Genomic DNA, 56,858 nt, shown 5'->3' on the forward strand with positions numbered 1-56,858 from the left:
GGTCCACGCCCTGTCGGGAGCCGACGGCCGAACGCCTCGGCACCATGAAGACGTCGTCGTACGTCAGGTCGTACGCAGGCTGAATGTCATTGAGGAAGCGCACGTGCTGCTCATCCCAGTCGATCAGAGGTGGCCCCCGAACAGGACAGCCGGGGGAAAAGCACGTACTTCAGTGTCCCATGCCCGCGAGAATGCGCCGCCCGGGACGATCACCCAGGCGGGGGCCGAAAGCCCTGGTCCGATCCTCCAAGAAGGACCCCGCCCGGTGATCTTCCGTGTCTGTCACGCCACCGTGCGTGGCCACCAGTCCAGGACCGGGTCGAGCGACTTCAGGAACGCCTCCGCCGGCGCCCGGCGCAGCGCGAGGTTCCGCAGCCCGGCGGCGAGGGGGTCCCGCCACTGCGCGACCTGCCCGATGCGCCGCGCCCGCGCGGAGATCATCTGGACCCGGGGGCGGCGGATCCGGTCGTACACGGTGAGGGCGCCCTCCACGGACCCGCCCCGGGCGAGCGCGTCGGCGAGCTCGACGGCGTCCTCCAGGGCCTGACAGGCGCCCTGGCCGAGGTTGGGCGTCATGGCGTGGGCGGCGTCGCCGAGCAGCGCGGCCCGGCCGGTGACGAAGGTGTGCAGGGGCGGCAGCTCGTAGATGCCGTGGTGCAGCAGGGCGCCGGGCTCGACGGCGCCGAGCAGGTCGGGGACCGGCGCGTGCCAGCTCCCGAAGCGGCGCCGCAGCAGGGCCAGGGCGCGGTCGGCCGGGATCCGGTCGGCGAGGCCCTCGGGCGCGGTGAGGACGGCGAAGGCGTACACCCGGCCGTCCGGCAGCGGCGCGTACCCGAAGCGCTCGCCGCGCCCCCAGGACTCGGCGCCCTCGGCCACCGGCACCGGCGCGGTCACCATGCGCCAGGTCGTGTAGCCCGCGTACCGGGCCGCGGGCGCACCGGGCCACAGGGAGCGGCGGACCCGGCTGCCGATGCCGTCGGCGCCGATCACGAGGTCCGCGCGGGTCTCGGTGCCGGAGTGCAGAACGGTCCCGTCCGCCCGCACGGCCTCCACGGTCACGCCGGGGCGCAGGTCCTCGGCGGGCACGGCGGCGCGCAGGGTGTCGAGGAGATCGGCGCGGTGCACCATCGCCACCTCGCCGTGGCGGCGGGCCAGTTCACCGGTGTCGGTGCGTGAGAGCCAGCGCCCGGAGCGGTCGCGGATGCCCGCCGACGCGTCGGTCAGGGCGAGTTCACGCACCCGTTCGCCGAGCCCGAGGGCGTCCAGGGCGCGCAGCGCGTTCGGCCACAGGGACAGTCCCGCGCCCAACTCCCTGAAGTCCGGGCGCCGTTCGAGCACCTGGACCCGCCAGCCGGCCCGCCGCAGCGCCACCGCCGTGGCGAGCCCTCCGATGCCGCCGCCCACCACGATCGCCGAGCGTCCGCCCACGGTGATCCCTCCCCTTCGGTCCCCCGCGCACGCGGCGCGTGCGGGCCCCCATTAGATCTTGCCGCAGGGCCGGACCACGAGGCAGGGCCGGGCAGTTGGGGCCACGGCTCCGGGGCGAGCGCGACGGGCACTTTGGACGCTACGAGCACTACGGGCTCTACGGGCTCTACGGGCTCTACGGGCTCTACGGCTCCAGGGCGAGCACGACATCGAGCGGCACGGCCCCGGCAACGTCGCCGTCCCCGCCCCCCGCCGCGTCCCCCGCCGCGTCCCGCCAGTGCGCCACCGCGTCGGTGAGCACCTCCCGGGCGACCCCCCACTCCTGGGGCGCCGCATCCGCGTACTCCTGCCAGCCGCTCACCACGATCAGGCGCCCGCGCGCGGGCGGGGCCCAGGAGAGGTCGGTGAGGCAGTCGGCGAGCGCGTCCCAGTTGCGGCCGAACCAGTCGGGCAGAGCCAGGTCGCGGGCGCACCGCGCCATGAAGGCGGCCTTGTCGCGCACCCCCGCGAGGTCCAGGGCGTAGGTGCTCCAGCCCTCCCCGCGCAGCGCCGTGAGTAGAGCCGTCGTCATCTCAGGACCGCCTTGAAGGACGCGTAGTGATCGCTGGTGTAGTAGGTCTCGCCCCCGTCACCGGTGACGATCCGCCGTGCGCCCCGGTCCCGTCCGCCGGGCGTGCGCACCGTGTACTCGTGGTAGTAACCGCGCTTCTCGCGGGGCAGCACCCGCTCATAGTTCCCGAAGACGGTGCCGTCCTTGGCGTACGGGAACGGCCCGCCCTTGTCGATGCGGCGCAGCGTCTCACGGGCCTCCGCGGGCAACTGACCGGCCCGGACGGTGGCCATGCCGTGCGGCACCCACGAGGGCGTTGCCGCGGCCCGCGAGGGCGAGCCGCCGCCCGAGGACGACGAGCAGCCCACGAGCGCCACACAGCAGAGGAACAGGGCCGCGAGAGCACGGGGCACGAACCGGGACAACATGGCCCCGATGCTGCCACAGCGCCCTGCACGGGGCGCGCTCAGCTCCCGTCCGGGTCCGCCCGGTTCAGCGCGGGACGGGGCGGCGGCCCCGCCACCAAGAGCTGGTCGGCGGCGGCCGTGTCCGTGACCAGGCTGGTCACGAGGCCGGACCGCAGCACCGCGTCGATGGCCGCGGCCTTCCGCTGCCCGCCCGCGATGGCGACCACCTCGGGAATCCGCCGGAGCCGGTCGGCTTCGACGGTGATGCACCGCTCGCCCAGGTCCCGCCCGACCCGACGCCCCTCGGCGTCGAACAGGTGGGCAGACATCTCCGCGGCCACGCCCAGCGAGGCGTAGTGCGCGCGCTCCTCGTCGCTGAGCATGTCGTGCACGGTCGAGATGCCGGGCTCCCACGAGCCGATCGACACACAGGCCACGGTGACCTTGTCGAAGTACTCGAAGGCCCGCGCGATCCCCGTCTGGTTGCGCAGCGCCGCCGCCGTCGCCGGGTCGGGCAGCAGCATCGGCGCGTAGATGGGGTGCGCCTCGCCGCCGGAGACCTGGGCGGCGCGCCGGACGGCCTCGACGGAGCCGCGCTCGGCGGTCCCCGCGTCGTACACGCCGGTCAGCTGCACGACCGTGCACGGCGGCAGCGCCTCCAGGGCCGCCGCCATGTGGATGGTCGAGCGGCCCCAGGCGAGGCCGAGGACATCGCCCTCGTTCACGAGCTCGCCGAGGAGCCCGGCCGCGACCTCGCCGAGGTTCTCCGGGTCCGGCGACTCGTCCGCGTCCTCGGCCGGTGACTCGACGACGACGGCGTGCCGCAGGCCGTAGCGGGCGCGCAGCGCGTCCGAGCGCTCCGCGTCCAGCTCGGCGGGCACGCGGATCTCGATGCGCACGAGATCACGCTCCAGGGCCGTCTCCAGGACCCGGGCCACCTTGAAGCGGCTGACGCCGAACTCCTCCGCGATCTGGATCTTGGACTTGCCCTCGAGGTAGAAGCGGCGGGCCATGGCCGCCGCCTGCACCAGCTCCGCGGGTCCCATCCGCATGGCTGACCGACCCGCCGACATGGCCGACACGACGTCTCCTCACTGCTGTTCACATTCGGGGTTCGCCGTTCATCCTTGCAGATCCGGCGGAGTTGATCAGCCCTGATGGGCGGCGTTCACGTTCCTGTGGCTCAGTGGTCGCACGCCCAGGCCGATGACGCGGTCTTTACCTCCGCTTGGGTGCGCAATGAACGTACCGCCGCGGCCGGGTCCTCGGCGCCGTACACCGCGGAACCCGCCACGAAGACGTCGGCGCCCGCCTCCGCGCACCGCTCGATCGTCGAGGCCGAGACTCCGCCGTCGACCTGCAGCCACATCTGCAGGCCGTGCTTGCCGATGAGCTCACGGGTGCGCCGGATCTTGGGCAGCATGATGTCCAGGAACGCCTGCCCGCCGAAGCCGGGCTCAACCGTCATGATCAGCACCATGTCGAGCTCGGGGAGCAGATCCTCGTACGGCTCGATGGGCGTCGCGGGCTTGAGGGCCATGGACGCGCGGGCACCCTTGGCCCGGATCTCCCGGGCCAGCCGGACCGGGGCGGCCGCGGCCTCCGCGTGGAAGGTGACGGAGCCGGCCCCCGCTTCGACGTACTGCGGGGCCCAGCGATCGGGGTCCTCGATCATCAGGTGGCAGTCCAGGGGCGTGTCCGTCGCCCGCGCCAGGGACTCTACGACCGGCACGCCCAGCGTGAGGTTCGGCACGAAGTGGTTGTCCATGACGTCGACATGGAGCCAGTCCGCGCCGTCGACGGCCTTGGCCTCGTCGGCGAGTCGCGCGAAGTCGGCGGAGAGGATGCTGGGGTTGATCTGAGCTGCCATGCCCCAAGCCTGCCATGCCCGGCGCGCGTTGCCCGCCCCAGCCGGTTCCCGGGGGCCCGCTCCGGTGCCATGCTGGTCGGCTCACAGGCACCGCGCACGGCAGGCGGGGGGACGCCATGGGGGACGTACGTCGGCAGGAGACGGTCCGGGTACAGGGGCAGGGCCAGGGGCAGGGGCAGGAGCGGCGCGGGGTCGCGTGGCTGGTCTGCGGGCCGCGCACCAAGTGGCTGGTGGTGGCGTTCTGGCTGGTGGTGTTCGTCCTCGTGGCGCCGCTCGCGCAGAAGCTCACCGACGCCCAGGACAACGACGCCTCGTCCTGGCTGCCGGGCTCCGCCGAGTCCACCCAAGTCCTGGACGCCTCCAAGGAGTTCAGGCCCGAGGCGATCCCCGCGGTGGTCGTGTACGCGCGTGACGGCGGCCTCACCGTACGGGACCGTGCCGCGATCGCCGCGGACGTGCGGCAGCTGAAGCCGCTGCGCGCGCACGGCGTCCGGGGCGCCGAGACCCGCGGCCCCACCTTCGACAAGCCGAATGCGGCCGCGGCCACGGCGGCACAGATCTACGTCCCCATCACCATGGACGAGAAGGGCTGGGAGCGGATCGCGCCCGCCGTCGACTCCATCCGCGACCGGGTGGGGCGCGGCGGCGACGGCCTGACCGTGCACATCACCGGGCCCGGCGGCACCTCCGCCGACTTCTCCAAGGCGTTCGAGGGCATCGACTCGACGCTGCTCTTCTCGGCGCTCGGCATCGTCGTGGTGATCCTGCTCTTCACCTACCGCAGCCCGACCCTGCTGCTCGCGCCGGTGCTCAGCGTGATCGTCGCCCTGTTCACGGCGCAGGCCCTGATCTATCTCCTGGCCCGGCACGCGGGCCTGACGGTGAACGGCCAGAGCGCGGGCATCCTCACCGTGCTCGTCTTCGGCGCGGGCACCGACTACGGCCTGCTCCTGGTCGCCCGCTACCGCGAGGAGCTGCGCCGCCACGACGACCGGCACGAGGCGATGGCGCTCGCCCTGCATCGCGCCGGGCCCGCCGTGCTCGCCTCGGGCGCGACCGTCGTCCTGAGCATGCTGGTGCTGATGACCGCCGAGATGAACTCGACGCGCGGCCTCGGCCCCGTCGCCGCCATCGGCGTCGCGGTCGCGCTCCTCGCGATGCTCTCGCTCTTCCCCGCGCTGCTCGTGGTCTTCGGACGCTGGTTCTTCTGGCCGGTGATCCCGCACGTCGGCTCGGCCGAGCCCACCGAGAGCGGCGTGTGGGCGCGCACCGGGCGCCGCATCGCCCACCGCCCCCGCCTGACCTGGAGCGTCACGGCGGTGGCCCTCGCACTGCTCTCGCTCGGCCTGTTCCAGCTGCGCGCGGACGGCCTGAGCAACGCCGACGCGTTCACCGACAAGCCCGACTCCATCCACGGCCAGGAGGTCCTCCAGAAGCACTTCCCCGCGGGCAGCGGCGACCCCCTCGTCGTCGTGGCGGCCAAGGACCAGGACACCCGGGTGCGCCGCGTGGTCGCCGCGACCCGGGGCGTCGAGCCGGACAGCATCGGCACACCGCCCGCCACCAAACCGGAGTACGAGGGCAAGGTCCTCCTCGAGGCGACGCTGACCGACCCGCCGGACAGCGCGGCGGCCCGGGAGACCGTGGTGCGGGTGCGCGACGCCGTACACGCGGTGCCGGGCGCCGAGGCCCAGGTCGGCGGCGGCTCGGCGGCCCTCCTGGACATGGACCGCGCCATCGTCCACGACAACAAGCTGGTGATCCCGCTCGTCCTCGCCGTCGTGCTGCTGATCCTCGGGGTGCTGCTGCGCGCCCTGGTGGCCCCGCTGCTGCTGATCGCGACGGTGGCCCTGTCGTTCGCCGCCGCGCTCGGCGTCAGCGCGCTCGCCTTCCGCCACCTCTTCGACTACGCGGGCGAGACACCGGACTTCCCGCTCTTCGTCTTCGTGTTCCTGGTGGCGCTCGGCATCGACTACAACATCTTCCTGTCGACCCGCATCCGCGAGGAGGCCGTCCGTCAGGGCACCCGCGCGGGCATCCTGACCGGCCTGGCCGCGACCGGCGCGGTGATCACCTCGGCGGGCCTGGTCCTCGCGGGCACGTTCGCCGCGCTGGGCACGCTCCCCATGGTGGCCTTCGCGGAGATCGGCTTCGCGGTGGCCCTCGGGGTGCTCCTGGACACCTTCATCGTCCGCTCGGTCCTGGTGACCGCGCTCTTCCTGGACGCGGGGCCCCGCGTGTGGTGGCCCCACGCCCTCGGCCGACGCCCGGAGTGACGGCCCCCGACGGAACGGCCACCAGAACGGAACTACGTCAGGCGGTACGCCGGATCAGCGCCAGGTACATCGCGTCGGTGCCGTGCAGATGCGGCCACAGCTGGATGTCGGGCCCCTCACCGAGCGCGGGCACACCGGGCAACAGCGGCCGCGCGTCGATGAGTTCGGCCCCCTCGTACTGCTTGAGGATGTCGTCGACGACGGCGCGGGTCTCCGCCAGGTGCGGGGAGCAGGTGGCATAGCCGACCACGCCGCCGACCCGCACGGACTCCAACGCGGTGCGCAGCAGGGACCGTTGGAGCGGCGCGAAGCCTTCCAGGTCCTCCGGGCGCCGCCGCCAGCGCGCCTCGGGCCGGCGCCGCAGCGCGCCGAGTCCCGTACAGGGAACGTCCATCAGGACCCGGTCGAAGGCCCCGGGCCGCCACGGCGGCCGGGTGCCGTCGGCGGCGATGACCTGGTACGGCCCGGGATTCCCGTGGAGCGCCTGGGCCACGAGGCGGGCCCGGTGCGGCTGCTTCTCGGAGGCGAGCAGCGTCGCGCCCCGCTCGGCGGCGAGCCCGGCGAGCATGGCCGCCTTGCCGCCGGGGCCCGCACAGCCGTCCAGCCAGCGCGCGTCGGAGCCTTCGAGCGGCGCGTTCGCCAGCGCGAGAGCCACCAGCTGGCTGCCCTCGTCCTGCACCCCGGCCCGCCCCTCGCGCACGGCCGCCAACTGCCCCGGCTCGCCGCCCTCGGTGAGCCGCACGGCATACGGCGACCAGCGCCCCGGCAGCCCCGACTCCTCCCCCAGCGACTCCAGGAGCTCCTCGGCGGTGGTGCGGCCGGGCCGGGCGACGAGGGTGACCTCGGGCCGTTCGTTGTCCGCGTCGAGCAGGTCCTCGATCCCGGCGCGCCCGCCGCCGAGCGAGTCCCACAGCGCCGAGACGACCCAGCGCGGGTGCGAGTGCACGACGGCCAGGTGGTCCTCGGGGTCCTCGTCGTAGGGCGGGGCGACGCGCTCCAGCCAGCCGTCGAGATCGTCGCCCGCGACCTTGCGCAGCACGGCGTTGACGAACTTGGCGCGCCCGTCGCCGAGCACCACCCGGGCCAGCTCCACGGAGGCGGAGACGGCGGCGTGCGAGGGGATGCGGGTGCCGAGCAGCTGGTGCACACCGAGGTTGAGCACGTCGAGCACCGGCGGGTCGACCTCGCGCAAGGGCCGGTCGATGCAGGCGGCCACGATCGCGTCGTACGTGCCCTGGCGGCGCAGCGTCCCGTAGACCAGCTCGGTGGCGAGCGCCGCGTCCCGCCCGTCGAACTTCTCGGGCCCCTCCTTCTCGCGGGCCTTGCGCAGCAGCGGCGGCAGCACGAGGTTCGCGTACGCGTCGCGCTCGTCGACGGCGCGCAGGGCCTCGAAGGCGAGGATCCGCACGGGGTCCTTCTGCGGACGGCGGTAGGGCTTGCCGGGCTTACGGGGGCGCCGGTCGGGCTGGTCGTTCAAAGGTGCTCCGCTTAATGAATGTGTCGCCGTACTGGCTTTACAGGATGGGGCCGACGTACTCAGCGTACGTCGGTGTCGCCCAGCCGCTCACCGGGGGCGATGCGCACCCCGCGCGCCCAGTCGGCGGCGGCCATCGGCTTCTTGCCCTGGGCCTGGACCCAGAGCAGCTCGACGGCGTGCGAGCCCGTGCCGACGTACAGGTTCTTCTTGCCGACCGACAGCTCGCCGGGCGCGAGGTCGGTGCGGTCCGGCACGAGGGTGGCCTGGATCAGCTTCAGCCGCTCGCCCCGGAAGACGGTCCAGGCGCCGGGCGCGGGCGTGCAGCCCCGCACCACGCGGTCCACGCGGAGCGCGGGCGTGGCCCAGTCGACGTGCGCGTCCTCGACGGTGATCTTCGGCGCGAGCGTGACCCCGTCGGCGGGCTGCGGCACGGCCTTGAGGCTGCCGTCCTCGATGCCGTCCATGGTCGCGGCGAGCAGCCCCGCGCCCGCGAAGGCGAGCCGGGTGAGCAGATCACCGCTGGTGTCGGTGGCCCGCACCCCCTCGGTCACGGTCCCGTACACGGGCCCGGAGTCCAGACCCTCCTCGATCAGGAAAGTGGAGGCACCGGTGATCTCGTCGCCCGCCATCACCGCGTGCTGCACCGGGGCGGCGCCGCGCCAGGCGGGCAGCAGCGAGAAGTGCAGGTTGACCCAGCCGCGCGCGGGCACGTCGAGGGCGACCCGGGGCAGCAGCGCCCCGTACGCCACCACCGGGCAGCAGTCGGGCCCGATCTCCCGCAGCCGCGCGAGGAACTCCTCGTCCCGCGGCTTCACGGGCTTGAGCACCTCGATCCCGGCCTCCTCGGCCCGCTCCGCGACCGGGCTCGCGACGAGCCGCCGGCCCCGGCCCGCCGGGGCGTCGGGCCGGGTCACGACGGCGGCCACCTCGTGCCGGCCGGAGGCGATCAGGGCGTCCAGGGCGGGGACGGCGACCTCGGGGGTGCCTGCGAAGACCAGCTTCACTGGGTGGTACCTCGGAATCTCTGGTGACGGCGTCGGCGGTCGGAGCAGCGCACCAGTCTATGGGGCCCGCGCCGGACCCGCTCCGGGTGGCTGCGACGGGGGCGCGGGGGGCGTACGCGGCGACGCGCGCCTTGGGCATATGCGCATACGCCCCCGCACCGTGACCCCTCACGGGCTAGCGCGTTGGTCAAGAAAGAGTTGACCACTTACGGGCCGCGCGCACGCGGCCCCATCCTTTTCAACGCCGGTTCGAGAGGCTTGTTCATGGCCGACCACGCAACCCACGACGCCCAGGCACGGGCCAGCCTGCACCTCCTGGTTCGGGACATCGAGCGGGTCCGCCGGCAGGTGGACGCGCTGCGCACCCTCACCGCGCAGCTCGGCAACGTCTACCGCCCGCGCCGCTCCAGCCCCTCCGCGGGGTTCGTCGTGTACGGGCGGGCCCCCGCCCCGACCGTCCGTCTCGCACAGGAGCTGCGGGACAGCGTCGAGACGCTGGTGACAGCGGCGGTGGACTTCGACCGCTCGCTGGGCTTCTCCTGGGACGCGGTGGGCTCGGCACTCGGGGTCACCAAGCAGGCGGTGCACCGCCGTTACGGCGCCCGCCGCGCCACGACCCAGGCGGCCGCGGAGGCGGAGCGGGCGACCGAGCCGTCCACCTCGCGCGCGGTCCCCGTCGGCGCACCGCTGCCGTCGGTGCCCGCGGCCCGCACGATGCCCACCCAGCCGACGGCCGGCAGCCCGGCCCTGCGCGACGAGGCCCGCCCCGGCGCCTTCCCCGGGCCGCGCAACGGCTGACCCCCAAGGGCCGACTCCTGACGTCCGCCTCCTTCCCCCGGGTGCGGGGTGGGAGGCGGACGTGCGTCTGGCCTCCCCTCACGCATGACCAGGCCCAACCGGGCGTGGGGAACGAGCCGTTACGGAACCCCGCCCCCGACACCCCCTCCGAGCCCGACCGAGCCAACACCCGGCACGCCCGACCGAGCCAGCACCCGGCACCCAGCACCCAGCACCCAGCACCCAGCACCCAGCACCCACGATCAAGCCCCACGGGCTCGGACACCAGCCACCTGCCCCTCCCCTGCGCTCCACGACTCGCCCTCGCCCCTCCTCACCTCTTCCTCCCCCCCCCGGGGCCCCCGGCCCCGCGCCCTCACCCGATGTCAAGCGGATCCACCCGCACCCGCACCGGCTCCACACCCCCGCGCGCCCGAGCCATCCGCGCGGCCTGAGCCGTCTTCAACGCGGCCGCCAGCGCAGCCCCGCTGCCCGGCGGCACCCGGATCAGCACCCGCTCCCCCGGCTCCTCCACCGGCGGCGCCCCCGCACGACGCCCACGGGCCGCGCCTTCCCGCGACACCGAAACAGACACCGGCACCGGCACCGGCACCGGCACCGGCCCCAACACCTCCGCATCCGCAGGCAGTTCGACCCCCGCGAGGAACTCCGCCAGCGCCTGCCCCGATCCCGACACGGCCGCCATCCGCGACACCGGCGGAAACCCGAGCTCGGCCCGCTCCCCGAGCTCCCGCACCGCGTGCCCCACCGGGTCCCAGCGCACCAGCGCCTGCACGGGCCGCAGCGTGGGCTCGGCGACGACCACGACCGTGCCGCCCGCCTCCTGATCGCGCACGAGAGCGGCGGCACCGATCCAGCGCCGCAGCGCGTCCTCGCCCGCGCGCAGGTCCGGCCGCCCGAGCATCGCCCAGCCGTCGAGGAGCAGCGCCGCCGCATAGCCCCCGCCCTCGGCGACGGGCTCGGCGCCCGGCGTACTCACGACCAGGGCCGGGGTCCCGGGAACGGTGTCAAGTACCTGTTCCCGCCCCGACGTTCGCACCGGCACCGCCGGGAACGCCCGCCCCAGCTCCTCGGCGGTCCGCCGCGCCCCGACCACCTGCGCCCGCAGCCGGAACCCCCCGCACTCCTGACAGTGCCAGGCCCCTTCGTCCCGCCCGCACCACGCACACCCCAGCGCACCGCTCGCCTCACGCGCCTCCAGCGGCCCGGCACAGTGGCGACAGCGCGCGGGCTCCCGGCACGTCTGGCAGGCGAGCCGCGGCACATACCCCCGCCGCGGCACCTGCACCAGCACGGGCCCGTCCCGCAGCGCGCCCCGCGCCACCTCCCAGGCGATGCTGGGCAGCCGCGCCGCCCGCGCGGCCTCGTCCCGCGCGAGATCCAGATCCCCCACGGTCCGCACCAGGGGCGCGACCCGCCGCACGACGTCCCGTGGCGCGACGATCGCCGCGGCCCACCCACTGCGCACCAGCTGGGCGGCCTCAACGGTGCAACTCCAACTCCCCAGCAGGAAAGCGCACTTGTCCCGCGAGGCCCGCAGCTCCAGCACCTCACGCACATGCGGAAAGGGCGCGCGATCATCACCGTGATGCGCGTCCCCGTCGTCCCACACCACAACCAGCCCAAGATCCCGTACGGGGGCGAACATGGCGGCGCGCGTCCCCACGACGGCCCGCACGGCCCCGCGCCGCACGGCAAGCCACTCCCCGTACCGCCGCTCCTGCCCCGCGTCGGCGGTCAGCAACGCGTGCCGCCCCTCCCCCAGTTGCTCCCGCAACGCGGCATCCACCCGCGCGGCGAGCCGCACCGTCGGCACCACCACCAACGCACCCCGCCCGGAGGCGAGCGTCGCCCGCACGGCGCGCGCGATCTCATCGGCCCACTCGGGCCCCGGCAGGGCGGTCCACACGGCACGCGGCGCCCCACCCGCGGCAAGCGCCCCGACGAATTCGACTCCCCTCTCGTACCGCGCCCACGACCCGGCCTCCGGAGCCGAGGGCGGCGCGGGCGGCCCGGCGAACTCCCGCGCCTCGGCCTTCGCGTGCCGCGGCGGAACCGCCAGCTGCAGCACATCGGCCAGGCTCCCCGCATACCGATCGGCAACGGCCCGCGCGAGCCCCAACAACTCCTCACTCAGCACGGGCTCGGGCGACAGCACCTGAGCCAGCGCGGCCAAGGGCCCCTGATACGCGGCCTCGGCCACCCTCTCCACAAGGAACCCATCAATGAGCCCCCCACCCTCACGCCGCCCGCCCCGCACGTTCTTGGCCCCGGCCCCGAACCGCACCCGGACCCGCACCCCCGGCTGAGCCACCTCGTCCAGCTCCTCGGGCACCGCGTACTCGAAGTACCGATCGAGATGCAGCACCCCCTTGTCCACGAGCACCCGCGCCACCGGCAGTTCCTTGGCCAGAGCGGCCCCCCGCCACGTCCGCGGCTTGGCCCGCGGCACCTTGGCCTCCCGCACACTCTCCCGAATGAACGCAAGCTGCTCGGGCTCCACCCCCGATTCCCGCCCTGCTCCGTCGTTCTCGCTGCTCACAGGTGCATTCCTACCAGAGGGGACTGACACGCCCGCGTCCGCGCAGCTCGAAGGCCCGGCCTCCCCCTGAGGGAGAACCGGGCCTTCCAAGAACCGAGTCGGGCGGACCTTACAGCCCCGCCGCCTTCCGCAGCGCGTCCACCCGGTCCGTCTTCTCCCACGTGAACTCGGGCAGCGCGCGCCCGAAGTGGCCGTAGGCGGCCGTCAGGGAGTAGATCGGGCGCAGCAGGTCGAGGTCGCGGATGATCGCGGCCGGGCGGAGGTCGAAGACCTCGGTGATCGCGGCCTCGATCTTGTCCGTGTCCACCGTGGCCGTGCCGAAGGTCTCCACGAAGAGGCCGACCGGCTCGGCCTTGCCGATCGCGTAGGCGACCTGGACCTCGCAGCGGGCGGCGAGGCCGGCCGCGACGACGTTCTTGGCGACCCAGCGCATCGCGTACGCGGCGGAGCGGTCGACCTTGGACGGGTCCTTGCCGGAGAAGGCGCCGCCGCCGTGGCGGGCGTAGCCGCCGTACGTGTCGATGATGATCTTGCGGCCGGTCAGACCCGCGTCACCCATCGGGCCGCCGATCTCGAAGCGGCCGGTCGGGTTGACCAGGAGGCGGTAGCCCTCGGTCTCCAGCTTGATGCCGTCCTCGAGGAGGGCCTTCAGCTCCGGCTCGACCACGAACTCCCGGATGTCGGGGGCCAGGAGCGAGTCCAGGTCGATGTCCGAGGCGTGCTGCGAGGAGACGACGACCGTGTCGAGGCGGACCGCCTTGTCGCCGTCGTACTCGATGGTGACCTGGGTCTTGCCGTCGGGGCGGAGGTAGGGGATCGTCCCGTTCTTGCGGACCTCGGAGAGGCGGCGCGAGAGGCGGTGCGCGAGGTGGATCGGGAGCGGCATGAGCTCCGGGGTCTCGTCGCAGGCGTAGCCGAACATCAGGCCCTGGTCGCCCGCGCCCTGCTTGTCGAGCTCGTCCTCGTCGCCCTCGACGCGCTTCTCGTACGCCGTGTCGACGCCCTGCGCGATGTCCGGGGACTGCGAGCCGATGGAGACGGAGACGCCGCAGGAAGCGCCGTCGAAGCCCTTCTTCGACGAGTCGTAGCCGATCTCGAGGATCTTCTCGCGCACCAGCTGCGCGATCGGCGCGTACGCCTTGGTCGTGACCTCACCGGCGACGTGCACGAGGCCGGTGGTGATGAGCGTCTCCACGGCGACCCGGGACGTCGGGTCCTCTCGCAGAAGCGCGTCGAGAATGGTGTCGCTGATCTGGTCAGCGATCTTGTCGGGGTGACCCTCGGTCACGGACTCCGAGGTGAACAGGCGACGGGACACAACGCTCCCTGTGGTTGCAGCGGCTGCTGGCTGATCATTGGCGAACCACCCGGGAGCTGCGCCCGGCGTGGTCCGAGACCAGTTTATCGGTCGTGCTCAGCCGCGTGGACACGCGTCTCGCCACATGGGAGCGCTGTGACCTGCGGCACTGCATTGTGCGGTACGACTATCCGTCTCCACCAGAGGGCAGCCCGCCCGAAAATGCCGGGTTTGAGCCGCCCACTGGGGCGAACGTGACATTCAGCCCCGCACGGGGCTCAACTATTGCGGCAGCCGCTCGGCCACCAGGTCCCAGACGATATCCGCCAGGGCTTCCTTGGGACCGTACGGAACCGGGGTCTCGCTGCCGTCGGCACCGAGCACCACGGCCTCGTTCTCCTCGGAGCCGAAGGTCTTGCGCTCGCCGACCTCGTTGACCACGAGCAGGTCACAGCCCTTGCGGGCGAGCTTGGCGCGGCCGTTGGCGAGCACGTCGTCGGTCTCGGCGGCGAAGCCCACGACGACCTGGCCGGCGCGCGGGCGCCCGCCCGAGATCTCGGCGAGGATGTCCGGATTCCGGACGAGCACGATGGGGTCGGGGTCCTTGCCGTCCTGCTTCTTGATCTTGCCGCTCGCGTAGGTCTCCGGGCGGAAGTCGGCGACCGCGGCCGCCATGACCACCGCGTCCGCGTCGGCCGCGGCCTTCAGGACGGCCTCGCGGAGCTGTACGGCGGTCCCCACGGGCACGACGTCGACGCCCGCCGGGTCCGGCAGCGACGCGTTGGCCGCGACCAGCGTGACGCGGGCACCGCGGGCCGCCGCGCTGCGGGCGAGGGCGTAGCCCTGCTTGCCGGAGGAGCGGTTGCCCAGGAAGCGGACCGGGTCGAGGGGCTCGCGGGTGCCGCCGGCGCTGACGACGACGTGCCGACCCGCGAGGTCCTGGGCGAGGTCCCCGCGCGCGAGGACGCGGCGTACGACCTCGAAGAGCTCCGCGGGCTCCGGGAAGCGCCCCTTGCCGGTGTCGACGCCGGTGAGACGGCCGACGGCGGGCTCGACGACGAGGGCGCCGCGGCGGCGCAGCGTCGCCACGTTCTCCTGCGTGGCCGGGTGCTCCCACATCTCCGTGTGCATGGCCGGGGCGAAGACGACCGGACAGCGGGCGGTCAGGAGCGTGTTCGTGAGCAGGTCGTCGGCGAGGCCGTGGGCCGCCTTGGCGAGCATGTCGGCGGTGGCGGGGGCCACGACGACCAGGTCCGCGCCCTGGCCGATGCGGACGTGCGGGACCTCGTGGACGTCCGACCAGACCTCCGTGGAGACCGGGTGGCCGGAGAGCGCCGACCAGGTGGCGGCGCCGACGAAGTGCAGCGCCGAGTCCGTGGGGACGACGCGCACGTCGTGGCCGGACTCGGTCAGCCGGCGCAGCAGCTCACACGCCTTGTACGCGGCGATGCCACCACTGACCCCCAGAACGACCTTCGGCTTCGACACCGGCTCTCCCCTGACTCGGAAACGTACGACTCCATGACACACCACAGGCCCGGCAGTCGCGCTGCCGGGCCTGTGGTGACGTGAAAACTACCGATACAACGAGCGTTACTGCGCCGGGCCCTCGATGGCCTCGGACGTCAGCAGACCCGCGTTGATCTCGCGGAGCGCGATCGAGAGCGGCTTCTCGTGGACGTGGGTGTCCACCAGCGGGCCGACGTACTCGAGCAGGCCCTCACCGAGCTGCGAGTAGTACGCGTTGATCTGGCGCGCGCGCTTGGCGGCGTAGATCACGAGGCTGTACTTCGAGTCGGTGGCCTCGAGCAGCTCATCAATCGGCGGGTTGATGATGCCCTCGGGCGCGGTGATGGAAGAGGACACTCTCTGCCTTCCGATGGGGGCCGGGACCGGCGTCCCGACTGGGGTAAAGATCAAAGAACTTTCATCAAGGCTAGCAGCTCACGCGCCACATCCTCGACGGAGGTATTGACCAGGGTCGTATCGAACTCCGGCTCGGCCGCGAGCTCGACCTTGGCGGCGTCGAGCCTGCGCTCGATGACCTCGGGCGCCTCGGTACCGCGGCCGGTGAGCCGGCGCACCAGCTCGTCCCAGCTCGGCGGGGCGAGGAAGACCAGCTGCGCCTCCGGCATCGACTCGCGCACCAGACGGGCACCCTGCAGGTCGATCTCCAGGAGGACGGGCTCACCCGCCTCCAGGCGCTCCATGACCGCCTTGCGGGGCGTGCCGTAGCGGTTGCCCGCGAACTCGGCCCACTCCAGGAGCTCGCCGTTGGCGATCAGCTTGTCCATCTCGTCGTCGGAGACGAAGAAGTACTGGACACCGTGCTTCTCGCCGGGGCGCGGCCTGCGGGTCGTCGCGGAGACCGAGAGCCAGACCTCGGGGTGTTCCTTGCGCATATGGGCGACGACCGTGCTCTTGCCGACCCCGGAGGGGCCGGAGAGCACGGTCAGCCGCGGACGTTCACTCATGCAGCGATTATCCAGGTTCTCAGGAGTGCCCGAGAACGTCAGGCGGCGTTGCCGCCGAACTCGCGCTCAAGGGACGCGATCTGGTTGGAGCCGAGACCGCGCACGCGGCGACTCTCGGAGATGCCGAGCCGCTCCATGATCTGCTTGGCGCGGACCTTGCCCACGCCCGGCAGGGACTCAAGGAGCGCGGAGACCTTCATCTTGCCGATGACATCGTTCTCCTGGCCCTGCTTGATGACCTCGTGAAGGGAGGCGCCGGAGTGCTTGAGTCGATTCTTGACCTCGGCCCGCTCCCGGCGAGCCGCGGCGGCCTTTTCGAGCGCGGCTGCGCGCTGTTCAGGGGTAAGGGGCGGAAGAGCCACGCCTACGTCACCTCGGATGTCGAACTGTCGGATACGGACCGGTGAGGAACCTAGTCGCCCCACACCTGGTGAGCAACGTGCAACGCGCTTGCCCGTTGGCTCTCGTCGGAGACTAGCGGCCATGGCCGCTGGAGTCAGCGAGAACAGACGAAAAGTCCTGGTCAGCCTCTGCCGAGCCGTACATATCGGGCATTTCGCACAGGATTTGGCCTGGTGAGCACTCAGCGCGGACCGTGCGCGAGGCCCACGGCGTCCCGTACGGAGGTGAATCCGCGTGCTTCTAGGGCCGATTCGAGCTCTCTGAGCACACGGAGAGGCGCGGTGGGATCGTTGAAGATCGCGGTCCCGACGGCCACTCCGGAAGCGCCCGCGAGGACGAGCTCCAGGGCGTCGAGTCCGGATCTGACGCCGCCCATCCCGAGGATCGGCACGGTGCGCACTGACCCTGCGCGCATGGCCGCGTACACCTGGTACACGCAGCGGACGGCGACGGGTCCGATCGCCGGTCCGGAGAGGCCGCCGGTGGTGCCCGCGAGGGCCGGGCGGAGCGTGTCGGTGTCGATGGCCATGCCGAGGACGGTGTTGATCATCGAGAGGCCGTCGGCGCCCGCCTCCGTACAGGCGGCCGCGATGTCGGTGATCGAGGTGACGTCGGGGCTGAGTTTGGCGTAGACGGGGACGGCCGGGTCGGCGGCCGTGCGCACGGCCCGTACGACCTCGTACGAGGACGTGGGGTCGCAGGCGAAGACCAGGCCGCGGTTGGCGACGTTCGGGCAGGAGATGTTGGCCTCGATGCCGACGACGCCGGGCAGGCCCTTCAGGCGCGCGGCCGCCGCCGCGAACTCCTCGGCGCTCTCCCCCGCCACCGAGACCAGGACCCGGGCGCCGCGCTCCGCGAGCCAGGGCAGCTCCTGCTCGGCGAAGTGCTCGACGCCCGCGCCCTGGAGCCCGATGGAGTTGAGCATCCCGCTGGGCGTCTCGGCCATGCGCGGCGTCGGGCGGCCGGAGCGCGGGTACGGCATGACCGTCTTGGTGGTGATCGTGCCGAGGGCGTCGAGTGGCACGAAGCGGTCGAGCTCGCGGCCGTAGCCCGCGCAGCCGGAGGCGGTGCCGACCGGGTTCGGGAGCGTGATCCGGTCGCCCAGTGGTACCGACATGTCGACCTTCCCGGTCTTCATCGCGCGGCTCCTTCCGTCGTACGGGAGGTCATGGCGCCGCCCCGCGGGGTCATCGCCGCCGCCCCCTCCAGGTCGGGCGGGAGGGCGCCCGCGTCCTCCCAGCGCACCGTCGCGCCGTCGAAGACCGGGCCCGAGGTGCAGGAGCGCAGGAAGCGGGTGGTGCCGTCGGCGCAGACCACGGGCAGGACGCAGCTCATGCACACGCCGATCCCGCAGGCCATCGCCTCCTCGACCGCGGTGTAGGCGCGGGCCCCGTGCGCGGTGGCCAGCTCGGTGACCGTGCGGAGCATCGGCATCGGGCCGCAGGCGTGCACCGTGTCGGCGTCGACCGAGCGGATCAGGGCGGGCAGCGGGTCGGTGACGCGGCCGCGCTCGCCGTGGCTGCCGTCGTCGGTCAACACCCTTACGTGGGGCGTGAGTTCGCGGGCCAGGTCGACTCCGAAGAGGCGGTCGGCGCTCGCCGCGCCGAGGGCGAAGGCGACCCTGCCGCCGCGCTCCAGGATCCGCTCGGCGAGCCCGAAGAGCGGTGCGCTGCCGTAACCCCCGCCCACCAGAACGGCGTTGACGGGTCTCTCCGGGAGCGGGAACGGCGTCCCGAGCGGCGCGATCAGGTCGACGGTGTCCCCGGGGCGGTGCCGGGCGAGGGCTCTCGTGCCGCGGCCGCGCTCGGCGAAGACCAGCTCGACGGTTCCGGCGGCGGGGTCGGCGCGGTGGATGGAGAAGGCGCGGCGCAGCAGCATCGAGGAGTCGCGCCCGCCGATCGCGAGGGCGGCGAAGTGCCCGGGGCGGACGTGGGCGGCGGCGTCCCCGGCCCGGAGCACGAGCCGGTGGTAGGCGCCGGCGTCGTCCAGCCGGAGGATCTCGGCGGTCGCTTGGGTGGCGGTGGGAGCGGGTGTCGGACGCACCCTTTCATCGTCCCGGCCGGGCATCACCGCTGGTCAGGGCCCAAGGCCCGGAACTCCTCCGCAAAAGGCCCGAGCCCGGACCCACCTCGGGGTCCGGGCTCGGCGGAGACGGGGAGCACTCACGCCGCCGCGACGGCCTCCCGCACCTCGTCCGCGAACCGCGCGGCCGCGTCCCGCAGCCCCGCCGCGTCCGGCCCGTGCCGCAGCACCCCGCGGCTGACGTTGGGCACGACGTTGCCGACGGCCGCGCCGAAGACGCGGGGCAGGTCGGCGGCGGTCGCTCCCTGGGCGCCGATGCCGGGGGCGAGCAGCGGACCGTTGATGTCCAGGTCGAAGGAGGACAGGTCGCCGAGCGTGGCGCCGACGACGGCTCCGAAGGAGCCCATCGGTGCCGCGCCCGCGTTCTCCTCGGCGAGGTGGGCCAGCATCGTCGCGCCGATCGTGCGGCCGTCCTCGCGGACGGCCCGCTGCACCTCGGCACCCTCCGGGTTCGAGGTGAGGGCCAGCACGAAGAGCCCGGCGCCGCTCTCGCGCGCGAGGTCCACCGCGGGCTTCAGGGAGCCGTAGCCGAGGTAGGGCGAGACGGTCAGCGCGTCGCTGAACAGCGGGGAGTCCTTGCGCAGGAAGGTCTCCGCGTAGGCCGCCATCGTGGAGCCGATGTCACCGCGCTTGGCGTCCATGACGACGAGCGCACCGGCCGCCCGCAGGTCCTCGACTGCCTTCTCCAGTACGGCGATTCCGCGCGAGCCGAAGCGCTCGAAGAAGGCGCTCTGCGGCTTGAAGACGGCGACGGTCTCCGCGAGGGACTCGACCACCGTGCGCGTGAAGGTCTCCAGGCCCTGGATGTCGTCCTGAAGGCCCCACGCGGACAGCAGCGCGGCGTGCGGGTCGACGCCGACGCAGAGCGGGCCGCGTGCGTCCATGGCCTGGCGCAGCCGCGCACCGAAGGGTTCGAGAGCACTCATGCGGTCTCCTTGACGTCGGCGCCGACTGCCTCGGCGAGGGTGGCGTACGGGCTCGTCCGGAGGCGTGCGGCGAGACCCTTGTGGATGGCGCGCCCCCAGAAGGGGCCCTCGTAGATGAACGCGCTGTAGCCCTGCACGAGGGTGGCGCCCGCGAGGATCCGCTGCCAGGCGTCCTCGGCGTTCTCGATGCCGCCGACGCCCACGAGGGTGATGCGGTCGCCCACGCGCGCGTAGAGGCGCCTCAGCACCTCCAGGGAGCGCTCCTTGAGAGGCGCGCCGGACAGTCCGCCGGTCTCTCCGTAGAGGGCGGGTTCGGACTTCAAACCGAGGCTCTCGCGCGCGATGGTCGTGTTCGTGGCGATGATCCCGTCCAGGCCGAGCTCGACGGCGAGGTCCGCCACGGCGTCGATGTCCTCGTCCGCGAGGTCGGGGGCGATCTTGACGAGCAGCGGGACACGGCGGTCCTGGACGCTGCGGTCGGCGGCCTCCCGTACGGCGGTCAGGAGCGGCCGCAGCGACTCGGTGGCCTGGAGGTTGCGCAGGCCGGGCGTGTTCGGCGAGGACACGTTGACCACGAGGTAGTCGGCGTGGCGTGCGAGCCTCTCGGTGGACTTCACGTAGTCGGCGGCGGCCTCCTCCTCGGGCACGACCTTGGTCTTGCCGATGTTGACGCCCACGACGGTCTTGAAGACCGCCGTACGAGCGGACAGCCGCTCCGCGACGGCCGCCGAGCCCTCGTTGTTGAAGCCCATGCGGTTGATCAGGGCCCGGTCGGGGACCAGGCGGAAGAGCCGCTTCTTGGGGTTGCCGGGCTGCGGCTCCCCCGTGACGGTGCCGATCTCGATGTGGTCGAAGCCGAGCATCGACATCCCGTCGATCGCCACGGCGTTCTTGTCGAACCCGGCCGCGAGCCCGAACGGGCCGTGCATGCGCAGGCCGAACGCCTCGGTGCGCAGTTCCTTGTAGCGGGGCGCGAGCGCGGCGGCGACGAAGGTGCGCAGGACGGGGATGCGGGCCGCGAGCCGGATCCAGCGGAAGGCCATGTAGTGGGCCCGCTCCGGGTCCATCCGCTTGAAGACGAGGTTGAAGAAGAGTTTGTACATGTGACGTGTCCTCGGGTGTCCTCACCAGAAGGGGGACACCGTCTCCGGTGTCCCCCTCGGTGGGCTGCTAGTCGCGGGCCGCGGTCAGGTGTTCGGCGTGTTCCTGGAGTGAACGGACGCCCACGTCACCGTGGTTGAGCGCGTCGATGCCCTGGACGGCGGCGGCGAGCGCCTGCACCGTCGTCAGGCACGGCACCGAGCGGGCCACGGCCGCCGTGCGGATCTCGTAGCCGTCGAGGCGGCCGCCGGTGCCGTACGGGGTGTTGACGATGAGGTCGACCTCGCCGCTGTGGATCAGCTGGACGATGGTCTTCTCGCCGTTCGGGCCCTCGCCCTCGGACTGCTTGCGCACGATCGTGGCGTTGATGCCGTTGCGCTTGAGGACCTCGGCGGTGCCGGACGTGGCGAGCAACTCGAAGCCGTGCGCGACCAGTTCGCGCGCCGGGAAGATCATCGAGCGCTTGTCGCGGTTGGCGACCGAGATGAAGGCGCGGCCCTTGGTCGGCAGCGGACCGTAGGCACCCGCCTGGGACTTGGCGTAGGCCGTCCCGAACACCGAGTCGATGCCCATGACTTCACCGGTGGAGCGCATCTCCGGGCCGAGCACGGTGTCGACGCCGCGGCCGTGGATGTCGCGGAAGCGCGACCACGGCATGACGGCCTCCTTGACGGAGATCGGCGCGTCCATGGGCAGCGTGCCGCCGTCGCCCTCCTTGGGCAGCAGGCCCTCGGCGCGCAGCTCGGCGATGGTGGCGCCGAGCGAGATGCGCGCGGCGGCCTTGGCCAGCGGCACCGCGGTCGCCTTCGAGGTGAAGGGGACGGTGCGCGAGGCGCGCGGGTTGGCCTCCAGGACGTACAGGATGTCCCCGGCCATCGCGAACTGGATGTTGATGAGCCCGCGGACCCCGACGCCCTTGGCGATGCCCTCGGTCGAGGCCCGCAGCCGCTTGATGTCGAAGCCGCCGAGCGTGATCGGGGGCAGCGCGCACGCCGAGTCGCCGGAGTGGATGCCGGCCTCCTCGATGTGCTCCATGACGCCGCCGAGGTAGAGCTCCTGGCCGTCGTAGAGCGCGTCCACGTCGATCTCGATGGCGTCGTCGAGGAAGCGGTCGACGAGGACCGGCCGCGAGGGGCTGATCTCGGTCGACTCCTCGATGTACGCGGAAAGGCGCGCCTCGTCGTACACGATCTCCATGCCGCGGCCGCCGAGCACGTACGACGGGCGGACGAGGACCGGGTAGCCGATCTCGTCGGCGATCGCCTTCGCCTCGGCGAACGTCGTCGCGGTGCCGTGCTTGGGCGCCGGCAGACCGGCCTCCGCGAGCACCCGGCCGAAGGCGCCGCGGTCCTCGGCGGCGTGGATGGCCTCGGGCGAGGTGCCCACGACCGGCACGCCGTTGTCCTTGAGCGCCTGCGACAGGCCCAGCGGGGTCTGGCCGCCGAGCTGTACGACGACACCGGCCAGCGGGCCCGCGAGGGACTCCGCGTGGACGATCTCCAGCACGTCCTCGAGCGTCAGCGGCTCGAAGTAGAGGCGGTCGGAGGTGTCGTAGTCCGTGGAGACCGTCTCCGGGTTGCAGTTGACCATCACGGTCTCGTAGCCCGCGTCGCTCAGCGCGAAGGAGGCGTGGACGCAGGAGTAGTCGAACTCGATGCCCTGGCCGATGCGGTTGGGGCCCGAGCCGAGGATGATCACCGCGGGCTTGTCGCGCTGCGCGACCTCGGTCTCCTCGTCGTACGAGGAGTAGAAGTACGGGGTCTTGGCGGCGAACTCGGCGGCGCAGGTGTCGACCGTCTTGTAGACCGGGCGCACCCCGAGGGCGTGCCGGACCTCGCGCACGACGTCCTCGCGCAGGCCGCGGATCTCGGCGATCTGGGCGTCGGAGAAGCCGTGCCGCTTGGCCTCGGCGAGCAGGTCGGCGTCCAGGCGCTCGACGGCCGCGAGCTCGTCCGCGATCTCCTTGATGAGGAAGAGCTGGTCGACGAACCACGGGTCGATCTTCGTGGCGTCGAAGACCTCCTCGGGGGTCGCGCCCGCGCGGATGGCCTGCATGACGGAGTTGATGCGCCCGTCGGTCGGCCGCACGGCCGCGGCCAGGAGCTCGGCCTTGTCGCCGGGCTCGCCCACGAACGTGAACTGCGAGCCCTTCTTCTCCAGGGAGCGCAGCGCCTTCTGCAGCGCCTCGGTGAAGTTGCGGCCGATGGCCATGGCCTCGCCCACCGACTTCATGGTGGTGGTGAGGGTGGAGTCGGCGCTCGGGAACTTCTCGAAGGCGAAGCGCGGGGCCTTCACGACCACGTAGTCGAGGGTCGGCTCGAAGGAGGCCGGGGTCTTCTCGGTGATGTCGTTCGGGATCTCGTCGAGCGTGTAGCCGACGGCCAGCTTGGCGGCGATCTTGGCGATCGGGAAGCCGGTGGCCTTCGAGGCGAGCGCGGACGAACGCGACACCCGGGGGTTCATCTCGATGACGATGACCCGGCCGTCGTCGGGGTTGATGGCGAACTGGATGTTGCAGCCGCCGGTGTCCACGCCGACCTCGCGGATGATCGCGATGCCGACGTCCCGCAGGATCTGGTACTCACGGTCGGTGAGCGTCATCGCGGGCGCGACGGTGATCGAGTCGCCGGTGTGCACGCCCATCGGGTCGAAGTTCTCGATGGAGCAGACGACCACGACGTTGTCGTTCTTGTCGCGCATCAGCTCCAGCTCGTACTCCTTCCAGCCGAGGATGGACTCCTCCAGGAGCACCTCGGTGGTCGGCGAGAGCGTGAGGCCCTGCCCGGCGATGCGGCGCAGCTCCTCCTCGTCGTGCGCGAAGCCGGAGCCGGCGCCGCCCATGGTGAAGGAGGGGCGGACCACGACCGGGTAGCCGCCGAGCTCGTCGACGCCCTTGAGGACGTCGTCCATGGAGTGGCAGATGTACGAGCGGGCGGACTCGCCGTGGCCGATCTTCTTGTTGACCTCCTCGACGACGCCCTTGAAGAGGTCGCGGTCCTCGCCCTTGTTGATCGCCTCGACGTTGGCGCCGATGAGCTCCACGTCGTACTTGGCGAGGACGCCCTGCTCGTGCATGGAGATCGCGGTGTTGAGCGCGGTCTGGCCGCCGAGGGTCGGGAGCAGCGCGTCGGGGCGCTCCTTCGCGATGATCTTCTCGACGAACTCGGGGGTGATCGGCTCGACGTACGTGGCGTCGGCGATCTCCGGGTCGGTCATGATCGTCGCCGGGTTGGAGTTCACGAGGATGACCCGCAGGCCCTCGGCCTTCAGGACCCGGCACGCCTGGGTGCCGGAGTAGTCGAACTCGGCGGCCTGGCCGATGACGATCGGGCCGGAGCCGATGACCAGGACGGACTGGATATCGGTGCGCTTAGGCACGCTGGCCCTCCATCAGAGAAACGAAGCGGTCGAAGAGGTACGCGGCGTCGTGCGGGCCCGCGGCCGCCTCGGGGTGGTACTGGACGCTGAACGCGGGCCGGTCGAGCAGCCGCAGCCCCTCGACGACGCGGTCGTTCAGGCAGACGTGCGAGACCTCGGCACGCCCGAAGGGGGTCTCGGAGACCTGGTCGAGGGGCGCGTCGACGGCGAAGCCGTGGTTGTGCGCGGTGACCTCGACCTTGCCGGTGGTGCGGTCCTGGACGGGCTGGTTGATGCCACGGTGGCCGTACTTGAGCTTGTACGTGCCAAAGCCGAGCGCCCGGCCCAGGATCTGGTTGCCGAAGCAGATGCCGAACAGCGGGGTGCCGCGCTCCAGGACGGTGCGCATCACGGCGACCGGGCCGTCGGCGGCCGCGGGGTCGCCGGGGCCGTTGGAGAAGAACACGCCGTCGGGGTCGACCGCGTACACGTCCTCGGCGGTCGCGGTGGCGGGCAGGACGTGCACCTCGATGCCGCGCTCGGCCATGCGGTGCGGGGTCATGCCCTTGATGCCGAGGTCGACGGCGGCGACGGTGAACTTCTTCTCGCCGATCGCCGGGACGACGTACGTCTCCTTGGTGGCGACCTCCCCGTACAGGCTGGAGCCCTGCATCTCGGGGGCCTCCTTGACGCGGGTCAGCAGCGCCGCGTCCTCGGCGACGGCCGCGCCGGAGAAGATGCCGACGCGCATGGCGCCGCGCTCGCGCAGGTGGCGGGTGAGGGCGCGGGTGTCGATGCCGCTGATGCCGACGACGCCCTGCGCGGTGAGCTCGTCGTCCAGGGAGCGCTGCGAGCGCCAGTTGGAGGGCACGCGCGCGGGGTCGCGCACCACATAGCCGGAGACCCAGATGCGCTGCGACTCGGGGTCCTCGTCGTTGACCCCGGTGTTGCCCACGTGCGGGGCCGTCATGACGACGACCTGCTTGTGGTACGAGGGGTCGGTGAGGGTCTCCTGGTAGCCGGTCATGCCCGTGGAGAACACCGCTTCGCCGAAGGTCTCCCCCACGGCCCCGTAGGCGCGACCGCGGAAGATGCGGCCGTCCTCCAGGACGAGTACGGCGGGAGCCTTCGCGGCTCCCCGGGTGGAGGTCGTCATCGTGCGGTGCCTTCCGTCGTGTGCGAGTTCGTGTTGATCATGTTGTTGATGGCCTCGGCCCACTCCGTCTGCTCGGCGGCGTGGTCCGAGCGGAAGCCCGAGTCGATCAGCTTGTCGCCGTGCTCCCAGGTGACGATCAGCAGGCCGCCCTCGGTGAGGACCTTGCCCGCGATGCCCTTGTCCAGCCGAGCCTCCCGCAGTTGCGGGGCCGGGACGAAGAAGTCGGTGGCTCCCGGTCGCACCACGGCAAGTCCCGCGTCCGTGAGGGTCAGCTCGACGCGGCTGCGGGTGCCCAGGCCGTGCGCGACGATGCGGTCGAGCCACTGCCCGGCCGTGGTCGAGCCGTGGTAGCGGCCGCTCAGCTCCAGTTTCGCCGGGCCGGGGTCATCCGGCACGGCAGGGAGCTCGGGCAGGTCGCCCTGGAGCGTGCCGCGCCACTTCCAGCCCTCGCGCATCAGCCAGTAGACGAGCGCGATGAAGAGCAGCAGGCCGACGACCCAGGCCGCGCGGGCGGCCCAGTCCGTGACGTCCGCCGACTTCTTCTCGGCGGCCAGGTCCAGCAGGGGCGAAAGAGCTGTCACGCGAGCTTCCCGTCGATGAGCGTGGCGCGGCCCCGCAGGAAGGTGTGGGTGACGCGGCCCGGCAGCTCACGGCCCTCGTAGGGGGTGTTGCGGCTGCGGGAGGCGAAGCCCGTGGGGTCCACGCTTCCACGGTAATCCGCATCGACGAGAACGAGGTTGGCGGGCTCACCTGCCGAGACGGGACGGCCGTGGCCCTTGGCCCCGCCGATCTCCGCGGGCTTGAAGGACATCCGGTCCGCGACGGCGGCCCAGGTCAGCAGCCCGGTCTCGACCATCGTCTGCTGGACGACGGAGAGCGCGGTCTCCAGGCCCACCATGCCCATGGCGGCCGCGGCCCACTCGCAGTCCTTGTCCTCGTGCGGGTGCGGGGCGTGGTCGGTGGCGACGATGTCGATCGTGCCGTCGGCGAGGGCCTCGCGCAGCGCCATGACGTCGCGCTCGGTGCGCAGCGGCGGGTTGACCTTGTAGACCGGGTTGTAGGTGCGGGCCATCTCGTCGGTGAGGAGGAGGTGGTGCGGGGTGACCTCGGCGGTGACGTCGATGCCGCGGGACTTGGCCCAGCGCACGATCTCGACGGACCCGGCGGTCGACAGGTGGCAGATGTGCACCCGCGAGCCGACGTGCTCGGCGAGCAGGACATCCCGGGCGATGATCGATTCTTCGGCCACCGCGGGCCAGCCGCCGAGCCCGAGCTCCGCGGAGACGATGCCCTCGTTCATCTGGGCGCCCTCGGTGAGCCGCGGCTCCTGCGCGTGCTGGGCGACGACCCCGCCGAACGCCTTCACGTACTCCAGGGCGCGGCGCATGATCACGGCGTCGTCGACGCACTTGCCGTCGTCGGAGAAGACGGTGACGCCGGCCGCCGACTCGTGCATGGCACCGAGCTCGGCGAGCTTCTTGCCCTCGAGGCCGACGGTCACGGCGCCGATGGGCTGCACGTCGCAGTAGCCGGACTCCTTGCCGAGCCGGTAGACCTGCTCGACGACGCCCGCCGTGTCGGCGACCGGGAAGGTGTTGGCCATGGCGAACACGGCCGTGAAACCGCCGCTCGCGGCCGCCCGCGTACCGGTCAGGACGGTCTCGGAGTCCTCACGGCCGGGCTCGCGCAGATGCGTGTGCAGGTCCACGAGACCCGGCAGCAGCACCTTGCCGTCGGCCTCGACGACCTCGGCACCCTCCGCGCTCAGTCCGCTGCCCACGGCCTCGATGAACTCGCCGTCGATCAGGACGTCCTGCGGCTCGCCGCCGAGCACCTTCGCACCACGGATCAGGATCTTGCTCATGGTTCTTACTTCTCCTCGTCCGAGAAAGTGGCGCGCGCGGAGCGCTCGTCAGAAGGGTGGTGGTGGGAGACGGGTGGGCGAGAGTGGGTGACGGCGGGCTCGTTGCCGCCCAGCAGCAGATAGAGGACGGCCATGCGGATGGACACCCCGTTGGCGACCTGCTCGACGACCGTGCAGCGGTCGGAGTCGGCGACCTCGGCGGTGATCTCCATGCCACGGACCATGGGTCCGGGGTGCATCACGATGGCGTGCTCGGGCATCTTCGCCATCCGGTCGCCGTCCAGGCCGTAGCGGCGCGAGTACTCGCGCTCGGTCGGGAAGAAGGCGGCGTTCATGCGCTCGCGCTGGACGCGCAGCATCATCACGGCGTCGGACTTCGGCAGTACGCCGTCCAGGTCGTAGCTGACCTCGCAGGGCCAGGTCTCCACGCCGACCGGCACCAGCGTGGGCGGCGCGACGAGGGTGACCTCGGCGCCGAGGGTGTGCAGCAGGTCGACGTTGGAGCGGGCGACGCGGCTGTGCAGGACGTCGCCGACGAGCGTGATGCGCTTGCCCGCCAGGTCCTGGCCGAGGCCCGCGTCGGGCCCGATCAGGCGGCGCCGCATGGTGAAGGCGTCGAGCAGGGCCTGGGTGGGGTGCTGGTGGGTGCCGTCACCGGCGTTGATCACCGGGGCGTCGATCCAGCCGGAGTTGGCCAGGCGGTAGGGGGCGCCGGAGGCGCTGTGCCGGATGACGACGGCGTCGACGCCCATCGCCTCCAGGGTCTGGGCGGTGTCCTTGAGGGACTCGCCCTTGGAGACGCTGGATCCCTTGGCCGCGAAGTTGATCACGTCCGCGGAGAGCCGCTTCTCGGCGGCCTCGAAGGAGATCCGGGTCCGGGTCGAGTCCTCGAAGAAGAGGTTGCAGACCGTGCGGCCGCGCAGCGCGGGCAGCTTCTTGATCGGCCGGTCGGCGACGCGGGCCATCTCCTCGGCGGTGTCGAGGATGAGGACGGCGTCGTCACGGGTGAGGTCGGCGGCCGAGATGAGGTGTCGCATCATCTGGAAGGCTCCGTAAGGCAGTTCAGGACATCAGGGGCCCGGGGGATCGCCCCGGTGAGGCGCAGGTCGGCACACGTGTGCGCACGGAAGGTGCACGGTGGCGTACGCGACGACGGGTGCGGCTTGCTACTGCTCGCCGGAGGACGCGGCGGCGGGCTTGACCCCGAGCAGCACGGTGTCGCGACCGTCCTCCTCGGAAAGCTGGACCTTGACCGTCTCGCGCAGCGACGTGGGCAGGTTCTTGCCCACGTAGTCGGCGCGGATGGGCAGTTCACGGTGGCCGCGGTCGACGAGAACGGCGAGCTGCACCGCGCGCGGGCGGCCGATGTCGTTCAGGGCGTCGAGGGCGGCGCGGATGGTGCGGCCGGAGAACAGCACGTCGTCGACGAGGACGACGAGCCGGCCGTCGATGCCGTCACCGGGGATCTCGGTGCGGGCGAGGGCGCGCGGCGGGTGCATGCGCAGGTCGTCGCGGTACATGGTGATGTCGAGGGAGCCGACCGGGATCTTGCCGCCGGTGATCTCTTCGAGCTTGTCGGCGAGGCGCCGGGCGAGGAAGACGCCACGGGTCGGAATGCCGAGAAGCACCACGTCGTCGGCGCCCTTGGCGCGCTCGACGATCTCGTGGGCGATGCGGGTCAGTACCCGCGCGATGTCCGGACCCTCGAGAACGGGCCGGGCGACATCGGGGTCGTGCGAGTCATGCGTGTCCATGGAAAAGGACCTCCTTCTCCGCCTCACGGGACGGACCTTAAAGGACGTCGAAATTGCGCCAACCACGGTACCAGGCCCGACAACGATGCTCACGCCGGCCCCCACCAAAGGAGCGGTATAGACCGTTCGGCTTGACGCAGACAAGTAACGCTGCGTAACCTCACAGTGAGTTACCAGTCTGCGTCCGGGGAGCTATATGTCCAGCGAATACGCCAAACAGCTCGGGGCCAAGCTCCGCGCCATCCGTACCCAGCAGGGCCTTTCCCTCCACGGCGTCGAGGAGAAGTCCCAGGGGCGCTGGAAGGCGGTTGTCGTCGGGTCGTACGAGCGCGGCGACCGTGCCGTGACCGTGCAGCGCCTCGCCGAGCTGGCGGACTTCTACGGCGTCCCGGTCCAGGAGCTGCTCCCGGGCACCGCCCCGGGCGGCGCGGCCGAGCCCCCGCCGAAGCTCGTGCTCGACCTGGAGCGCCTGGCGCACGTCCCGGCCGAGAAGGCCGGCCCCCTGCAGCGCTACGCGGCGACGATCCAGTCCCAGCGCGGCGACTACAACGGCAAGGTGCTCTCCATCCGCCAGGACGACCTGCGCACCCTCGCCGTCATTTACGACCAGTCCCCCTCGGTCCTCACGGAACAGCTCATCAGCTGGGGCGTCCTGGACGCGGACGCGCGCCGCGCCGTGGCCCACGAAGAGGTCTGAATCCCTTCCTGGACTTCAGCAGAAACGTGCCGCCGGGGTGGCCGGAAACCGTCGCAGGTTCCGGCCACCCCGGCGCTTTCTTTGGTCGAGCCCACAGAGGCCCCCGAGAGGCAGCCACAGAAAACCCCGAGGGGCCCGCGGCCGGTGGACGGCTGCGGGCCCCTCGGGGTGTCTGCCTGAGGGCCTGAGGACTTACTCGCCCTCGCCCCGGCGGAGGCCGGGCTTCAGGTCCTTGAAGCGGCCGAGCAGGCCGTTCACGAACGAGGGCGACTCGTCCGTGGAGAACTCCTTGGCCAGCTGGACGGCCTCGTCCAGGACGACGGCGTCCGGCGTCCCGTCGACCCAGACCAGCTCATAGGCGCCGAGCCGCAGGATGTTGCGGTCCACGACCGGCATCCGGTCCAGGGTCCACCCGACGGCGTACTGGGCGATCAGCTCGTCGATGCGGGCGGCCTTGGCGGCGTACCCCTCGACGAGCTCCATCGTGTACTCGCTCACCGGCGGCTGCCGGGTGTCGGACCGCGCGTGGCGCACCCAGTCCGCGAGCACCGTCAGGACGTCGGCGCCGCGCTGATCGGCCTCGAAGAGGATCTGGAAGGCTCGCTTGCGGGCCGTGTTCCGGGCAGCCACGGTTAGCTGTTCACCCGGCCGAGGTAGCCGCTGTCACGGGTGTCGACCTTGATCTTCTCACCGGTGGTGATGAAGAGCGGGACCTGGATCTGGTGGCCGGTCTCCAGGGTGGCGGGCTTGGTGCCACCGGTGGAGCGGTCGCCCTGGACGCCCGGCTCGGTCTCCTGGACGACGAGCTCGACGGCGGCCGGCAGCTCGACGAAGAGCACCTCGCCCTCGTGCTGCGCGACGGTGGCCGTGAAGCCCTCGATCAGGAAGTTGGCGGCGTCGCCGACGGCCTTCTTGTCGACGTGCAGCTGGTCGTACGTCTCCATGTCCATGAAGACGAAGTACTCGCCGTCCATGTAGGAGAACTGCATGTCGCGCTTGTCGACAGTGGCCGTCTCGACCTTGACGCCGGCGTTGAACGTCTTGTCGACGACCTTGCCGGAGAGCACGTTCTTGAGCTTGGTGCGCACGAAGGCCGGGCCCTTGCCGGGCTTGACGTGCTGGAACTCGACGACGGACCACAGCTGGCCGCCGTCGAGCTTGAGCACCATGCCGTTCTTGAGGTCGTTCGTGGAAGCCACGGTTGCGGAATCTCCTGGACTGACTGGTGGACGACCACGGGGCACGCGCACAGCTCAGAGCTAGAGCGCGAGCAGCTCCTTGGTCGTGATGGTGAGTAGCTCGGGTCCGCCGTCCGCCTCGGGGCGCACGACGAGCGTGTCATCGATCCGGACCCCGCCCCTGCCGGGGAGGTGAACCCCCGGTTCGACGGTGACCGGCACGCAAGCGTCCAGTTTACCCATGGCCGCGGGCGCCAACTGCGGGTCCTCGTCGATTTCGAGCCCCACGCCGTGGCCGGACAGCGGAGCGAGCCCGTCCGCGTACCCCGCGGAGTCCAGGACCTGCCGCGCCGCGTGGTCCACGTCCCGGTAGGCGGCACCCGGCTTCAGGGCCTCGCGCCCGGCCCGCTGCGCCGCGAAGACCAGGTCGTACAGCTCGATCTGCCAGTCGGCGGGCGAGGTCCCGATGACGAACGTACGGCCGATCTCACAGCGGTAGCCGCGGTAGTTCGCGCCCAGGCACACGGAGAGGAAGTCGCCCTCCTCGACCCGCCGGTCGGACGGGCGGTGCCGGCCGCGCCCCGAGTTCGGGCCGGTGCCGACGGAGGTCGGGAAGGCGGGTCCGTCGGCGCCGTGGTCGACGAGGCGGCGCTCCAGCTCCAGGGCGAGATGCCGCTCGGTCCGCCCCACCAGGATCGATTCGAGGAGCTCCCCCAGGGCCTGGTCGGCGATCTCCGCCGCGATGCGCAGACAGGAGATCTCCTCCTCGTCCTTGACCAGCCGCAGCTGCTCGACCGCCTTGCCCAGGTCCATGAGGCGCAGCCGGGCCGCGACCGAGTCCAGGGCGCGGTGGCGCGCGACGGTCAGATGGTGCTCCTCCACGGCGAGGGACTCGATGCCCCGCGTGGCCGCGAGGTCGGCGCCCGCCACGGCGGCGTCTCCTCCCGGCGTCTGCAGGAGCTGCACGCGCAGCGACTCGTCGGGCCGCCCCTCGCCCTGCTCGGCGCCGGGCGGGCGCGTGCACAGGAGCAGATCGTCGTCGCCGCCGCGCCCCAGCAGGACCACGGCGCCGTGGGGCGCCGCACCCGCGAGATAGCGGACGTTGGCCGGGCGGGAGACCAGGGCCGACGCCGCTCCGCCGGCCGTGCACTGTTCCCTCAGCCGCTCCCTGCGCGCCGCATACACCTCTGACATGGGGCGAGCCTATGAGCGCCGGCGGGGCGCGGCCGCTTCAGCGCGTCCGACCGGGCGTCAGGGACGTCTGTGCTAGGGGGTGCCGGGCCGGAGAGTGCCCCGGCTAAACCGTTCCTGCCGGGTTGGCGGCTACCACTGGGGCGGGCTGGCGATGGAGCGGGCCAGCACGTCGTCCAGGACGCGGGCGGTGGCGGGCACGTCCAGCTGGGAGTTGTCGATGATGGGGAGCCCGGAGCCGTACCAGCCGGCCATCCGGCCGTGGATGCGGGCCACTTCCTCGTCGGTGAGGCGGCGGTTGCCGCTGCGCTGGGCGTTGCGCTCCAGGACGATCTCGAGCCCCGGCAGCAGCACGACGGGCAGCAGCCCCGGCCCCACGTGCCGCTTCCAGCCACCGAGCCCGACGACCGGCCGGTCCGGGAAGACGGCGTCGTCGAGGATGCACGAGATGCCGTTGGCCAGGAAGTTGCGCGCGGCGAAGCCACAGGTGCGGCGGGCCAGGCGGTACTGGGCCTCGGAGTTGTCGTTCCAGCCGGACTGGGGGTCGGCGAAGCCGGAGCGCACCCACTCCCGTACGTCGTCGAGGCTGATGTGCGCGGTCGGCACCCTGCGGTGCTCGGCCCAGAACTTGGCGACGCTCGTCTTGCCCGCGCCCGCGGGGCCGATGAGGAGCACGGCGAGCGTGGTGGCGCCGGTGTCGGCCTGGGCCAGTCCGGGCGGCGGGCTCGGCACGGCGACCGGGCCGCCGGGCGGGAGTTGGACGTGTCCCGTGGTGTCCGGGGTCGGCGGGATCTGCGCGTGCGGGGGCACCGGAGCGTGCTGTGCGGGGGCGGCCGGGCCCATGGGGGCGCCCGCGAAGCCGGGTGCGGGGCCCGGGGCCGGAGCGCCGGGGTGGTGCGCTGCCGGGGACCAGGCGGTGGCCGGTCCGTGCCCCGGCTGAGGGGGCGGCGGCAACGGAGACCCCACTGCGTGCTGCATCCGGTGCCACTCCGTCTCGTACGTCTGACGCTGGTCGGGCGGCCGGGGCCGCCTGCGTACTGAACGGTACCTGCCCCGGCCGACGTTGTGTGAACGGCCGGGGCGGCCACGGGGTGCCCGTGGCTTGTTTATTACCAAGCGGTACTCGGTGTCATCACTCGCCTACTTCTCCGTACGCGGCGAGCAGCACCGCCGGGTCCGGACCCTCCAGGACCGTGGGCTTGGCCAGGCCGTCCAGGACGATGAAGCGCAGCAGGTCGCCGCGGGACTTCTTGTCGACCTTCATGGTCTCCAGGAGCTTGGGCCACTGGTCGTAGCGGTAGCTCAGGGGCAGGCCGACGGACTCCAGGACGGTGCGGTGGCGGTCGGCCGTCGCATCGTCCAACCGCCCGGCGAGGCGGCCGAGTTCGGCCGCGAAGTGCATGCCGACGGCGACGGCGGCGCCGTGGCGCCACTTGTAGCGCTCGTTCTTCTCGATGGCGTGCGCCAGCGTGTGCCCGTAGTTGAGGATCTCGCGGCGGCCCGACTCCTTGAGGTCGCCGGAGACGACCTCGGCCTTGACCTTGATGGAGCGCTCGATGAGCTCCGCAGTGTGCGGGCCCGCCGGGGTGCGGGCGGCCTCGGGGTCGGCCTCGATGAGGTCGAGGATCACCGGGTCGGCGATGAAGCCGGCCTTGATGATCTCCGCGAGCCCGGACACGTAGTCGTTCACCGCGAGCGAGTCCAGGGCGGCCAGGTCGCACAGCACGCCCGCGGGCGGGTGGAAGGAGCCGACGAGGTTCTTGCCCTCGGCGGTGTTGATGCCGGTCTTGCCGCCGACCGCGGCGTCCACCATGGCGAGCACCGTCGTCGGTACGGCGATCCAGCGCACCCCGCGCAGCCAGGTCGCCGCCACGAACCCGGCGAGGTCGGTGGTGGCGCCGCCACCCACGCCGACGATGACGTCGGTGCGGGTGAAGCCGGACTGCCCGAGCGCCTTCCAGCAGTACGCCGCGACCTCGGCCGTCTTGGCCTCCTCGGCGTTGGGCACCTGGATGGCGACGGCCTCGAAGCCCTGCTCGGCGAGGTCGGCACGGAGCGCGTCACCGGTCTCGGCGAGCGCCTCCGGGTGGATCACGGCGACGCGCTTGGCCTGCTTGCCGATCAACGCGCCCAGCTCGCCGAGGAGTTGGCGCCCGACGAGGACCTCGTACGGGTCGGTTCCGGCCGTCCCGCCGACCTGGATGCGGGTGGGCGTCTGCTCCGTCATGCCTGCTTCAACTCCAGTGCGTCGAGGACCGCCTGGGCGACCTCTTCGGGGGTGCGCTCGTCGGTGGCGACGACGACGCGCGCGACTTCGGTGTACAGGTGGCGGCGGGCCTCCATCAGCTCGCGCCACTGCTTGCGCGGGTTCCCGACCAGCAGGGGCCGCGCCTGGTTGAGGCCGGTGCGCTTGACGGCCTCCTCGACGTCCATCGAGAGATAGACGACGGGCAGCGGGGCGAGCAGCGCGCGGGTCCCCTCGTCGAGGATCGCGCCGCCGCCCAGGGCGAGGACCCCGTCGTGCTCGGCGACGGCGGCGCGCACCGCGGCCCGCTCGAGGTCACGGAAGAAGGGCTCGCCCTCGTCGACGAAGATCTCCGAGATCTCCCGGCCCTGCGCGGCCACGATGTCGGCGTCGGTGTCCCGGTAGCCGCAGCCGAGCCGCTCGGCGAGCAGCCCGCCCACCGTCGACTTGCCCACGCCCATGGGCCCGACGAGCACGACCAGCGGGCCGCCGTCCGCCCCGCCGCTCACCGGTACTGCAGGTTGTCGAGGTACGAGGCCACGTTGCGCCGCGTCTCGGGCACGCTGTCGCCGCCGAACTTCTCGGCGACCGCGTCGGCCAGGACGAGGGCGACCATCGCCTCGGCGACGATGCCCGCGGCCGGGACCGCGCACACGTCAGAGCGCTGGTGGTGCGCCTTCGCGGCCTCGCCGGTGGCCACGTCGATGGTGGCCAGGGCGCGCGGCACCGTCGCGATGGGCTTCATCGCGGCGCGCACGCGCAGCAGTTCACCGGTGGTCAGCCCGCCCTCGGTGCCGCCGGAACGGCCGGAGGTGCGCCTGATGCCGTCCTCGGTGGTGACGATCTCGTCGTGGGCCTTGGAGCCCGGCACCCGCGCGAGGTCGAAGCCGTCGCCGACCTCGACTCCCTTGATGGCCTGGATGCCCATGAGGGCGGCGGCCAGGCGGGCGTCCAGACGCCGGTCCCAGTGCACGTGCGAGCCGAGGCCCACCGGCACCCCGTACGCGAGGACCTCGACCACACCGCCCAGGGTGTCGCCGTCCTTGTGGGCCTGGTCGATCTCGGCGACCATCGCCTTGCTCGCGTCGGCGTCCAGGCAGCGGACCGGGTCCGCGTCCAGCTTCTCGACGTCGGCGGGGGTCGGGTAGACGCCGTAGGGGGCCTTGGCGCTCGCCAGCTCCGTCACATGGCTGACGATCTCGATCCCGGCCGTCTCCTTCAGGTAGGAGCGGGCCACGGCACCGAGGGCGACCCGGGCCGCGGTCTCCCGGGCGGAGGCGCGCTCCAGGACCGGACGGGCCTCGTCGAAGCCGTACTTCTGCATGCCCGCGAGGTCGGCGTGGCCGGGCCGGGGGCGGGTCAGCGGGGCGTTGCGGGCCACGTCCTTGAGCACGTCGGGGTCGACCGGGTCGGCCGCCATGACCTGCTCCCACTTGGGCCACTCGGTGTTGCCCACCATGATCGCGACCGGGGAGCCCATGGTCAGGCCGTGGCGCACGCCGCCGAGGAAGGTGACCTCGTCACGCTCGAACTTCATCCGGGCGCCGCGGCCGTAGCCGAGGCGGCGCCGGGCCAGGTGATCCGCCACCATGTCGGTGGTGATCGGGACGCCGGCGGGAAGTCCCTCCAGCGTCGCGACAAGTGCGGGTCCGTGGGACTCCCCCGCCGTCAGCCAACGCAACCTGCTCAACGGTGCTCCTCCTGCTCGCGCCCGGCACTGCTTGTGGCGCGACCGGGTGCGCGGCCCCGGCCCGCCTTGCCCCTAGATCCTCCCACGACTGGACGGCTGTCCTGGTCGCCGGTCCACTGGGCGGACGGCCGGACGGACCGGATGTGCCGCGCGAAAGCCCGAGTGAGCGAAGCGCACTCAGCGGGCGGCGAGCGCCTGCTCCCCCGCCGCCCGCATCGCCGAGAGCGGCGCGGTGGGGACCCCCGTCATCTGCTCGACCTGGAGTACCGCCTGGTGCACGAGGAGGTCGAGCCCGCTGACGACGGCACCTCCGTACGCCGACCAGCGGGCCGCGAGCGCGGTGGGCCACGGGTCGTACAGCACGTCGAAGAGGGTCAGGGGGCGCTCCGGGACCGCGGCCGCGAGGGCGTCGGTGGTGCCGGACGGGGTCGTGGCGATCACCAGCGGGGCGGTGAGGGCCTGCTCGGCGTCCGCCCAGTCGGCGGTGCGGACCTCCACGTCGAGCCGTTCGCCCCACTGCCGCATCTCGGCGGCGCGCTCGGCACTGCGTACATAGGCGACGACCTCCCCCGTGCAGATCCGGGCGAGCGCGGCCAGGGCGGACGAGGCGGTGGCTCCGGCGCCCAGGATCGCGGCGGACTCGACCTCCTCGATGCCGCGCTCGCGCAGCGCGGCGACCATGCCGGGGATGTCGGTGTTGTCGCCGACACGGCGCCCGTCGTCGGTGAACACGACGGTGTTGACCGCCTCGACGGAGGCCGCCGTCTCGGTGACCTCGTCGACCAGGGGGATCACCGCCCGCTTGAGCGGCATCGTCAGCGAGAGCCCCGCCCACTCGGGCCCGAGCCCGCCGAGAAAGCCGGGCAGGGCCTCCTCGTCGACCTCGAACCGGTCGTACGACCAGTCGTCCAGCCCCAACTCCCCGTACGCGGCGCGGTGCAGCACCGGGGAGAGGGAATGCGCGATCGGTGAGCCGAGCACGGCGGCCCGGTTCTTGGACTGGCTCATCCCCCGTTCTGCTCCTCTTCGTATTTCTTGCGGTTCCGGTTCTGCTCTTCATTCGTCTCCGCGAAGAGCGTCTTGTCCTCGCTGACCGAGACGAAGTAGTACCAATTTCCCTTGGCCGGGTTGAGCGCCGACTTGATGGCCTCTTCGCCGGGGTTGCTGATCGGTCCGGGCGGCAGGCCCTTGATCTTGTACGTGTTGTACGGGTCGTCGACCTTGCGGAGTTCGTCGACGGAGCCGAGCCCCAGTTTCGACGTGCCCTTCAGGTAGTTCACCGTCGAGTCGAAGTCCAGGAGACCGTACGTCTCGGTGTTGTTGGGCTTCAGGCGGTTGTAGACGACGCGGGCGACCTTGTCGAAGTCGTGCTTGTACTTGCCCTCTGCCTGGACGAGGCTCGCGACGGTGACGAGCTGCAGCGGGTTCTTCAGATGCAGGTCCGCGGCCTGCTTGGCGACGCCCAACTCGTCGTATTCCTGGGCGGCTTGGGCGACCATCTTCTTCAGGACGGCCTCGGGCTTCTGGCCCTTGGCGACCGGGTAGGTGCCCGGGTAGAGGAAGCCTTCGAGGTGGTCCTTGACGTCCTCGCCCATGTTGCTGGTCGCCCAGTCCGGAAGGCCGAGGCTCTTCCATTCCTTTTCGGCGACCTTCTTCGTGGAGCCCTCGGACAGTTCGAGGCGCGCGTCGATCAGCTTGTACACCGAGGCGTTTCGGCTGCCCGGCGCCACGATGAGATTGCTCTGGCTCTTCGGGCTGAGCATCAATTCGACGGCGGACTTCGCCGACATCTGTTTCTTGAGCGTATAGACGCCCGCCTGAATGGACTGACCGTCCGGATTCTGTTTCTGCGCGGAGACAAAGGCATCGACGCTCTTCACCACTCCGGCGTCCTTCAGGGCCTGGCCGATCGCATAGCCGCCGGAACCCTTGAGGATTTCCACGGTGGCCTGACCGGTTCCGTCGCCCGCATAGTCCGGGGCACTGCCGAAACGATCCTGGTAGAACTGATAGCCGAAATAGCCGACGCCGCCGAGACCGCCCGCGAAGACCAGGGTCACGACGAGACAGGCGCAGCCGCTGCGGCGCTTCTTCGGCTTGCGGCCGCCGCGCCCCCGCCGATCTCCCCCGCCGCGCCGGCTGCGCGACTCGTCGTCGTAGTCGTCCTCGTCGTCGTTACCGCCCGCGAAGAAGGCGTGCTCGCCCTGGTCGGGGCCCGGGTCCCAGTCCGTCTCCGGCTCCGGTTCGGGGGCCGGGCGGCGACGGCTCGGGGGCTCGGGCGGCGGGTAGGCGTCGGGCGTCCCGTAGTAGTCGGCGCCGTCTGCGGGGTAGCCGCCGGGGTGGCCCCCGTACGGGTCCACCGGGTCACCGCCGTAGGGGACCTGGCCGTGCTGGCCGGTGTCCCAGCCGCCGCCGTGGCCGCCGGCGTACTGCTGCTGCCCATAGCCCTGCGGCTGTTGCGGGTGTTGCTGTCCGTAGCCCTGCTGCTGTCCGGTGGTCCAGTCGTCGTACTGCGCCTGCTGAGGGTGATGCGGCTGCTGAGGATGATGCGGCTGCTGCGGGTGGTACTGCCCCTGGCCGCCGTAGGGGGGCTGGCCGCCGACGGCCTGCTGCCCTCCCCATCCGCCGTCCCCGTACAACGGGTCCTCCGGATGCCACGGTTCGGAGCCTGGGCCCCGGCCATACTCAGTCATCGATCCCCTACGAGCCGCGAGGCGGGGGCCGCTGTCTGGATTCCAGGGCAACCGATCCGCCTCTTGATGCTGTGCGGCAGCTGTTCGAACGCCGCCGCATCGCGCGGAACGTTACCGTATCGCGATCAGATGACCACTTCGACGCCCTCGCCCGGAGCTTTGCCTGACGCCCGTTCGGACTCCAATGCCTGCTGAAGGATGATGACGGCGGCCGCCTGATCAATGACAGACCTGCCCTTTTTGGACTTCACGCCGGAGGCGCGCAGCCCCTGACTGGCCGTCACTGTGGTCATCCTCTCGTCCACGAGCCTCACCGGAACGGGTGCGATTCCAGCCGCGAGCTCCTGGGCGAAGCCCCGTACCTTGACGGCGGCCGGGCCCTCGCCCCCCTTGAGGGAGCGAGGGAGTCCGACGACGACCTCGATCGGCTCGTACTCCTCGACGAGTTGGCGGAGGCGGCGGTGGGCGGCCGGGACGTCGCGCCCCGGCACGGTCTCCACCGGCGTCGCGAGGATCCCGTCGGGGTCGCACGAGGCGACCCCGATGCGGGCGTCACCGACGTCGACCGCCAGGCGGCGGCCCCGGCGGATGCCGTTCGCGTCGGCCATCAGGCGGTCTCGGTGACCAGGCGCTCGACGGCGGCGATGGCGTCGCCGATCGCGGCCGGGTTCTGGCCGCCGCCCTGGGCGACGTCCGGCTTGCCGCCGCCTCCGCCGCCGAGGGTCTTGGCGGCCGTGCGGACCAGGTCGCCGGCCTTGAGGCCGCGCTCGCGGGCGGACTCGTTCGTCGCGATGACCGTCAGCGGCTTGCCGTTGACCGTCGAGAACACGGCGACGACCGCGGGACGGTCGCCCGGGATGCGGCCGCGCACGTCGAGGACCAGCTTGCGCAGGTCGTCGGCGCCCGTGCCGTCCGGCACCTGGCCGGTGACCAGGGCCACGCCGCGTACGTCCTTGGCGCCCTGGGCGAGACCGGCGGCGGCCTGCAGGACCTTCTCCGCGCGGAACTTCTCGATCTCCTTCTCGGCGTCCTTCAGCTTGGCGAGCATGCCGGAGATCTTCTCGGGGAGCTCCTCGGGACGGCCCTTGACCAGCTCCTGGAGCTGGGCGACGACCGTGTGCTCCTTGGCGAGGAAGTGGTAGGCGTCGACGCCGACCAGGGCCTCGATGCGGCGCACGCCGGAGCCGATGGAGGACTCGCCGAGCAGCTTCACCAGGCCGAGCTGGGCGGTGTTGTGCACGTGCGTGCCGCCGCACAGCTCCTTGGAGAAGTCGCCGATGGTCACGACGCGCACGCGCTCGCCGTACTTCTCGCCGAACTCCGCGATGGCGCCCTGCTTCTTGGCCTCGTCGATGCTCATGACCTCGGCCTGGACGTCCAGTTCGCGGGCCAGGACCTCGTTGATCTTCTGCTCGACGTCCGACATCACGGCCGTGGGCACGGCCGACGGGGAGCCGAAGTCGAAGCGGAACCGGCCCGGCTGGTTCTCCGAACCGGCCTGCGCGGCCGTCGGGCCGAGGGCGTCGCGCAGCGCCTGGTGCGTGAGGTGCGTGGCCGAGTGGGCGCGGGCGATGGCGCGGCGGCGGTGGGAGTCGATCGTGGCCCAGACCGGGGCGCCGACCGTGATCTCGCCGACCTGGACGACGCCCTTGTGGACGTGCACGCCGGGCACCGGCTTCTGCACGTCGCGGACCTCGACGACGGCGCCGCTGTCGGTGCGGACGCGGCCGGTGTCGCCGATCTGGCCGCCGCCCTCCGCGTAGAACGGGGTGCGGTCCAGGACGAGTTCGACCTCGTCGCCCTCGGTGGCGGCGGGCGAGGGGACTCCGTTGACCAGGAGGCCGACGATCGTGGCCTCGTTCTCCGTGAGGGTGTAGCCGGTGAAGTCCGTGGCGCCGGAGTTGTCGGCGATCTCGCGGTAGGCGTGCAGGTCGGCGTGGCCGGTCTTCTTGGCCTGGGCGTCGGCCTTGGCGCGCTCCCGCTGCTCCTTCATCAGGCGCCTGAAGCCGTCCTCATCCACCGAAAGGCCCTGCTCGGCGGCCATTTCGAGGGTGAGGTCGATCGGGAAGCCCCAGGTGTCGTGGAGCAGGAACGCCTTGTCGCCGGAGAGGACGGTGCCCCCGGCGGCCTTGGTCTCCGTGACCGCGGTGTCGAGGATGTTCGTGCCGCCCTTGATGGCCTTGAGGAAGGCGGCCTCCTCGGCGAGGGCGACGGTCTCGATGCGCTTGCGGTCGGTCTCCAGCTCCGGGTACTGCTGGCCCATCGACTTGATGACCGTGTCGACGAGTTCGAGGACGACCGGGCCGGTGGCGCCGAGGAGGCGCATGTTGCGGACGGCGCGGCGCATGATGCGGCGGAGCACGTAGCCGCGGCCCTCGTTGCCCGGCGTGACGCCGTCGCCGATGAGCATCACCGACGTCCGCATGTGGTCGGCGACCACGCGCAGGGAGACGTCCGAGCCGTGCTCGGCGCCGTAGCGCACGCCGGTCAGCTCGGTGGCCTTGTCCATGACGACGCGCAGGGTGTCGGTCTCGTACATGTTCTGCACGCCCTGCAGGATCATGGCGAGGCGCTCGAGGCCGAGACCGGTGTCGATGTTCTTGCTCGGCAGCTCGCCGAGGATCTCGAAGTCCTCCTTCGAGGTGCCCTCGCCGCGCTCGTACTGCATGAAGACGAGGTTCCAGATCTCCACGTAGCGCTCGTCGTTGACGGCCGGGCCGCCCTCGACGCCGAACTCGGGGCCGCGGTCGTAGTTGATCTCGGAGCAGGGGCCGCAGGGTCCGGGCACGCCCATGGACCAGTAGTTGTCCTTCTTGCCCAGGCGCTGGATGCGCTCGGCCGGGACGCCGACCTTCTCGCGCCAGATGCGCTCGGCCTCGTCGTCGTCGAGGTAGACGGTGACCCAGAGGCGCTCCGGGTCCAGGCCGAAGCCGCCCTTGTCCTGGGGCGTGGTGAGCAGCTCCCAGGCGTAGGTGATGGCGCCTTCCTTGAAGTAGTCGCCGAAGGAGAAGTTGCCGCACATCTGGAAGAACGTGCCGTGGCGCGTGGTCTTGCCGACCTCTTCGATGTCGGGCGTGCGCACACACTTCTGGACGCTGGTGGCGCGGTCGAACTCCGGCTTGACCTCACCGAGGAAGTACGGCTTGAAGGGCACCATGCCCGCGGGGACCAGCAGGAGAGTCGGGTCGTCCGCGATGAGCGACGCCGAAGGGACGACGGTGTGACCGCGCTCCTCGAAGAAGCTCAGCCAGCGGCGGCGAATTTCAGCCGACTCCATTAGTGGTCCTCATTCCGGTTGTACGAGTACGTCGTGTTCTCGAGGTACTTCGTGTGCTTGGTGCTGTGGTTCTCGATCGCGGCGAAGCGGCGCTGCGCGGGGAGTTCGGGCTGCTCGTCCAGGCCGAGGGCCTCGCCGAGTTCGGCCTCGCGCTCGGCCATGCCGTCGCGGACGTCCAGCGCGAAGTCCTTGAGCCGGTGGCCCGCTTCGATCGCCTTGTTCGCCGCCTGCGCGGCCAGGCTCTCCGGGGTCAGCTGCTTGAGCTTGCGGTTGACCTTCGTGGTCGCCCAGACGCCGGCGGCGGCGCCCGCGGTGAACCAGAACGTACGGCGGAACATCGCTGCCTCAGGCTCTCTTTCCCCGGTTGTTCTCCCGCTTGCTCCGCTTCGACTTGCGTGCGGCCGGGACGGTGCGGCCCACGATCACCGTACGACGGGACGGCTTGGCGGGCACTTCTTTTCCTTCGGGCCCCGACTTGCGACCGAGGGCCCGGCGCACTCCGTAGCCGAACGCGGCCACCTTGACGAGGGGGCCGCCGAAGGTGGAGGCGACCGTCGTGGAGAGCGCCGACGCGTTCGACGTGACTTCCTGGACGTCCGAGGCGATGGCGTCGACGCGGTCGATCTGGGTCTGCGCGGAGCGGACCGCCGTCGAGGCGTCGGCCAGGAGCGGGACGGCCTGCTCGGTCACGTCCGCCACCAGCCTCGTGGTCGCCTTGAGCGTCTGGGCCAGCCTCACGAGCGCCACCGCGAGGAAGGAGACCAGGATCGCCCAGAAGACGGCCACCAGGATCCCGGCCACCTCTCCACCGGACACTCGGCACCGCTCCCTGAATCGTCCCTGAACATCGAACCTGAACATCGAAAAGTCGTCCCCCGACCCTATCGCGCCGGGCCTGCCGCTCCGTACCGCATTAGGGGTCGCTGGTGCGGGAGTTGTGAGAAGTGATTGTACGGAGTGCTTACGCATGAGTACGCTCCGTACCCCATGCGACGCCCTCAGCGCCCCGGCAACGGCCGAAACGATGTCTCCAGCCCCGCACCCGCCCCCACCACCTCTCTCGGGGACCCCCACGAGGGCGCCCCGCAGGAGGACTTAACACCCGCCCCGGGCAACCTCCCGCCCGAGCTCACCTCCTTCGTCGGACGCAGCGCCGAACTCGCCGAACTCGCGGCCGCGTTGGCCGCCCGGCGCCTGGTGACCGTGACCGGGGTCGGCGGCGTCGGGAAGTCCCGGTTCGCCGTGCGGGCGGCCGCCGGGGTGGAGTGCGCCGACGGCGTCTGGCTGGTGGAGCTGGCCGCGGTGCGCGACCCGGACCTGGTGGACCACGCCGTCGCCGAGGCCCTGCGCCTGACCGACCACACCAGCAGGGCGCCCCGCCGGGTGCTGCTCGACCACGTCGCCGACCGCGAACTCCTGCTCGTCCTGGACGGGTTCGAGCATCTCGTCGGCACCTGCGCCTCGCTCGTGCGGGATCTGCTGCGGCACTCCCGCGGGCTGAAGGTCCTCGCGGTCGGGCGCCGCCCGCTCGACCTCGAGGGGGAACGTCTCTTCCCGCTCGCCCCACTGCCCGCCCACGACGCGATCACTCTCTTCGAGGACCGTGCGACGGCGGGTCTGCCCGGCTTCGCCGTCGACGACGGACACCGCGCGGACGTGGTGGAGCTGTGCGACCGGCTCGACGGGATCCCCCTGGCGCTCGAGCTGGCGGCGGGACGGCTGCGGGCGCTGTCGCCGGGGCAGCTGGTCGCCCGGCTCGACGACCGCTTCGGGCTGCTCTCGGGCACCCGCCGCGACGCCCTGCCCCGCCACCAGACCCTGCGCACGGCGATCGGCTGGAGCCACGAGCTGTGCACCCCGCGCGAGCGGCTGCTGTGGGCGCGGCTCTCGGTGTTCTCGGGCCCCTTCGACCTGGAGGCCGCGGAGTATGTGTGCGGCGGCGACGGGGTGCACGCCGACGACGTCCTGGACGTGCTGAGCGAGCTGCTCGCCCAGTCCGTCGTGGGCCGCGAGGAGGGCCCCGGCGGGGCGCGCTTCCGGATGCTCGACACCGTCAGGGCGTACGGGGCCGAGTGGCTGGAGGCGCTCGGGGACACCGAGCGGATGCGGCGCCGCCACCGCGACTGGTACATGGGGCTCGCCACCTGGTGCGAGCTGGACTGGTTCTCGCCCCGGCAGGCCGAGGTCGCCGCCCTCATCGAGGGGGAACTGCCCAATCTGCGGGCCGCGTTGGAGTTCTGTCTGACCGGCCCGGACGAGGCCCGGATCGGCCAGTACCTCGCGGGCACGCTCTGGTTCTACTGGGTCGGCTGCGGGCGCCTGGCGGAGGGGCGGCACTGGCTCGGGCGGGCCCTCGAGCTCGACGGCGGCCATGACGACGCGCGCCTGAAGGCGCTGTGGGTGCTCGGATACGTGGCGGTCCTGCAGGGCGACACGGTCGCGGCGCTCTCCGCGCTGCAGGAGTGCAAGGACGAGGCGGAGCGCACCGAAAGCCCGCTCGCCTCGGCCTACGCGGTGCACCGGATCGGCTGCCTGGCCCTCGTCACCGACGACATGCCCCGCGCGGAGCGGCTCCTGCGCGACGCCATGGAGCAGTACCAGCAGATCGGCGAGCTCAACAGCAACGTCCTGATGGGCCAGGTCGAGCTGGCCATGGCCCTCGCCTTCCAGGGCTCGCTCGAAGCCGCGGTGGAGCTGTGCGAGGATGTGCGCCGGGTCTGCGAGGACCACGGGGAGCGCTGGGCCCTCGCGTACGCCCTCTATGTCCTGGGCTACGCCGCCTGGACCCGCGGTGAGGCGGAGACCGCGCGCGAGCTGCTCGTGCGCTGCCTCGGCCTGGACCACGCCTTCAACGATCTGCTCGGCACGGTCCTGGCCATGGAGCTGCTCGCCCTGTTCACGGCGGCGGAGGGCGACGCGGAGGAGGCGGCGGTGCTGCAGGGCGCGGCCTCGCGCATCTGGCCGTCGGTGGGGCTGCCGCTGTTCGGCTCGGGCTTCTTCGGCGGCCCGCACGCCCTGTGCGAGACCCAGGCCCGCGAGGCGCTCGGCGACGCCCGGTACGAGGAGTGCGCACGGGCCGGGGCCCGGCTCGGCACGGACGCGGCGGTGGCCCGGGCGCTCGGACAGGTCCCCGAGAACGAGCGAACCCGCCGCCTTGCCCACCACGAAGGGCGGGAAGGCGACGGGCTGAAGCAGGGAGAGCTACGTCCGGGTCAGCGGGCGTAGTACTCGACGACGAGCTGCTCGTCGCAGATCACGGGGATCTCCTTGCGGTTCGGCTCGCGGTCCAGGCGGAAGGCCAGGGCCTTCAGGTTCACCTGGAGGTAGCGCGGCGTCTCGCCCTCGGGGGCGAAGCCACCCTCGCGGGAGACCTGGAAGAGGGTCTTCTCGCGGGAGCGCTCACGGACCATGACGACGTCGTCCGGCTTGACGCGGAAGGACGGCTTGTCGACCTTCTGGCCGTTGACCTCGATGTGACCGTGCACGACCATCTGGCGGGCCTGGTAGATCGTGCGGGCGATGCCCGAACGCAGAACCAGGGCGTCGAGACGACGCTCCAGCTCGATGACCAGGGCCTCACCGGTCTTGCCCTGCGTCTTGGCGGCACGCTCGTAGGCGCGGACGAGCTGGCGCTCGGACACGTCGTACTGCGCGCGCAGACGCTGCTTCTCGAGCAGACGGACCTTGTAGTCCGAGTTCTGCTTGCGCCCACGGCCGTGCTCGCCCGGCGGGTAGGGGCGGGCCTCGAAGTACTTGACGGCCTTCGGGGTCAGCGCGATGCCGAGGGCACGCGACTTCTTGACCTTGGGGCGGGACTGGTTCGGCATGAACCAACCTCTCTGTTCTCAGTGAATTCGGCTTCACCAGTGGTTAGGGGAGGTCGCAATCCGCAGCCTGGGAAACCTCATGAACCGTGGCTCATGGGGCAGCCGCTCCCTGGTCTGGGCACTATGTGCAGCACGCGAGTGGCCCACCGACCGATTCCCGGGGCTCCGAGATGGTGGTGGGCTGCCCGCGACACCTTCGACGGTGCGCGACGCTCCTGGATCCCCGGGCCTTGCGGCTGTGGGGTTCCGGCTGGATGTCCCGCTCTGGTGGTGCCGGTACGAGACCGGGCACGGGACGCAGCACTTCGGGCAAGTGTACCGGGTGGCTCGGGGTGCCTCAGCCGGGACCCGGACGGGCGCCTCAGCCGCAGCCGGCGAGCATGCCCTGGAGGGCGAGCTTCTCCGGGGCCGTGACCGTGAGGCGGTACTTGGCCTTGATGCCGGTCCAGCGGCGCGCGTACTCGCACCGGTATTCCTTGCGCGGCGGCTGCCACTTGTCCGGGGTCTGGCTGCTCTTCCGGTAGTTCGTCTCCTTGTCGGTGGCGAGCAGCACGTCCAGGTCGTTGGCGTACTTCAGGCGCTCGGCCGGGCTCCAGGCCCAGGCCCCGGCCCGCCAGGCGGCGCCCAGCGCGACCACGTGGTCGGTCTGGATCTGCGAGGCGCGGCGGTAGTAGTACGGCAGTTCCTTGCCGGTGTACGGGTCGTGCAGGGTGCCCGAGATCACCACGCAGGGGTTGCGGTCGCCCTCGCGCAGGTTCTTCAGGTCGCGGCGCAGGACGTCGTCGCGGGTGTCGCAGCCGTTGCGGCCGCCGGGGGCGTCGGTGTCGTCGCTCCAGCCCTCGCCGAACTCGGAGCGCTTGTACGTCTGCCAGTTCTTGCCCCACGCGACCGCCAGCTTCGCGAGCTGCTCGCGGGCCTGGGCGGGGGGCGGCGGGAAGCCGGGGCTGGCGAGGGGGACGGAGGACAGGGCGGGGGTGCGGGTGGGCTCGGCGCTCGCCTCGCGGGAGGTCGTGGGCGTGGCCTTCGGAGTGGCTTGCGGTGTGGCCTTGGCGGTGGCCTTCGGTGTGCCGAGGCGGGCGTCGGCGCGGTCCAGCTGGGGCGGCCGGCAGGCGGTGGCGGTGACCACGGCCAGCAGGAGCAGCGCCCCGGTGGCCCTGCCGACTGCTGTGCCCATGGCGCCGAGCGTAGGCGGGCCGGGGGCGGTGCGCCTCCGGGAGTCAGGCGCCGCCCGAGGGCTGCTCGCCCTTGAGGCGCTCGCGGACCCGCTCCACCACGTCCGCGTACCGGGACTCTGCCCCGTACCTCGTCGGCTGGTAGTAGCGCTTGCCCTCGATGGCGTCCGGCGCGTACTGCTGGGCCGCGATGCCGCCCGGCACGTCGTGCGGATACACATAGCCCTGGGCGTGGCCGAGCTTGGCGGCGCCCTTGTAGTGGCCGTCGCGCAGGTGGGGCGGGACGGGGCCCGCGAGGCCGCCGCGGACGTCGGCCTGGGCGTTCTGGATGGCGAGCGTCGCCGCGTTCGACTTCGGGGCCAGGGCCAGGGCGATCGTGGCGTGGCTGAGCGTGAGCGCCGCCTCCGGGAAGCCGATCATGGCGACGGCCTGGGCCGCGGCCACGGCGGTGGGCAGCGCCGTGGGGTCGGCGAGGCCGATGTCCTCGCTCGCGGAGATCATGAGGCGGCGGGCGATGAAGCGGGGGTCCTCGCCCGCCTCGATCATGCGGGCCAGGTAGTGCAGCGCCGCGTCCACGTCCGAGCCGCGGATGGACTTGATGAGGGCGCTGGCGACGTCGTAGTGCTGGTCCCCGGCCCGGTCGTACTTCACGGCCGCGCGGTCGACCGACTCCTCCAGGGTCTGGAGGGTGATCTCCTGCTCGCCCTTGGAGAGCGCGGCGCCGGCGCCCGCCTCCAGCGCGGTGAGCGCCCGCCGCGCGTCGCCGCCCGCGATGCGCAGGAGGTGCTCCTCGGCCTCGTCCGGCAGGGAGACGGCGCCGCCGAGGCCGCGCTCGTCGGTCAGCGCGCGGTGGAGCAGGCCGCGCAGGTCGTCATCCGTGAGCGGTTCGAGGGTGAGCAGGAGGGAGCGGGAGAGGAGGGGGGAGATCACCGAGAAGTACGGGTTCTCCGTCGTCGCCGCGATCAAGGTGACCCAGCGGTTCTCCACGGCCGGGAGCAGGGAGTCCTGCTGGGCCTTGCTGAAGCGGTGGATCTCGTCGAGGAAGAGGACGGTCTCCTTGCCGTGGCCGCCCATCGCCCGGCGCGCGCCGTCGATGACCGCGCGGACCTCCTTCACGCCCGCGGTGATCGCCGAGAGCTCCACGAAGCGCTTGTTGGTGGCCTTGGAGACCACGTACGCCAGGGTCGTCTTGCCGATTCCGGGAGGGCCCCACAGGAACACGGAGGAGGGCCCGGCGGGGCCGCCGCCGCCCTCCCCCACGAGGCGCCGCAGGGGCGAGCCCGGCTTCAACAGGTGCTGCTGGCCCACGACTTCGTCGAGCGTGCGCGGGCGCATCCGGACGGCCAGGGGGCTGCTGGACGGGTCCTTCTCCTGGCGGTCTTCGGCTGCGGCGGTGAACAGGTCGGGCTCCACGTCAAGAACCCTATGTCACCCCACTGACAATCCCGCCGGGAGGCGGTGACGGGCGGATCCGGGGCCCTCAGGCCCAGAGGTCCGCACCCCAGCGCGTCAGGATCAGCATCGCGATGACGCCGATGTGCATGACCGGCAGTGCCCACGTGAAGTCGGCCAGGAAGCTCTTGGCCCAGCCCGGCGCGGGCAGGAAGCCGTTGCGGATGTTGAACGACGTGACGTACCAGAACATCAGGAGGGTGGCGACCCAGGCCAGGCAGCACCACAGGCAGAGCGCGTTGATGTGGTAGAGCGACTGGATCATCAGCCAGGTGCAGAAGCCGACTCCGAAGAGCGTGCCCGCGTTGAACGTCAGCCAGTACCAGCGCGGGAAGCGGGCCCGGGCGAGCAGGCTCATGCCGACGCCGATGACGACGGCGTACGTGACCAGGCCCAGCATCGGGTTCGGGAAGCCGAACGCCTCCGCCTGCTCGCTCTTCATGATGCTGCCGCAGGCCACGACGGGGTTGATGCTGCAGCCCGGCTGGAAGTTCGGGTCCTTCAGGAGCTCGAACTTGTCCAGGGTGATGACCCACGAGGCGAGCAGTCCGGCGGCGCCGGTGATCACAAGGAGGAAGGCGAACGCGCGGCTGCCGCCCACCGCCCGGGGAGCGTCCGTGCCCTCCGCCTCGGAAGAGACACCGTCCTTCGCTGACATCGTTTTGCTCATCACGCCGTTCCGTCGGTCGAGTTCGGTCGGGTTCCGGGAGGGGTCATTCTGCCGCACACGCCTGTGTGCCCACCCGGGTGCCGCCCCTTCCTTGAACATAACCAGACACGGACAGGGGTCCCGGAACGCACGATTCGGCGGGACGATCACGCGCATGAGCGAACACGGGGCGGAGCGCACGGAGAAACTGGCGATCGACGTACAGGGGCTGCGCAAGCGGTACGGGGAGGTGACCGCCGTCGACGGCATCGACCTCGCCGTCCGCCACGGCGAGGTCTTCGGCATCCTGGGCCCCAACGGCGCGGGCAAGAGCACCACCGTGGAGATCCTCCAGGGCCACCGCACCCGGGACGGCGGCGAGGTCTCGGTGCTCGGGGCGGACCCGGGCTCCGGCGACCGGGCCTGGCGCTCCCGGGTGGGCATCGTGTGGCAGGACGAGTCGGCGCCCGCCGAGCTCACCGTCCAGGAGACCGTGCGGCACTTCGCGCGCTACTACCCGAGCCCGCGCGACCCCGACGAGGTCATCGACCTGGTGGGCCTCGACACCAAGGCGGGCAGCCGCGTCAAGGCGCTCTCGGGCGGACAGCGGCGCCGGCTCGATGTGGCGCTCGGGGTGATCGGGGACCCGGAGCTGCTGCTGCTCGACGAACCGACGACGGGCTTCGACCCGGCGGCCAGGCGGCAGTTCTGGGAGCTGATCCGGCTGCTCGCGGACGAGGGCACGACCATCGTCCTGACCACGCACTACCTGGAAGAGGCCGAGGCGCTCGCGCACCGCCTCGCGGTGATCGCGGCGGGCCGCGTGCTGGCCGAGGGCACCCCCGAGGAGCTGCGCCACCGCTTCGGCTCCGAGGCGACCGTGGAGTGGCGCGAGCGGGACGGCACCCCGCGCCGCGAGCGCACTCCCACGCCGACCCGCACCGTGGTCGGCCTCAGCGACCGCTTCGGCGGCGAGATCCCCGGGCTCACGATCAGCCGCCCCACCCTTGAGGACGTCTACCTGCGCCTGACCGGCCAGCCGGAACGGGAGGACGGCCGATGACCACAGGAGCCACACCCACACCTGCCACCACACCCACACGCGCCACCGCGACGCGGCCGCCGCTGCCCGGCGCCTGGTCCCTCGGGCGCGGCCGGGGCGCCCTGGAGATCAAGCAGTACTTCCGCGAACGCGGCCAGGTCGTCTTCACCTTCGCGTTCCCGATCGTCTTCCTCTTCCTGTTCGCGTCGATCTTCAGCGACGACGTGGAGGGCGCCGGTGTCACGGCCTCGCAGCTCTACGTGGCCGCGCTGATCGCCGCGGGCATCATGTCGACCAGCTTCCAGTCCCTCGGCATCTCCATCGCCCTGGAGCGCGACCAGAAGGTGCTGCGGCGCCTTCGGGGCACGCCGATGCCGCCGACCGCGTACTTCCTGGGCAAGGTGTGGCTCGTCCTGGTGACGGGCGTCCTGGAGACCGCGATCCTGCTCGCCGTCGGCACCACCGTCTACGACGTGGACCTGCCGGGCAGCGCGAGCAAGTGGCTGACCTTCGGCTGGATCTTCGTCCTCGGCCTCACCGCGTGCACCCTGCTCGGCATCGCGATCAGCAGTGTCCCGAAGTCGGCGAGCAGTGCCAGCTCGGTGGTCGTCCTGCCCTTCCTGGTGCTGCAGTTCATCTCGGGGGTCTACATCCCCATCAACACGATCCCCGACTGGATGCTGAACATCGGCGCCCTCTTCCCCCTGAAGTGGATGTGCCAGGGCCTGCGCGGGGTGTTCCTGCCGGAGTCGGCCGCCGTCCTTGAACAGACGGGGAGTTGGGAGTACGGGCGCGTGGCGCTGGTCCTCGGCGCGTGGTGCGTGGGCGGGCTGGTGCTGTGCCTGCTGACGTTCCGGTGGAAGAACCGCGGAGAGTCCTGACCTCTGTACGACAAGGAGAGCGCACGTAGCAACACGCAACAAGGAGGGCCCTGTTTCGCGAAACAGGGCCCTCCTTGTGCACGGCTTGCGCCGGTTACGTGCGTCCTTACGCCAGCTTCGCCTTCAGCTCGGCCACGACGGCGTCGACCGCGACCGCCGACTGCTCGCCGGACTCCATGTCCTTGAGCTGTACGACGCCCTCGGCGAGGTCGCGCTCACCGGCGACGACCGTGTAGCGGGCGCCACTGCGGTTGGCGTTCTTCATCGCGCCCTTGAGCCCCTTCCCGCCGTACGAGAAGTCGGCCGCGATACCCGCCCGCCGCAGCTCCGTCACCGCGCGGAACAGCACCCGGCGCGCCTCGTCCCCGAGCGGGACCGCGAACACGCTGGTGGACGCGGGCAGTTCGAGCTCGATGCCCTCCGCCTCCAGGGCCAGCACCGTGCGGTCCACACCGAGGGCCCAGCCGACGGACGGCAGCGCGGGGCCGCCGAGCATCTCGGACAGGCCGTCGTAGCGGCCGCCGCCGCCGACCGCGGACTGCGAGCCGAGGCCGTCGTGCACGAACTCGAAGGTGGTGCGCGTGTAGTAGTCGAGCCCGCGCACCAGCTTCGGGTCGTCCTCGTAGGCGACGCCCTCGGCGGTCAGGATCTCGCGGACCTGCTCGTGGTACGCCTTGCACGCGTCACACAGGTAGTCGCGCAGGAGCGGGGCGCCGACCAGCTGCTTCTGGACGTCGTCACGCTTGTCGTCGAGGACCCGCAGCGGGTTGATGTCGATACGTCGACGCGTCTCCTCGTCCAGGTCGAGGCCGCGCAGGAAGTCCTGGAGGGCGGCGCGGTAGACGGGGCGGCACTCCTTGTCGCCGAGGGAGTTGAGCAGGATACGGAAGCCGCGCAGCCCGAGCGCCCGGTAGGACTGGTCCGCGAGGATGATCAACTCGGCGTCGAGAGCCGGGTCCTCGGCGCCGATCGCCTCGGCGCCGACCTGCGAGAAGTGGCGGTAGCGGCCCTTCTGCGGGCGCTCGTAGCGGTAGTAGGAGCCGGAGTACCAGAGCTTGACCGGGAGGTTGCCCGCCTTGTGCAGGTTGGCCTGGAGCGCCGCGCGCAGCACGGAGGCGGTGCCCTCGGGGCGCAGCGCGAGCTGGTCGCCGCCCTTGGTCTCGAAGGCGTACATCTCCTTGGTGACGATGTCGGTGGACTCGCCGACGCCGCGGGCGAACAGCTCCACGTTCTCGAAGCCGGGCGTCTCGATGTAGCCGTAGCCGGAGTTGCGCAGCGGGGCGGCGATGGCCTCGCGCACCGCGAGGTACTTCGCGGAGTCCGGCGGGAGCAGGTCGTAGGTGCCCTTGGGGGCGCTGAAGGTGCTCACTGGAGAAGTCTCGTCACATTCCTCGTCGAGGGGCGGACGTCTCGTCCGCGCCCAGGCCGGCCGCCACCTGCCGCAGATACGGGTTGGTGGCGCGCTCCTGGCCGATGGTGGTCTGGGGGCCGTGTCCCGACAGGACCACGGTCGAGTCGTCGAGCGGCAGGCACACGCGGCCCAGCGACTCGAGGATCTCGGGGTGCGATCCCCCGGGGAAGTCGGTGCGTCCGATGGAGCCGGCGAACAGCAGGTCGCCCGAGAAGAACACCGACGGGATGTCCGCGGCCTCGGGCAGCTGGAAGGTCACCGACCCCTTCGTATGGCCCGGCGCGTGCGCGACCGTGAAGTCGAGACCGGCGAGCTGCAGCTGCGCGCCGTCGGTCAGCTCCTTCAGGTCGTCGGGCTCCCCCACGGTCAGCTCGCCCATCAGCTGCGTGCCGAGGGAGCGGCCGAGGGCCTTCTCCGGGTCGGTCATCATGAACCGGTCGGCGGGGTGGATCCAGGCCGGTACGTCATGGGCACCGCACACCGGGACGACCGAGGCGACGTGGTCGATGTGGCCGTGGGTGAGGACGACCGCGACGGGCTTGAGCCGATGCTTCTTGAGTGCGTCCTCGACTCCCTGGGTGGCCTGGTGGCCCGGGTCGATGATCACGCACTCCTCACCGGCGGCGGGGGCGACCAAGTAGCAGTTGGTGCCCCAGGCCCCGGCGGGGAACCCGGCAATGAGCACGATCGTCCTTCATTCGTCGTCGGCGGGAGGCTGCCGCGCATCCCCGGTGTCTTCCGGCCGGAGATTGCTGCAGATCAGAGCCTACCGGCGCTGCCGATTCCACAGGTAACCCATATACGGTACGGGGCACCACGAGACGTGCGGCGGGACGTACGTACGCAGGCGAAGGGGAGAAGACCCGGTGGTCAGCCAAGACAAACGGCGCAAGCAGCTCGCCCGGGAGAAGCTCGTCCGGCAGCAGGAGCGGCGGGAGACCGCCCGGCGCCGCGCGCGCAGGCGCAACGCGGTGCTCGCGGGCGCCGTCGCCCTGGTCGTGGCGGCGGGCGCGGTCTCGTACGCGGCGGGAGCCTTCGACAGCGACGACAAGCCGAAGGACGAGGCGGGCAAGCCGACCGACCCCTGCGCGAAGGCAGCCCCGGGCCAGGTGAAGCCGATGAGCTTCAAGAAGGAGCCCGCCCTGACGGTCGACAAGAAGGCCGCCTACACGATGGACCTCGCCACGACGTGCGGGGACATCGGCCTGAAGCTCGACGCCGCCAAGGCCCCGCACACGGTGAACTCCTTCAACTTCCTGGTCGACAAGGGCTACCTCGACCACACGAAGTGCCACCGCCTCACCACCGGCGGCATCTACGTCCTGCAGTGCGGCGACCCGAAGGGGACCGGCGAGGGGACGCCCGGCTACTCGATCCCCGACGAGAACCTGAAGGACAAGAAGCTGAAGGGCGGGGTGTACCCGGCGGGCACGGTGGCGATGGCCAACCAGTACAGCGCCCAGACGAAGAAGGGCCGGAACACCGGAGGCAGCCAGTTCTTCCTGGTTTACCAGGACAGTAAGCTGCCGCCCGACTACACACCGTTCGGGACCATTTCCGAATCGGGCATGAAGGCGCTCAACAAGATCGCGGCGGCCGGGGAGAACTCCGGACGGGGCGACGGCGCCCCGAACGCGACCGTCGTCATCAACAAGGCCACCGTACGGAAATCCTGACCACCAGCAGGCCAAGTTCGGTCGCGCTGGATGCGGACAGCCGCCCCGCCGGTCGCCTATGTTGGCGGTGACGAAACTGTGGACGATGCCGGGGGCCGGGGGCCCTGCACAGGCATCATGTGGAGGAGGCGCTGTGAGCAGCGACCCGTGGGGCCGCGTCGACGAGACGGGGACCGTGTACGTGCGTACGGCCGACGGCGGCGAGCGAGTGGTCGGTTCGTGGCAGGCAGGATCTCCCGACGAGGCCCTGGCCTACTTCGAGCGCAAGTATGACGGTCTCGTCGTCGAGATCGGACTTCTCGAGCGCCGGGTGAAGACCACTGACCTGTCCGCCAAGGACGCCATGACCGCCATCGAGCACCTGCGCCAGCAGGTCGACGAGGCGCACGCGGTGGGCGACTTGGAGGCCCTCGGCAAGCGGCTCGACAAGCTCGTCGAGACCGTCGAGGCGCGCCGCGAGGAGCGCAAGGTCCAGAAGGCCAAGCAGTCGGACGAGGCGCGCCACGCCAAGGAGGCCCTGGTCGCCGAGGCCGAGGAGCTCGCGCAGAGCGAGCAGTGGCGGGCCGCGGGCGAGCGTCTGCGCGCCCTGGTGGACACCTGGAAGGGTCTGCCGCGCCTGGACCGCAAGTCGGACGACGAGCTGTGGCACCGCTTCTCGCACGCCCGCTCGGCGTTCTCCAAGCGCCGCAAGGCCCACTTCGCCTCGCTGGACGCCCAGCGCGAGGAGGCCCGCAAGGCCAAGGAGAAGCTGGTCTCGGAGGCCGAGGCGCTGTCGAACTCGACGGACTGGGGCCCGACGGCCGCCCGGTACCGCGAGCTGATGGCCGACTGGAAGGCCGCGGGCCGTGCCCAGCGCGAGCACGAGGACGACCTGTGGAACCGCTTCCGCGGCGCCCAGGACATCTTCTTCGCGGCGCGCAGCGCGGTCTTCGCGGAGCGCGACGCCGAGCAGGGCGAGAACCTGAAGCTCAAGGAGGAGCTGGCGGACGAGGCCGAGAAGCTCGTCCCGGTGACGGATCTGAAAGCGGCCCGTGCGGCCTTCCGCTCCATCAACGAACGCTGGGAGGCCATCGGCCACGTCCCGCGGGACGCGCGCCCGAAGGTCGAGGGCCGGATGCACGCCGTGGAGCGCGCGCTGCAGGACTCCGAGGAAGCGGAGTGGCGGCGCACCAACCCGGAGGCCCGCGCGCGTGCCGAGGGTCTCACCGGCCAGCTCCAGGCCGCGGTCGACAAGCTCGCGGGCCAGATCGAGCAGGCCCGTGCGCAGGGCAACAACGCGAAGGCCGACAAGCTCCAGAAGGAGCTCGACGGCCGTCAGGCGCTGCTCGACCAGGCCCTGAAGGGTCTGCAGGAGTTCGGCGGCTGAGAGGCGACTGAGAGGCGACTGAGCAGCCTCTTGTGCTGGTGACGGCCCGGACCGCAGCTGTGCGGTCCGGGCCGTTCCGCGTCTGCGCCTGCGTCCGGTGGCGCTACCGGGTGGCGGCGCTGTCCTGCTCGGCGATGTCCAGGGCGTGCTTGAGGACCTCGCACGCCTCGATGTGGTTGCCCGACTCCTGAAGCAGTTCGGCGAGGCGGCGGCAGACGAGCACGGCCTCGGGCCCGTACATCTTGTGGACGCGCTGGAAGGCGGTCTCCAGGATCTCGATGGCTTCCTTGTTCTGCCCGGTCTCGGCGAGCAGCTCGGACAACTCCAGCTGTACGGCGAGGAGTTCACCGGAGCCGTCGGCGGTCTGCTCCTCCAGGGCGAGGCGCAGCACCGGCAGGGCGTCCTTGATGGCGCCCTCGGCGCGCAGCAGCCGGGCGAGGTTGAGGCCGGTGGCGACCAGCGCGGCGCGCACGTCGGCCTGCAGGACGGGTCCGGCGGGGGCGCTCCGCGCGGAGCGGGCGCGGTTGCGGGCCAGGGGCAGGCGGCCGACGCCGTTCTCCTGCGAACGCTGAGGCTGGGGGCGGTTCTTGGCGCGCAGCCGCTCGTCGAGTACGCGGTAGAGGGTCTCCAGGTCGATGAGTTCCGGGCCGTCGGGGACACCCTCGCGCAGGATCCCGAGGAGCTCACCCGTGAAGGCGGTGTGCCGCTCCCCGTCCGGGGCGAGCGCGACCCGGTCGCGGGGCGAGGCCGTCAGGACGTACGCGCCGTCGACGGCGGCCTGTGCGGCCAGCACGTCGTCGCCGCCCAGGGCGCGCGCGGCCCGGCCGCTGAAGCAGCAGTCCAGGATGACGATCTTGCGGCGGGCCCCGGATGCGCGCAGACCCGCGCGCAGGTGCTGATAGGCGACGGCGGTGTAGCCCATGTTCTCGCGGGAGTCACCGAGGGCCAGATACAGGTCGGCGGACTCGGCGTCGCGCATGCCGTGCCCGGCGTAGTAGACGAGCAGGGTGTCCGTGGCCTCGGCGGCCGCCTGGTGCACGGGGTCGAGCATGGCGGGCGCGCTCGACGGGTCCGCGACGACCGTGCAGTGCTGCACCGGCAGGCCCCATACGGTGGCGTCGCACAGCTCGCCCGCCAGGTCCACCAGGTTCGTCTCGACGGCGGCGAGCTGGGGCAGGTGCCGGTAGGAGGCCGTGCCTATCAGGACGGCCCGGGACAGGCTCGGGTCAGGCAGCGCCGCCATCGGACTCCCCGTCCCCGGCCACACCGGCCGGCTGCTGGTCCAGGAGCTCCACGACGCGGCGCAGCGTCTCGGCGTCCCGGGCGCCTTCGGGGGTCACCTGCACCTGCAGCTCTCCCCGGCTGAGGACGAGCGCCGGTGCGCGGTGGCGGGCGAGCTGCCACTGGAGCACGGAGACGACGAGTGCGGCGGTGGACAGGCCGCTGCCGAGGGCGAGTTGGAGGATGTCGAAACCGCCCGCGCCCATGTGTCCGGGCACCGGAGCCGCGCGGTCGGCGAGGCGGCCGCGCACCGCACCGTCGAGCGTCTCGTCCTCGTGCAGCCAGCGCAGCAGGGACCGCAGGGCGTCCTCGGTGTCCGCGCCCCGGCCCGTCGGAGCCAACTCCACGAAGACGTCAGTCACTTG

General features: G+C 71.8%; 53 protein-coding genes and 1 pseudogene (2 of these 54 only partly in view). 8 read left to right on the forward strand and 46 right to left on the reverse strand.

Features of this window, described 5'->3' with window-relative positions:
• The 6 genes and pseudogenes from ACQB60_RS16425 to rpe form a co-directional block, all read right to left on the reverse strand.
• On the reverse strand, positions 1-103 hold the start of the coding sequence (locus tag ACQB60_RS16425; RefSeq protein ID WP_496926735.1) for a GuaB1 family IMP dehydrogenase-related protein. It extends 1,340 nt beyond the left edge of the window; the window shows 103 of its 1,443 coding nt (coding positions 1-103); the start codon lies at positions 101-103; its stop codon lies off the left edge, out of view.
• A 179-nt stretch (positions 104-282) separates the two neighbouring features.
• Positions 283-1,428, reverse strand: coding sequence for an FAD-dependent oxidoreductase (locus ACQB60_RS16430; RefSeq protein ID WP_496926736.1), 1,146 nt, complete (start codon positions 1,426-1,428; stop codon positions 283-285).
• Between the two features lie 184 nt (positions 1,429-1,612).
• The gene (locus tag ACQB60_RS16435; protein WP_496926737.1) at positions 1,613-1,999 is read right to left on the reverse strand and encodes a barstar family protein; all 387 of its coding nucleotides are present in this window, start codon (positions 1,997-1,999) and stop codon (positions 1,613-1,615) included.
• Positions 1,996-2,406, reverse strand: a complete 411-nt coding sequence (locus tag ACQB60_RS16440) for a guanyl-specific ribonuclease (protein WP_496926738.1) — start codon at positions 2,404-2,406, stop codon at positions 1,996-1,998. The genes ACQB60_RS16435 and ACQB60_RS16440 overlap by 4 nt, the downstream gene beginning before the upstream one ends.
• Before the next feature lie 38 nt (positions 2,407-2,444).
• Positions 2,445-3,490: pseudogene (locus tag ACQB60_RS16445) on the reverse strand (sugar-binding transcriptional regulator).
• 78 nt (positions 3,491-3,568) lie between these two features.
• The gene (gene rpe, locus ACQB60_RS16450) at positions 3,569-4,255 is read right to left on the reverse strand and encodes a ribulose-phosphate 3-epimerase (protein WP_384847442.1); all 687 of its coding nucleotides are present in this window, start codon (positions 4,253-4,255) and stop codon (positions 3,569-3,571) included.
• Between the two features lie 116 nt (positions 4,256-4,371).
• Between rpe and ACQB60_RS16455 the strand changes: the two genes are divergently transcribed.
• The gene (locus ACQB60_RS16455) at positions 4,372-6,531 is read left to right on the forward strand and encodes an MMPL family transporter (RefSeq protein WP_496926739.1); all 2,160 of its coding nucleotides are present in this window, start codon (positions 4,372-4,374) and stop codon (positions 6,529-6,531) included.
• 37 nt (positions 6,532-6,568) lie between these two features.
• On the opposite strand, the gene ACQB60_RS16460 is transcribed toward ACQB60_RS16455, so the two are convergent.
• The gene (locus tag ACQB60_RS16460; protein WP_496926740.1) at positions 6,569-8,008 is read right to left on the reverse strand and encodes an RsmB/NOP family class I SAM-dependent RNA methyltransferase; all 1,440 of its coding nucleotides are present in this window, start codon (positions 8,006-8,008) and stop codon (positions 6,569-6,571) included.
• A gap of 59 nt (positions 8,009-8,067) precedes the next feature.
• The gene (fmt, locus tag ACQB60_RS16465; protein WP_496926741.1) at positions 8,068-9,012 is read right to left on the reverse strand and encodes a methionyl-tRNA formyltransferase; all 945 of its coding nucleotides are present in this window, start codon (positions 9,010-9,012) and stop codon (positions 8,068-8,070) included.
• Positions 9,013-9,276: 264 nt separating this feature from the next.
• Here fmt and ACQB60_RS16470 point away from each other — a divergent pair, with 264 nt between their 5' ends.
• Positions 9,277-9,810, forward strand: coding sequence for a hypothetical protein (locus tag ACQB60_RS16470; RefSeq protein WP_496926742.1), 534 nt, complete (start codon positions 9,277-9,279; stop codon positions 9,808-9,810).
• Between the two features lie 355 nt (positions 9,811-10,165).
• Here the strand turns inward: ACQB60_RS16470 and ACQB60_RS16475 are convergent, their stop codons facing one another.
• The 16 genes from ACQB60_RS16475 to pyrR form a co-directional block, all read right to left on the reverse strand.
• On the reverse strand, positions 10,166-12,352 hold the full coding sequence (locus tag ACQB60_RS16475) for a primosomal protein N' (protein ID WP_496926743.1): 2,187 nt from the start codon (positions 12,350-12,352) through the stop codon (positions 10,166-10,168).
• A 109-nt stretch (positions 12,353-12,461) separates the two neighbouring features.
• On the reverse strand, positions 12,462-13,670 hold the full coding sequence (gene metK, locus ACQB60_RS16480) for a methionine adenosyltransferase (RefSeq protein ID WP_496926744.1): 1,209 nt from the start codon (positions 13,668-13,670) through the stop codon (positions 12,462-12,464).
• Positions 13,671-13,931: 261 nt separating this feature from the next.
• On the reverse strand, positions 13,932-15,137 hold the full coding sequence (coaBC, locus tag ACQB60_RS16485; protein WP_496926745.1) for a bifunctional phosphopantothenoylcysteine decarboxylase/phosphopantothenate--cysteine ligase CoaBC: 1,206 nt from the start codon (positions 15,135-15,137) through the stop codon (positions 13,932-13,934).
• A 105-nt stretch (positions 15,138-15,242) separates the two neighbouring features.
• Positions 15,243-15,515 carry a DNA-directed RNA polymerase subunit omega gene (rpoZ, locus tag ACQB60_RS16490; RefSeq protein WP_005319902.1) on the reverse strand — a complete coding sequence of 91 codons (273 nt, stop codon included), beginning with the start codon at positions 15,513-15,515 and terminating at the stop codon, positions 15,243-15,245.
• Positions 15,516-15,565: 50 nt separating this feature from the next.
• Entirely contained in the window at positions 15,566-16,123 is a 558-nt protein-coding gene (gene gmk, locus ACQB60_RS16495; RefSeq protein ID WP_384847478.1) for a guanylate kinase, read from the reverse strand.
• Between the two features lie 38 nt (positions 16,124-16,161).
• Positions 16,162-16,485, reverse strand: coding sequence for an integration host factor (locus ACQB60_RS16500; RefSeq protein ID WP_069814075.1), 324 nt, complete (start codon positions 16,483-16,485; stop codon positions 16,162-16,164).
• 221 nt (positions 16,486-16,706) lie between these two features.
• Positions 16,707-17,663: a dihydroorotate dehydrogenase gene (locus tag ACQB60_RS16505; RefSeq protein ID WP_496926746.1), complete on the reverse strand. Its 957-nt coding sequence runs from the start codon at positions 17,661-17,663 to the stop codon at positions 16,707-16,709.
• On the reverse strand, positions 17,660-18,568 hold the full coding sequence (locus ACQB60_RS16510; RefSeq protein ID WP_496926747.1) for a dihydroorotate dehydrogenase electron transfer subunit: 909 nt from the start codon (positions 18,566-18,568) through the stop codon (positions 17,660-17,662). Before ACQB60_RS16510 ends, ACQB60_RS16505 begins: the two co-directional genes overlap by 4 nt.
• Before the next feature lie 119 nt (positions 18,569-18,687).
• Positions 18,688-19,533, reverse strand: coding sequence for an orotidine-5'-phosphate decarboxylase (gene pyrF, locus ACQB60_RS16515; RefSeq protein ID WP_496926748.1), 846 nt, complete (start codon positions 19,531-19,533; stop codon positions 18,688-18,690).
• Complete coding sequence (locus ACQB60_RS16520) at positions 19,530-20,636, reverse strand: quinone-dependent dihydroorotate dehydrogenase (protein WP_496926749.1); 1,107 nt, start codon at positions 20,634-20,636, stop codon at positions 19,530-19,532. The genes pyrF and ACQB60_RS16520 overlap by 4 nt, the downstream gene beginning before the upstream one ends.
• A 67-nt stretch (positions 20,637-20,703) precedes the next feature.
• Positions 20,704-24,012, reverse strand: coding sequence for a carbamoyl-phosphate synthase large subunit (gene carB / locus ACQB60_RS16525; RefSeq protein WP_496926750.1), 3,309 nt, complete (start codon positions 24,010-24,012; stop codon positions 20,704-20,706).
• On the reverse strand, positions 24,005-25,147 hold the full coding sequence (gene carA / locus ACQB60_RS16530; RefSeq protein ID WP_496926751.1) for a glutamine-hydrolyzing carbamoyl-phosphate synthase small subunit: 1,143 nt from the start codon (positions 25,145-25,147) through the stop codon (positions 24,005-24,007). Before carA ends, carB begins: the two co-directional genes overlap by 8 nt.
• Positions 25,144-25,728, reverse strand: a complete 585-nt coding sequence (locus ACQB60_RS16535) for a PH-like domain-containing protein (protein WP_496926752.1) — start codon at positions 25,726-25,728, stop codon at positions 25,144-25,146. Before ACQB60_RS16535 ends, carA begins: the two co-directional genes overlap by 4 nt.
• A complete protein-coding gene (locus tag ACQB60_RS16540) occupies positions 25,725-27,011 on the reverse strand; it encodes a dihydroorotase (protein WP_496926753.1) in 1,287 nt (428 codons plus the stop codon). Before ACQB60_RS16540 ends, ACQB60_RS16535 begins: the two co-directional genes overlap by 4 nt.
• Positions 27,012-27,016: 5 nt before the next feature.
• Entirely contained in the window at positions 27,017-28,051 is a 1,035-nt protein-coding gene (locus ACQB60_RS16545; protein ID WP_496926754.1) for an aspartate carbamoyltransferase catalytic subunit, read from the reverse strand.
• Between the two features lie 126 nt (positions 28,052-28,177).
• Positions 28,178-28,765: a bifunctional pyr operon transcriptional regulator/uracil phosphoribosyltransferase PyrR gene (gene pyrR / locus ACQB60_RS16550; protein ID WP_496926755.1), complete on the reverse strand. Its 588-nt coding sequence runs from the start codon at positions 28,763-28,765 to the stop codon at positions 28,178-28,180.
• A gap of 196 nt (positions 28,766-28,961) precedes the next feature.
• On the opposite strand from pyrR, the gene bldD reads away from it, so the two are divergent.
• On the forward strand, positions 28,962-29,462 hold the full coding sequence (gene bldD / locus ACQB60_RS16555; RefSeq protein ID WP_055698930.1) for a transcriptional regulator BldD: 501 nt from the start codon (positions 28,962-28,964) through the stop codon (positions 29,460-29,462).
• 192 nt (positions 29,463-29,654) lie between these two features.
• Here the strand turns inward: bldD and nusB are convergent, their stop codons facing one another.
• The 13 genes from nusB to ACQB60_RS16620 form a co-directional block, all read right to left on the reverse strand.
• Positions 29,655-30,092 (reverse strand): transcription antitermination factor NusB, encoded by a 438-nt coding sequence (gene nusB / locus ACQB60_RS16560; protein ID WP_496926756.1) that lies wholly within the window; start codon positions 30,090-30,092, stop codon positions 29,655-29,657.
• Positions 30,093-30,094: 2 nt separating this feature from the next.
• Positions 30,095-30,661 carry an elongation factor P gene (efp, locus tag ACQB60_RS16565; protein WP_496926757.1) on the reverse strand — a complete coding sequence of 189 codons (567 nt, stop codon included), beginning with the start codon at positions 30,659-30,661 and terminating at the stop codon, positions 30,095-30,097.
• 60 nt (positions 30,662-30,721) lie between these two features.
• Complete coding sequence (locus ACQB60_RS16570; RefSeq protein WP_496926758.1) at positions 30,722-31,834, reverse strand: aminopeptidase P family protein; 1,113 nt, start codon at positions 31,832-31,834, stop codon at positions 30,722-30,724.
• Positions 31,835-31,963: 129 nt separating this feature from the next.
• Positions 31,964-32,809, reverse strand: coding sequence for a Pro-rich N-terminal domain-containing protein (locus ACQB60_RS16575; RefSeq protein WP_496926759.1), 846 nt, complete (start codon positions 32,807-32,809; stop codon positions 31,964-31,966).
• Positions 32,810-32,963: 154 nt separating this feature from the next.
• Entirely contained in the window at positions 32,964-34,058 is a 1,095-nt protein-coding gene (aroB, locus tag ACQB60_RS16580; RefSeq protein ID WP_384843435.1) for a 3-dehydroquinate synthase, read from the reverse strand.
• The gene (locus ACQB60_RS16585; protein WP_384843458.1) at positions 34,055-34,537 is read right to left on the reverse strand and encodes a shikimate kinase; all 483 of its coding nucleotides are present in this window, start codon (positions 34,535-34,537) and stop codon (positions 34,055-34,057) included. Before ACQB60_RS16585 ends, aroB begins: the two co-directional genes overlap by 4 nt.
• Positions 34,538-34,581: 44 nt before the next feature.
• Entirely contained in the window at positions 34,582-35,766 is a 1,185-nt protein-coding gene (gene aroC / locus ACQB60_RS16590) for a chorismate synthase (RefSeq protein WP_496926760.1), read from the reverse strand.
• Positions 35,767-35,943: 177 nt separating this feature from the next.
• Positions 35,944-36,774 carry a shikimate dehydrogenase gene (locus ACQB60_RS16595; RefSeq protein ID WP_496926761.1) on the reverse strand — a complete coding sequence of 277 codons (831 nt, stop codon included), beginning with the start codon at positions 36,772-36,774 and terminating at the stop codon, positions 35,944-35,946.
• Complete coding sequence (gene mltG, locus ACQB60_RS16600; protein ID WP_496926762.1) at positions 36,771-38,459, reverse strand: endolytic transglycosylase MltG; 1,689 nt, start codon at positions 38,457-38,459, stop codon at positions 36,771-36,773. The genes ACQB60_RS16595 and mltG overlap by 4 nt, the downstream gene beginning before the upstream one ends.
• Positions 38,460-38,584: 125 nt before the next feature.
• Complete coding sequence (ruvX, locus tag ACQB60_RS16605) at positions 38,585-39,049, reverse strand: Holliday junction resolvase RuvX (protein WP_496927097.1); 465 nt, start codon at positions 39,047-39,049, stop codon at positions 38,585-38,587.
• 17 nt (positions 39,050-39,066) lie between these two features.
• Entirely contained in the window at positions 39,067-41,736 is a 2,670-nt protein-coding gene (alaS, locus tag ACQB60_RS16610) for an alanine--tRNA ligase (RefSeq protein WP_496926763.1), read from the reverse strand.
• Positions 41,736-42,074 carry a DUF6167 family protein gene (locus tag ACQB60_RS16615; protein WP_496926764.1) on the reverse strand — a complete coding sequence of 113 codons (339 nt, stop codon included), beginning with the start codon at positions 42,072-42,074 and terminating at the stop codon, positions 41,736-41,738. Before ACQB60_RS16615 ends, alaS begins: the two co-directional genes overlap by 1 nt.
• A 7-nt stretch (positions 42,075-42,081) precedes the next feature.
• The gene (locus ACQB60_RS16620; protein ID WP_496926765.1) at positions 42,082-42,552 is read right to left on the reverse strand and encodes a DUF948 domain-containing protein; all 471 of its coding nucleotides are present in this window, start codon (positions 42,550-42,552) and stop codon (positions 42,082-42,084) included.
• Positions 42,553-42,723: 171 nt separating this feature from the next.
• Between ACQB60_RS16620 and ACQB60_RS16625 the strand changes: the two genes are divergently transcribed.
• Positions 42,724-44,961: an ATP-binding protein gene (locus ACQB60_RS16625; RefSeq protein WP_496926766.1), complete on the forward strand. Its 2,238-nt coding sequence runs from the start codon at positions 42,724-42,726 to the stop codon at positions 44,959-44,961.
• Here the strand turns inward: ACQB60_RS16625 and rpsD are convergent.
• The 4 genes from rpsD to ACQB60_RS16645 all read right to left on the reverse strand — a co-directional run bounded on the left by rpsD (position 44,949) and on the right by ACQB60_RS16645 (position 48,857).
• A complete protein-coding gene (gene rpsD / locus ACQB60_RS16630; protein ID WP_384843411.1) occupies positions 44,949-45,563 on the reverse strand; it encodes a 30S ribosomal protein S4 in 615 nt (204 codons plus the stop codon). The two genes, ACQB60_RS16625 and rpsD, sit on opposite strands and share 13 nt — an antisense overlap.
• A gap of 361 nt (positions 45,564-45,924) precedes the next feature.
• Complete coding sequence (locus ACQB60_RS16635; RefSeq protein ID WP_496926767.1) at positions 45,925-46,737, reverse strand: HNH endonuclease family protein; 813 nt, start codon at positions 46,735-46,737, stop codon at positions 45,925-45,927.
• Between the two features lie 43 nt (positions 46,738-46,780).
• Positions 46,781-48,148: a replication-associated recombination protein A gene (locus ACQB60_RS16640; RefSeq protein WP_496926768.1), complete on the reverse strand. Its 1,368-nt coding sequence runs from the start codon at positions 48,146-48,148 to the stop codon at positions 46,781-46,783.
• Positions 48,149-48,215: 67 nt separating this feature from the next.
• Positions 48,216-48,857 carry a vitamin K epoxide reductase family protein gene (locus ACQB60_RS16645; protein ID WP_496926769.1) on the reverse strand — a complete coding sequence of 214 codons (642 nt, stop codon included), beginning with the start codon at positions 48,855-48,857 and terminating at the stop codon, positions 48,216-48,218.
• A 154-nt stretch (positions 48,858-49,011) separates the two neighbouring features.
• Between ACQB60_RS16645 and ACQB60_RS16650 the strand changes: the two genes are divergently transcribed.
• Together ACQB60_RS16650 and ACQB60_RS16655 are read left to right on the forward strand one after the other, a co-directional pair.
• Entirely contained in the window at positions 49,012-49,899 is an 888-nt protein-coding gene (locus tag ACQB60_RS16650) for an ABC transporter ATP-binding protein (RefSeq protein WP_496926770.1), read from the forward strand.
• A complete protein-coding gene (locus ACQB60_RS16655) occupies positions 49,896-50,759 on the forward strand; it encodes an ABC transporter permease (protein ID WP_496926771.1) in 864 nt (287 codons plus the stop codon). The genes ACQB60_RS16650 and ACQB60_RS16655 overlap by 4 nt, the downstream gene beginning before the upstream one ends.
• A gap of 106 nt (positions 50,760-50,865) precedes the next feature.
• Here the strand turns inward: ACQB60_RS16655 and hisS are convergent, their stop codons facing one another.
• Together hisS and ACQB60_RS16665 are read right to left on the reverse strand one after the other, a co-directional pair.
• Positions 50,866-52,128: a histidine--tRNA ligase gene (hisS, locus tag ACQB60_RS16660; protein ID WP_496926772.1), complete on the reverse strand. Its 1,263-nt coding sequence runs from the start codon at positions 52,126-52,128 to the stop codon at positions 50,866-50,868.
• A gap of 13 nt (positions 52,129-52,141) precedes the next feature.
• Positions 52,142-52,855, reverse strand: coding sequence for an MBL fold metallo-hydrolase (locus ACQB60_RS16665; protein WP_496926773.1), 714 nt, complete (start codon positions 52,853-52,855; stop codon positions 52,142-52,144).
• A gap of 181 nt (positions 52,856-53,036) precedes the next feature.
• On the opposite strand from ACQB60_RS16665, the gene ACQB60_RS16670 reads away from it, so the two are divergent.
• Both ACQB60_RS16670 and ACQB60_RS16675 read left to right on the forward strand, forming a co-directional pair.
• A complete protein-coding gene (locus tag ACQB60_RS16670; protein ID WP_496926774.1) occupies positions 53,037-53,846 on the forward strand; it encodes a peptidylprolyl isomerase in 810 nt (269 codons plus the stop codon).
• A gap of 133 nt (positions 53,847-53,979) precedes the next feature.
• The gene (locus ACQB60_RS16675) at positions 53,980-55,212 is read left to right on the forward strand and encodes a DUF349 domain-containing protein (RefSeq protein ID WP_496926775.1); all 1,233 of its coding nucleotides are present in this window, start codon (positions 53,980-53,982) and stop codon (positions 55,210-55,212) included.
• 103 nt (positions 55,213-55,315) lie between these two features.
• Here ACQB60_RS16675 and ACQB60_RS16680 read toward each other — a convergent pair whose 3' ends face one another.
• The 3 genes in view from ACQB60_RS16680 to ACQB60_RS16690 are tightly spaced (each overlapping or abutting the next) and all read right to left on the reverse strand, a layout consistent with a single transcriptional unit that may run on beyond the window.
• On the reverse strand, positions 55,316-56,455 hold the full coding sequence (locus tag ACQB60_RS16680) for a caspase family protein (RefSeq protein WP_496926776.1): 1,140 nt from the start codon (positions 56,453-56,455) through the stop codon (positions 55,316-55,318).
• The gene (locus ACQB60_RS16685; protein ID WP_496926777.1) at positions 56,439-56,855 is read right to left on the reverse strand and encodes an effector-associated constant component EACC1; all 417 of its coding nucleotides are present in this window, start codon (positions 56,853-56,855) and stop codon (positions 56,439-56,441) included. Before ACQB60_RS16685 ends, ACQB60_RS16680 begins: the two co-directional genes overlap by 17 nt.
• Positions 56,848-56,858 carry the final stretch of a serine/threonine-protein kinase gene (locus ACQB60_RS16690; RefSeq protein ID WP_496926778.1) on the reverse strand. Its footprint extends 1,312 nt past the window's final position, so 11 of the gene's 1,323 nt are visible here — the last part of the coding sequence; its start codon lies off the right edge, out of view — the gene reads right to left on this strand; its stop codon occupies positions 56,848-56,850. Before ACQB60_RS16690 ends, ACQB60_RS16685 begins: the two co-directional genes overlap by 8 nt.

The organism is Streptomyces odontotermitis (assembly GCF_050510915.1).
Classification (GTDB): domain Bacteria; phylum Actinomycetota; class Actinomycetes; order Streptomycetales; family Streptomycetaceae; genus Streptomyces.

Bases quoted from the DNA above. Each gene is read 5' to 3' on its own strand.
- ACQB60_RS16435 (WP_496926737.1), bottom strand. From the start codon at position 1,999: ATGACGACGGCTCTACTCACGGCGCTGCGCGGGGAGGGCTGGAGCACC.
- ACQB60_RS16440 (WP_496926738.1), bottom strand. From the start codon at position 2,406: ATGTTGTCCCGGTTCGTGCCCCGTGCTCTCGCGGCCCTGTTCCTCTGC.
- rpe (WP_384847442.1), bottom strand. From the start codon at position 4,255: ATGGCAGCTCAGATCAACCCCAGCATCCTCTCCGCCGACTTCGCGCGA.
- ACQB60_RS16455 (WP_496926739.1), top strand. From the start codon at position 4,372: ATGGGGGACGTACGTCGGCAGGAGACGGTCCGGGTACAGGGGCAGGGC.
- ACQB60_RS16470 (WP_496926742.1), top strand. From the start codon at position 9,277: ATGGCCGACCACGCAACCCACGACGCCCAGGCACGGGCCAGCCTGCAC.
- gmk (WP_384847478.1), bottom strand. From the start codon at position 16,123: ATGAGTGAACGTCCGCGGCTGACCGTGCTCTCCGGCCCCTCCGGGGTC.
- ACQB60_RS16505 (WP_496926746.1), bottom strand. From the start codon at position 17,663: ATGAAGACCGGGAAGGTCGACATGTCGGTACCACTGGGCGACCGGATC.
- pyrF (WP_496926748.1), bottom strand. From the start codon at position 19,533: ATGAGTGCTCTCGAACCCTTCGGTGCGCGGCTGCGCCAGGCCATGGAC.
- ACQB60_RS16520 (WP_496926749.1), bottom strand. From the start codon at position 20,636: ATGTACAAACTCTTCTTCAACCTCGTCTTCAAGCGGATGGACCCGGAG.
- carA (WP_496926751.1), bottom strand. From the start codon at position 25,147: ATGACGACCTCCACCCGGGGAGCCGCGAAGGCTCCCGCCGTACTCGTC.
- ACQB60_RS16540 (WP_496926753.1), bottom strand. From the start codon at position 27,011: ATGAGCAAGATCCTGATCCGTGGTGCGAAGGTGCTCGGCGGCGAGCCG.
- ACQB60_RS16545 (WP_496926754.1), bottom strand. From the start codon at position 28,051: ATGATGCGACACCTCATCTCGGCCGCCGACCTCACCCGTGACGACGCC.
- pyrR (WP_496926755.1), bottom strand. From the start codon at position 28,765: ATGGACACGCATGACTCGCACGACCCCGATGTCGCCCGGCCCGTTCTC.
- bldD (WP_055698930.1), top strand. From the start codon at position 28,962: ATGTCCAGCGAATACGCCAAACAGCTCGGGGCCAAGCTCCGCGCCATC.
- ACQB60_RS16570 (WP_496926758.1), bottom strand. From the start codon at position 31,834: ATGTCAGAGGTGTATGCGGCGCGCAGGGAGCGGCTGAGGGAACAGTGC.
- ACQB60_RS16575 (WP_496926759.1), bottom strand. From the start codon at position 32,809: ATGCAGCACGCAGTGGGGTCTCCGTTGCCGCCGCCCCCTCAGCCGGGG.
- aroB (WP_384843435.1), bottom strand. From the start codon at position 34,058: ATGACGGAGCAGACGCCCACCCGCATCCAGGTCGGCGGGACGGCCGGA.
- ACQB60_RS16585 (WP_384843458.1), bottom strand. From the start codon at position 34,537: ATGGGCGTGGGCAAGTCGACGGTGGGCGGGCTGCTCGCCGAGCGGCTC.
- ACQB60_RS16595 (WP_496926761.1), bottom strand. From the start codon at position 36,774: ATGAGCCAGTCCAAGAACCGGGCCGCCGTGCTCGGCTCACCGATCGCG.
- mltG (WP_496926762.1), bottom strand. From the start codon at position 38,459: ATGACTGAGTATGGCCGGGGCCCAGGCTCCGAACCGTGGCATCCGGAG.
- alaS (WP_496926763.1), bottom strand. From the start codon at position 41,736: ATGGAGTCGGCTGAAATTCGCCGCCGCTGGCTGAGCTTCTTCGAGGAG.
- ACQB60_RS16615 (WP_496926764.1), bottom strand. From the start codon at position 42,074: ATGTTCCGCCGTACGTTCTGGTTCACCGCGGGCGCCGCCGCCGGCGTC.
- ACQB60_RS16625 (WP_496926766.1), top strand. From the start codon at position 42,724: ATGCGACGCCCTCAGCGCCCCGGCAACGGCCGAAACGATGTCTCCAGC.
- rpsD (WP_384843411.1), bottom strand. From the start codon at position 45,563: ATGCCGAACCAGTCCCGCCCCAAGGTCAAGAAGTCGCGTGCCCTCGGC.
- ACQB60_RS16635 (WP_496926767.1), bottom strand. From the start codon at position 46,737: ATGGGCACAGCAGTCGGCAGGGCCACCGGGGCGCTGCTCCTGCTGGCC.
- ACQB60_RS16645 (WP_496926769.1), bottom strand. From the start codon at position 48,857: ATGAGCAAAACGATGTCAGCGAAGGACGGTGTCTCTTCCGAGGCGGAG.
- ACQB60_RS16650 (WP_496926770.1), top strand. From the start codon at position 49,012: ATGAGCGAACACGGGGCGGAGCGCACGGAGAAACTGGCGATCGACGTA.
- ACQB60_RS16655 (WP_496926771.1), top strand. From the start codon at position 49,896: ATGACCACAGGAGCCACACCCACACCTGCCACCACACCCACACGCGCC.
- ACQB60_RS16680 (WP_496926776.1), bottom strand. From the start codon at position 56,455: ATGGCGGCGCTGCCTGACCCGAGCCTGTCCCGGGCCGTCCTGATAGGC.